This window comes from Gluconacetobacter johannae (genome assembly GCF_014174305.1).
In the GTDB taxonomy this organism is placed as follows: Bacteria; Pseudomonadota; Alphaproteobacteria; order Acetobacterales; family Acetobacteraceae; genus Gluconacetobacter; species Gluconacetobacter johannae.
In genome coordinates this window covers 170473-226592 of sequence record NZ_JABEQH010000002.1, presented here as the reverse complement: position 1 = coordinate 226592, position 56120 = coordinate 170473, and the positions used below count along the sequence as shown (strand labels likewise).

At 67.3% G+C, this 56120-nt stretch carries 53 protein-coding genes (2 of these 53 only partly in view); 25 read left to right on the top strand and 28 right to left on the bottom strand.

Going from position 1 to position 56120, the window contains the following annotated elements:
* Positions 1–1308, top strand: the 3' portion of a protein-coding gene (locus HLH21_RS02565; RefSeq protein ID WP_220789631.1) for a patatin-like phospholipase family protein. Its footprint begins 45 nt before the window's first position; only the last 1308 of its 1353 coding nucleotides appear in the window; its start codon lies off the left edge, out of view; it ends in the stop codon at positions 1306–1308.
* 60 nt (positions 1309–1368) lie between these two features.
* Here the strand turns inward: HLH21_RS02565 and HLH21_RS02560 are convergent, their stop codons facing one another.
* On the bottom strand, positions 1369–2178 hold the full coding sequence (locus HLH21_RS02560; RefSeq protein ID WP_182940737.1) for a bestrophin-like domain: 810 nt from the start codon (positions 2176–2178) through the stop codon (positions 1369–1371).
* A 270-nt stretch (positions 2179–2448) separates the two neighbouring features.
* Here HLH21_RS02560 and HLH21_RS02555 point away from each other — a divergent pair, with 270 nt between their 5' ends.
* Positions 2449–3144 (top strand): hypothetical protein, encoded by a 696-nt coding sequence (locus HLH21_RS02555; RefSeq protein ID WP_182940735.1) that lies wholly within the window; start codon positions 2449–2451, stop codon positions 3142–3144.
* Positions 3145–3278: 134 nt separating this feature from the next.
* Positions 3279–3755: a hypothetical protein gene (locus HLH21_RS02550; protein ID WP_220789630.1), complete on the top strand. Its 477-nt coding sequence runs from the start codon at positions 3279–3281 to the stop codon at positions 3753–3755.
* A gap of 128 nt (positions 3756–3883) precedes the next feature.
* Here the strand turns inward: HLH21_RS02550 and HLH21_RS02545 are convergent, their stop codons facing one another.
* Positions 3884–6622 (bottom strand): MGH1-like glycoside hydrolase domain-containing protein, encoded by a 2739-nt coding sequence (locus tag HLH21_RS02545; protein WP_182940731.1) that lies wholly within the window; start codon positions 6620–6622, stop codon positions 3884–3886.
* Between the two features lie 405 nt (positions 6623–7027).
* Between HLH21_RS02545 and HLH21_RS02540 the strand changes: the two genes are divergently transcribed.
* Positions 7028–9121, top strand: coding sequence for an AsmA family protein (locus HLH21_RS02540; protein ID WP_182940729.1), 2094 nt, complete (start codon positions 7028–7030; stop codon positions 9119–9121).
* Between the two features lie 94 nt (positions 9122–9215).
* Here HLH21_RS02540 and HLH21_RS02535 read toward each other — a convergent pair whose 3' ends face one another.
* Complete coding sequence (locus HLH21_RS02535) at positions 9216–9815, bottom strand: GNAT family N-acetyltransferase (RefSeq protein ID WP_264811518.1); 600 nt, start codon at positions 9813–9815, stop codon at positions 9216–9218.
* A gap of 103 nt (positions 9816–9918) precedes the next feature.
* Positions 9919–10845 carry an aminotransferase class IV gene (locus HLH21_RS02530; protein WP_182940727.1) on the bottom strand — a complete coding sequence of 309 codons (927 nt, stop codon included), beginning with the start codon at positions 10843–10845 and terminating at the stop codon, positions 9919–9921.
* 291 nt (positions 10846–11136) lie between these two features.
* On the opposite strand from HLH21_RS02530, the gene HLH21_RS02525 reads away from it, so the two are divergent.
* From HLH21_RS02525 to HLH21_RS02490, 8 genes are all read left to right on the top strand, one after another.
* On the top strand, positions 11137–11631 hold the full coding sequence (locus tag HLH21_RS02525; protein WP_182940725.1) for an Hsp20/alpha crystallin family protein: 495 nt from the start codon (positions 11137–11139) through the stop codon (positions 11629–11631).
* A 110-nt stretch (positions 11632–11741) separates the two neighbouring features.
* Positions 11742–12764: a dipeptidase gene (locus HLH21_RS02520; RefSeq protein WP_182940871.1), complete on the top strand. Its 1023-nt coding sequence runs from the start codon at positions 11742–11744 to the stop codon at positions 12762–12764.
* Positions 12765–12824: 60 nt separating this feature from the next.
* Positions 12825–14126: an adenosylhomocysteinase gene (ahcY, locus tag HLH21_RS02515; RefSeq protein ID WP_182940723.1), complete on the top strand. Its 1302-nt coding sequence runs from the start codon at positions 12825–12827 to the stop codon at positions 14124–14126.
* A gap of 57 nt (positions 14127–14183) precedes the next feature.
* The gene (locus tag HLH21_RS02510; protein ID WP_182940721.1) at positions 14184–14567 is read left to right on the top strand and encodes a DUF3597 domain-containing protein; all 384 of its coding nucleotides are present in this window, start codon (positions 14184–14186) and stop codon (positions 14565–14567) included.
* A gap of 10 nt (positions 14568–14577) precedes the next feature.
* On the top strand, positions 14578–15951 hold the full coding sequence (locus HLH21_RS02505; RefSeq protein WP_182940719.1) for a nucleobase:cation symporter-2 family protein: 1374 nt from the start codon (positions 14578–14580) through the stop codon (positions 15949–15951).
* Positions 15952–15964: 13 nt separating this feature from the next.
* Positions 15965–16471: a nucleoside deaminase gene (locus HLH21_RS02500; protein WP_182940717.1), complete on the top strand. Its 507-nt coding sequence runs from the start codon at positions 15965–15967 to the stop codon at positions 16469–16471.
* 84 nt (positions 16472–16555) lie between these two features.
* The gene (locus HLH21_RS02495; RefSeq protein ID WP_373319545.1) at positions 16556–17614 is read left to right on the top strand and encodes a CorA family divalent cation transporter; all 1059 of its coding nucleotides are present in this window, start codon (positions 16556–16558) and stop codon (positions 17612–17614) included.
* A gap of 119 nt (positions 17615–17733) precedes the next feature.
* Complete coding sequence (locus HLH21_RS02490) at positions 17734–19926, top strand: amylo-alpha-1,6-glucosidase (RefSeq protein WP_182940713.1); 2193 nt, start codon at positions 17734–17736, stop codon at positions 19924–19926.
* Between the two features lie 45 nt (positions 19927–19971).
* Here HLH21_RS02490 and HLH21_RS02485 read toward each other — a convergent pair whose 3' ends face one another.
* Positions 19972–20793, bottom strand: a complete 822-nt coding sequence (locus HLH21_RS02485; protein ID WP_182940711.1) for an ABC transporter ATP-binding protein — start codon at positions 20791–20793, stop codon at positions 19972–19974.
* A gap of 4 nt (positions 20794–20797) precedes the next feature.
* Positions 20798–21664 carry an ABC transporter permease gene (locus HLH21_RS02480; protein ID WP_182940709.1) on the bottom strand — a complete coding sequence of 289 codons (867 nt, stop codon included), beginning with the start codon at positions 21662–21664 and terminating at the stop codon, positions 20798–20800.
* Between the two features lie 306 nt (positions 21665–21970).
* Here HLH21_RS02480 and HLH21_RS02475 point away from each other — a divergent pair, with 306 nt between their 5' ends.
* The gene (locus HLH21_RS02475; RefSeq protein WP_182940707.1) at positions 21971–23314 is read left to right on the top strand and encodes a lytic transglycosylase domain-containing protein; all 1344 of its coding nucleotides are present in this window, start codon (positions 21971–21973) and stop codon (positions 23312–23314) included.
* 35 nt (positions 23315–23349) lie between these two features.
* Positions 23350–23937: a peroxiredoxin gene (locus HLH21_RS02470; RefSeq protein ID WP_182940705.1), complete on the top strand. Its 588-nt coding sequence runs from the start codon at positions 23350–23352 to the stop codon at positions 23935–23937.
* A gap of 139 nt (positions 23938–24076) precedes the next feature.
* Here the strand turns inward: HLH21_RS02470 and HLH21_RS02465 are convergent, their stop codons facing one another.
* The 6 genes from HLH21_RS02465 to zapE form a co-directional block, all read right to left on the bottom strand.
* A complete protein-coding gene (locus tag HLH21_RS02465) occupies positions 24077–24586 on the bottom strand; it encodes a hypothetical protein (protein ID WP_182940703.1) in 510 nt (169 codons plus the stop codon).
* Between the two features lie 82 nt (positions 24587–24668).
* Positions 24669–25574, bottom strand: coding sequence for a L,D-transpeptidase (locus HLH21_RS02460; protein ID WP_182940701.1), 906 nt, complete (start codon positions 25572–25574; stop codon positions 24669–24671).
* Between the two features lie 186 nt (positions 25575–25760).
* Positions 25761–27503: a dihydrolipoyl dehydrogenase gene (gene lpdA / locus HLH21_RS02455; RefSeq protein WP_182940868.1), complete on the bottom strand. Its 1743-nt coding sequence runs from the start codon at positions 27501–27503 to the stop codon at positions 25761–25763.
* A gap of 72 nt (positions 27504–27575) precedes the next feature.
* Positions 27576–28847: a 2-oxoglutarate dehydrogenase complex dihydrolipoyllysine-residue succinyltransferase gene (gene odhB / locus HLH21_RS02450; protein ID WP_182940699.1), complete on the bottom strand. Its 1272-nt coding sequence runs from the start codon at positions 28845–28847 to the stop codon at positions 27576–27578.
* Positions 28848–29018: 171 nt separating this feature from the next.
* A complete protein-coding gene (locus HLH21_RS02445) occupies positions 29019–31895 on the bottom strand; it encodes a 2-oxoglutarate dehydrogenase E1 component (RefSeq protein ID WP_182940697.1) in 2877 nt (958 codons plus the stop codon).
* A gap of 462 nt (positions 31896–32357) precedes the next feature.
* Positions 32358–33560, bottom strand: coding sequence for a cell division protein ZapE (zapE, locus tag HLH21_RS02440; protein ID WP_182940695.1), 1203 nt, complete (start codon positions 33558–33560; stop codon positions 32358–32360).
* Between the two features lie 217 nt (positions 33561–33777).
* Between zapE and HLH21_RS02435 the strand changes: the two genes are divergently transcribed.
* The 3 genes from HLH21_RS02435 (at position 33778) to HLH21_RS02425 (ending at position 35517) form a co-directional block, all read left to right on the top strand.
* Positions 33778–34425, top strand: a complete 648-nt coding sequence (locus HLH21_RS02435; RefSeq protein WP_182940693.1) for a 2OG-Fe(II) oxygenase family protein — start codon at positions 33778–33780, stop codon at positions 34423–34425.
* A gap of 90 nt (positions 34426–34515) precedes the next feature.
* On the top strand, positions 34516–34911 hold the full coding sequence (locus tag HLH21_RS02430; RefSeq protein ID WP_182940691.1) for a hypothetical protein: 396 nt from the start codon (positions 34516–34518) through the stop codon (positions 34909–34911).
* A gap of 57 nt (positions 34912–34968) precedes the next feature.
* Positions 34969–35517: a Spy/CpxP family protein refolding chaperone gene (locus HLH21_RS02425; protein WP_182940689.1), complete on the top strand. Its 549-nt coding sequence runs from the start codon at positions 34969–34971 to the stop codon at positions 35515–35517.
* 59 nt (positions 35518–35576) lie between these two features.
* On the opposite strand, the gene zwf is transcribed toward HLH21_RS02425, so the two are convergent.
* On the bottom strand, positions 35577–37121 hold the full coding sequence (gene zwf / locus HLH21_RS02420) for a glucose-6-phosphate dehydrogenase (protein ID WP_182940687.1): 1545 nt from the start codon (positions 37119–37121) through the stop codon (positions 35577–35579).
* 286 nt (positions 37122–37407) lie between these two features.
* Here zwf and HLH21_RS02415 point away from each other — a divergent pair, with 286 nt between their 5' ends.
* The 6 genes from HLH21_RS02415 (at position 37408) to HLH21_RS02390 (ending at position 42999) form a co-directional block, all read left to right on the top strand.
* On the top strand, positions 37408–38436 hold the full coding sequence (locus HLH21_RS02415) for an aspartate-semialdehyde dehydrogenase (protein ID WP_182940684.1): 1029 nt from the start codon (positions 37408–37410) through the stop codon (positions 38434–38436).
* A gap of 187 nt (positions 38437–38623) precedes the next feature.
* Entirely contained in the window at positions 38624–39082 is a 459-nt protein-coding gene (sdhC, locus tag HLH21_RS02410) for a succinate dehydrogenase, cytochrome b556 subunit (protein ID WP_182940682.1), read from the top strand.
* A gap of 1 nt (position 39083) precedes the next feature.
* The gene (sdhD, locus tag HLH21_RS02405) at positions 39084–39506 is read left to right on the top strand and encodes a succinate dehydrogenase, hydrophobic membrane anchor protein (protein ID WP_182940680.1); all 423 of its coding nucleotides are present in this window, start codon (positions 39084–39086) and stop codon (positions 39504–39506) included.
* A gap of 104 nt (positions 39507–39610) precedes the next feature.
* Positions 39611–41422, top strand: a complete 1812-nt coding sequence (gene sdhA / locus HLH21_RS02400) for a succinate dehydrogenase flavoprotein subunit (protein ID WP_182940678.1) — start codon at positions 39611–39613, stop codon at positions 41420–41422.
* Between the two features lie 28 nt (positions 41423–41450).
* Positions 41451–42233, top strand: a complete 783-nt coding sequence (locus HLH21_RS02395) for a succinate dehydrogenase iron-sulfur subunit (RefSeq protein WP_182940676.1) — start codon at positions 41451–41453, stop codon at positions 42231–42233.
* Between the two features lie 103 nt (positions 42234–42336).
* Positions 42337–42999 carry a protein-tyrosine phosphatase family protein gene (locus HLH21_RS02390; RefSeq protein WP_182940674.1) on the top strand — a complete coding sequence of 221 codons (663 nt, stop codon included), beginning with the start codon at positions 42337–42339 and terminating at the stop codon, positions 42997–42999.
* Between the two features lie 23 nt (positions 43000–43022).
* On the opposite strand, the gene HLH21_RS02385 is transcribed toward HLH21_RS02390, so the two are convergent.
* From HLH21_RS02385 to HLH21_RS02365, 5 genes are all read right to left on the bottom strand, one after another.
* A complete protein-coding gene (locus HLH21_RS02385) occupies positions 43023–43550 on the bottom strand; it encodes a helix-turn-helix domain-containing protein (RefSeq protein ID WP_182940672.1) in 528 nt (175 codons plus the stop codon).
* A gap of 301 nt (positions 43551–43851) precedes the next feature.
* Positions 43852–45333 carry an apolipoprotein N-acyltransferase gene (gene lnt, locus HLH21_RS02380; protein ID WP_182940865.1) on the bottom strand — a complete coding sequence of 494 codons (1482 nt, stop codon included), beginning with the start codon at positions 45331–45333 and terminating at the stop codon, positions 43852–43854.
* A 94-nt stretch (positions 45334–45427) separates the two neighbouring features.
* Positions 45428–46273, bottom strand: a complete 846-nt coding sequence (locus HLH21_RS02375; RefSeq protein ID WP_182940670.1) for a GNAT family N-acetyltransferase — start codon at positions 46271–46273, stop codon at positions 45428–45430.
* Positions 46270–46761, bottom strand: coding sequence for a Fur family transcriptional regulator (locus HLH21_RS02370; RefSeq protein WP_373319555.1), 492 nt, complete (start codon positions 46759–46761; stop codon positions 46270–46272). Before HLH21_RS02370 ends, HLH21_RS02375 begins: the two co-directional genes overlap by 4 nt.
* A gap of 91 nt (positions 46762–46852) precedes the next feature.
* Positions 46853–47257 carry a MucR family transcriptional regulator gene (locus tag HLH21_RS02365; protein WP_182940666.1) on the bottom strand — a complete coding sequence of 135 codons (405 nt, stop codon included), beginning with the start codon at positions 47255–47257 and terminating at the stop codon, positions 46853–46855.
* Between the two features lie 90 nt (positions 47258–47347).
* Between HLH21_RS02365 and HLH21_RS02360 the strand changes: the two genes are divergently transcribed.
* Entirely contained in the window at positions 47348–47626 is a 279-nt protein-coding gene (locus HLH21_RS02360; RefSeq protein ID WP_182940664.1) for a sulfurtransferase TusA family protein, read from the top strand.
* On the opposite strand, the gene rimI is transcribed toward HLH21_RS02360, so the two are convergent.
* From rimI to HLH21_RS02340, 4 genes are read right to left on the bottom strand one after another with little or no spacing between them, the layout of a single operon-like run.
* Positions 47623–48102 carry a ribosomal protein S18-alanine N-acetyltransferase gene (gene rimI, locus HLH21_RS02355; RefSeq protein ID WP_182940662.1) on the bottom strand — a complete coding sequence of 160 codons (480 nt, stop codon included), beginning with the start codon at positions 48100–48102 and terminating at the stop codon, positions 47623–47625. The two genes, HLH21_RS02360 and rimI, sit on opposite strands and share 4 nt — an antisense overlap.
* On the bottom strand, positions 48102–48785 hold the full coding sequence (gene tsaB, locus HLH21_RS02350; protein WP_182940660.1) for a tRNA (adenosine(37)-N6)-threonylcarbamoyltransferase complex dimerization subunit type 1 TsaB: 684 nt from the start codon (positions 48783–48785) through the stop codon (positions 48102–48104). Before tsaB ends, rimI begins: the two co-directional genes overlap by 1 nt.
* A 10-nt stretch (positions 48786–48795) precedes the next feature.
* On the bottom strand, positions 48796–49380 hold the full coding sequence (locus tag HLH21_RS02345) for a malonic semialdehyde reductase (protein ID WP_182940658.1): 585 nt from the start codon (positions 49378–49380) through the stop codon (positions 48796–48798).
* Positions 49381–49400: 20 nt separating this feature from the next.
* Positions 49401–49964 (bottom strand): NifU family protein, encoded by a 564-nt coding sequence (locus HLH21_RS02340; RefSeq protein WP_182940656.1) that lies wholly within the window; start codon positions 49962–49964, stop codon positions 49401–49403.
* Between the two features lie 334 nt (positions 49965–50298).
* Here HLH21_RS02340 and HLH21_RS02335 point away from each other — a divergent pair, with 334 nt between their 5' ends.
* The gene (locus HLH21_RS02335) at positions 50299–51330 is read left to right on the top strand and encodes a YncE family protein (RefSeq protein ID WP_182940654.1); all 1032 of its coding nucleotides are present in this window, start codon (positions 50299–50301) and stop codon (positions 51328–51330) included.
* Here HLH21_RS02335 and HLH21_RS02330 read toward each other — a convergent pair.
* The 6 genes from HLH21_RS02330 to HLH21_RS02305 all read right to left on the bottom strand — a co-directional run.
* Positions 51288–52622: an ATP-binding protein gene (locus tag HLH21_RS02330; RefSeq protein ID WP_182940652.1), complete on the bottom strand. Its 1335-nt coding sequence runs from the start codon at positions 52620–52622 to the stop codon at positions 51288–51290. The two genes, HLH21_RS02335 and HLH21_RS02330, sit on opposite strands and share 43 nt — an antisense overlap.
* A gap of 92 nt (positions 52623–52714) precedes the next feature.
* A complete protein-coding gene (locus tag HLH21_RS02325) occupies positions 52715–53488 on the bottom strand; it encodes a response regulator (protein WP_182940650.1) in 774 nt (257 codons plus the stop codon).
* A gap of 257 nt (positions 53489–53745) precedes the next feature.
* On the bottom strand, positions 53746–54945 hold the full coding sequence (locus tag HLH21_RS02320) for a tetratricopeptide repeat protein (protein WP_182940862.1): 1200 nt from the start codon (positions 54943–54945) through the stop codon (positions 53746–53748).
* Between the two features lie 46 nt (positions 54946–54991).
* Positions 54992–55426, bottom strand: coding sequence for an ExbD/TolR family protein (locus HLH21_RS02315; protein WP_182940648.1), 435 nt, complete (start codon positions 55424–55426; stop codon positions 54992–54994).
* Positions 55427–55570: 144 nt separating this feature from the next.
* Positions 55571–55996, bottom strand: a complete 426-nt coding sequence (locus HLH21_RS02310; protein WP_182940647.1) for an ExbD/TolR family protein — start codon at positions 55994–55996, stop codon at positions 55571–55573.
* Positions 55997–55998: 2 nt separating this feature from the next.
* Positions 55999–56120, bottom strand: partial view of a MotA/TolQ/ExbB proton channel family protein gene (locus HLH21_RS02305; RefSeq protein WP_182940645.1) — the end only. The gene runs 931 nt beyond the window's last position; only the last 122 of its 1053 coding nucleotides appear in the window; its start codon lies beyond the right edge, outside the window; the stop codon is at positions 55999–56001.

Genomic DNA, 56120 nt, shown 5'->3' with positions numbered 1-56120 from the left:
AGCGGATGGTGCGCCGCCATCCGCAGCTTTGCTGACGGAGATGACCAGAAACGCCACGCCGGCACGAGGTTGAGCATGGTCATAGGACAGCATCCCGGCGGCATGCATGCAGTACGGTCACGTCGAAGCCTTTTCGGCCTTGCCGGAGGAGGCGCGGCCGCTGCCCTGTTGCCAGGGTGCGCCTTTCCGATGCGCGGGACCGCCGTGCCGCTGGCCCGGACCCTCCAGGCCAGCGTACTCGGATTGCCGAACGAACGCTTCTTCCCTTTTTACGGAACGGCGCCACTGGAAACTGAGTTCATGGCCGCCCTGGAGCGCATGCGGCGGGCACAAAATCTGGCCTCGACCGCATCGCTGCCGGAACTGCAACTTCTGGCGGTGTCCGGTGGCGGAGAAAATGGCGCCTTTGGCGCAGGCCTGCTGTGCGGCTGGTCCGAGCGGGGTACACGACCGACGTTCGAACTTGTTACGGGCGTGAGCACCGGTGCGCTGACCGCGCCCTTCGCCTATCTGGGCCCCAGCTACGATGGGCCGTTGCGCACCGTCTACACTGAACTCACCCCGGCCCATGTGCGGTTGAAACGCTTTTTCACCGCGGCGCTGTTTGACGACGCGATGAGCGACAATGCCCCGCTGTTCAAGACCATCTCCACCTACCTGGACAAAAACATGCTGGACGCATTGGCAAGGGCCTATGCCGACGGCCGACTGCTCTTCGTCGGGACCACCAACCTCGACGCCCAACAGCCGGTGATCTGGAATATCGGCGCGATTGCCGGAAGCGGACATCCACGGGCCCTGGAGACCATCCGTCGCATCCTGCTGGCCTCGTCCGCCATTCCTGGCGCGTTTCCACCCACCATGTTCGACGTCGTTCTGAATGGAAAGCCATATCAGGAAATGCATGTGGACGGTGGCGCCTTCGCACAGGCATTCCTGTACCCGGCGGCACTGACGCGGCAGCGGCGTTTGCGCATGGCATCCGGCCAGCATGTCCTTTCCGCGAACGCCTATATTATCCGTAACGGCCGCCTCGACCCCGAATGGGCCACCACGGAACGACGCACACTGGGAATCGCCGGACGCGCGATCGCCACGATGATTACGGCAAGCGGCATCAATGACGTGATTCGCCTCTATAACACGACCCGGCACGACGATATCGGCTACAATCTCGCTTATATCGGTTCCGATTTCGACCTGAAGCCGCCCAAGCCGTTCGACCAGAAGTACATGCGAGCACTGTTCGATTACGGCTACCGGCGCGGTCGCGCCGGGTACCCATGGGCCAAAGCCCCACCGATTTAATGAATCATCTTCACAAGACCACCATAAGCTGAAACCATCTTCCCGCCGAGCGTTATCCGATCAACGCACCTGCGGCTTGGCGCCGAATCCCCGGATGGTCCATATGAGCGGCGCGGCATCTGCCCGGATGCTTCCCAGACGCGGCTGATTCAAGTCCGCGATCAGGAGCATGCCACTTGACCACATCATCAATAAAAGCGTGGTCAGTACGACCTGACGATTGCCGGCAAGACCCTGCTCGTAACCCAGGGCGCCCATCGTCACGATCGACCCGACATAGAGCATCAGAAGGATATCCGGCGGCACCCGGCTCTCATACGCAAACTGCTGAGAAACCGAAACGTCGAACATGCCATTCAGTGCCGCGATCAATGCCGGCGTAGCCGGGTTTGGCGCGTGGTCTGCAATCGCTCGCGCCGATTGCCATATATCCGCCTGCAGTGCATTCGTCTGCGCGATCAGACCCGGGATGTCAGCATCCGAATCGGCGGTCGTGAAGGCCAGCCTGACGTGGGCATACTCTTCGATTCTGTCAGCAAGCGTGCGTGCTGCCGCATCATCGAACAACTGCGTCCGCAGCCATGCCGTCCCGATGGCATTTGCCTCCGCCAGCACCAGGTCGCGACGCGCCTCGAAACGGTTCTGTGCAAAATTGATGGACAAGCCCAGGGTGAATGCAAGCAAACCGACCATTCCGGACGTCAGTGTAGAACTTATCGTGATATCCGCGCTATTCTCCGACTTCGACGCAGTGACGTAACGCCCGAGACGGTAGCCGATTTCCGCAGCAAGCGTGAACGACAGGAATAGAAAAATACCTGCCACAACGAACCCCTGTGCGAACAGGTGCCGAAAAAACAGCAGGATCATCCGATCTCTCCAGTTACAGGGGCCTTGTGGCAGCGCGGCCTAGTCAGAACAAGATCAGAACATCTTACCTTGTCGGGGCTGGATATTTCAAATGATTCATGGATGTTCTCACAAAAGATACCGATGGAAAAATCACCACCACTTACAAATTCAGATGAAGCACATATTTGTCATGACGGGTCCACACGCGACTTGACGACGCACCGCCCCTTTTCTTTTCATCTCACCTGAAGCAGATAGTATGACATCTCGTATCAAGGACGACATTCCATGACCATGTCCGCGGTATTTTCGTTCATATTCAGAGAGTTCAAGAAAATCCTGCCTCCCACGATATTTTTTGGAATAGGATTCAATTTAATATTATTCACAACCAATCTACTTCTGGGCGACTATCAGATCCATCTATCCAGCTATGTGATCGCGACGACAGCAGCCCTGGTCGTCGGGAAGGCGGTGTTGGTGGCGAACGCCTTGCCATTTTTCCATCATCTCAACTCTGCGCCTTTGATTCAGTCGGTGCTTTTTAAAAGCGGAATCTACTTCACGGTCGTCGCCATAGCGCGCTTCCTGGAGAAGTTGATCGAATTTCTGCTCCATGGTGGTCGGCCAGACGGACTTCTGGCGTATGTCGCGACCCATTTTACATGGAACCGCTTTTTCGCGATCCAGATCTGGATCGCGGTTCTGTTTCTGATCTACACGTATATTTCCGAACTTTCCGCGCTGTTCGGTGACGGAGAACTGTTCAGAATTCTGTTCGCCAGACGATCAACCGGATTGAAGGAGGCGCACCGAATGCGGTTCAAAACCCTGGCAAAGCTCGGACGATTGATCGACACACACACGGCCGATGAACTGCTCGATCCGAAGACGGCCGTACACAGCGAGATGAATACCCTGATCCGCGGTCTCTCGGCGGCGGCGGCTCACGGACAGTTCTCTCCCGACACCAGAAGACTATGATCGCGGTGCGGGTCATATGTGTGTGAACACTTCAACCATCGAAGACCTGAACGCGTTTACCCGCAGCGTTTTGACCGGGTAGCGTCAAGCGTGTCCAGTTCGACCAGGGACATGAACGCTGTAAGGATCGTGTTGTGTCAATGCGCGTCAGAAAATGGTTCGTAATCGTAGCACTCCTCACCACCACGGCAGTTTCGCTTGGGGGGTGCGCGGACGATCCGAAGGAAAAACATACCGGCCAATCCGGGCGCATCCCGGATGCTTACGTCAAGTTGCGGGAGTTTCAGGTCGCGTTCGTCGGCAGTGGTGGCGGTGGAAATGGCACCATTACCTTCCGGGGGAAAACCTATCCTCTCAAATTCGGTGGCCTTGGCATTGGCGGATTCGGGGTTTCGTCTGTCGACGCCACCGGAGAGGTTTTCAACCTTCACGATATTCGGAAATTTCCAGGAACTTACGGCCGTGCGCGTTACGGCTTCGCCGTTGGAACGGCAAGTTCCGGCGAAATGTGGTTACAGAACGAGGCTGGCGTCATCATGCACCTGCGTGCCAAGCGCGCGGGCCTCATGCTCAGCATGGGCGGCGACGCCCTGGTGATATCCATGAAGTAATATTTCTCCATAAGTTTCATCTATCGGACCATACCGCAAATGGCGGCATCCATGATCTGGCCCGGTACCGCGAGCGCCCTGACAAGGGCGCGTCGGGTCGCCGCCAGCCCACATTTTCAAACAGGCTGCTAACGCGTTTCCGTCCTGTCACCGCCGACCTGCTCATTGATGGCCCTGGCGAGCAGGTTGTCACGTCCGCTCTCCAACAGGGCTTTGGCGTCGACGCGACCAAACAGATCCATCAGCGGGGCGACGAGGCCGCTCCATCCCGTCTGGTGACTGGCCCCCAGGCCCGCGCCATTGTCGCCATGGAAATACTCGTAAAACAGGATCAGGTCGCGCCAATGTGGATCGTTCTGAAACTTGGCCATGCTGCCATATACCGCCCGTTGTCCAGTGGCGTCGCGCAGGAAGATGCTCGTAAGCCGGCGGACGATCTCCTGAGCGACCTCGAACAATGTCATGTACTGGCCTGAACCCGTCGGACATTGGACTTTCAACTCATCGCCGTAAAATCCATAGAGATTGACCAGCGCACGGACAATCAGCGTATTGATCGGCATCCACACCGGACCGCGCCAGTTGGAGTTGCCGCCGAACATAGCTGTGTTGGATTCGGCGGGCAGATACTGCACCTTGTATTCCTGCCCGCCGGTCTGAAAGACAAACGGATGCTCCTGATAATGGCGGGACAGCGAACGAATGCCGCACGGCCCCAGAAACTCGTTTTCGTCCAGCAGGTACCCCAGCACACGCTCCAGTTTTTTCCTGTTGAGGATCGATAGCAGCTTTCGTCCCTTGTAGCCGCTGAAGCCCGCATCGGTCGGGGCCACCTGGGCAACCAGCTCAGGATGGCGCTTTCTGAACAGCGCGATCAATTCCATCAGTGCCGGATATCGCGCCACAGAATCCGCTTCGAACACCGTGGACGCGCACAGGGGCAGAAGCCCCACCAGCGACCTGACCTTCAACCGTATGGCCTGGCCATCGGGAAGCCGCAGCAGATCGTAGAAAAAGCCATCCTCCTCATCCCACATTTCGTCATGATGCTCCCCTATGCGATCCATCGCATATGAAATCCACATGAAATTCTGAAGGAACTTGAAGGCGGTTTCCTCGTAGACCGGATCGGTCTCGCTCAGGATGAGGGCAATCTCCAGCATGTTCTGGCAGTAGAACGCCATCCATGCCGTCCCGTCCGCCTGATCCAGCGAACCGCCGGTCGGCAGCGGCGCGCTTCGGTCGAAGACACCGATATTGTCGAGCCCCAGAAACCCCCCTGCGAAAATGCTGCGTCCTGCCGGATCCTTGCGATTGACCCACCAGTTGAAGTTCAGCATCAACCCCTGGAACGAGCGCTCCAGGAATCGCAGATCGGCACGCCCCAACTGCTTCTCATATTTGTAGAGCCAGAGCGTGGCAAAGGCATGTACCGGCGGATTCACGTCGCTGAAATTCCACTCGTAGGCCGGAATCTGGCCGCCGGGGTGGAAATACAGGCCACGCAACATCAGCATCAGCTGGTCCTTGGCGAAATCGAAATCCACCATCGCCAGGGAAATCGTGTGGAATGCCAGATCCCAGGCCGCGTACCACGGGTACTCCCATTTGTCCGGCATGGAGATCACGTCGGCGTTCAGCATATGGAACCATTCGGCGTTCCTGACGCCGGGCCGAGGGGAGTCGGTCATCGGATGGCCCTTGTGTTCACGCAGCCAGCGGTCCACGTCGAAGTAATAATACTGTTTGCTCCACAGCATTCCCGCAAGCGCCTGGCGATGCACCCGGCGCTGATCCACGGTCAGCGCCTTGGGGGCAATGCGCTCGTAAAACGCGTCGGCGTCGGCGATGCGGCTGGTGAAGATTTTCTCGAAATCGCCGAAGGGATTCCTTGCCCTCGGGGCGGCCAGGCGCAGCCGTATCGTTTCCTGTCCACCGCCGGGCAGTTCAAGGACATAGTGGGCGGCGGCCTTGGTCCCCGTCCGCGCCGGGTTGATCGCATCAACCTGACCCGCAATGACGTAGGCGTGGAATGCATCCTTGACATGGGCCGTGCTGTTTTCCTGACCCCACAGACGCTGTGTATTGCTTTCATTTTCGGTAAACAGCAACTCCGGCGCGCCATCGCAGTCGAGCCAGTATTCGCCCAGTTCGGGATGGGTGGCGCGAATGGCGCCCGGCGTCATTCCCTGCAGGGATGGCTTGCAACGATCGTTATCCCACGCCCAGGTGTTGCGAAACCACAGGGTCGGCAACACCCGCAACCGGGCGACCTCCGGCCCGCGATTATGCACGGTGATCCGGATCAGCACGTCCTCCGGGCCTTCCTTGGCGTATTCCACGAACACGTCGAAGTACCGGTCATTGTCGAAAACTCCGGTATCGAGAAGCTCGTATTCCGGCTCCTCCCGGGAGCGTCTTCTGTTCGTCTCGACAATGTCGCGGTATGGATATTCGCCTTGCGGGTACTTATAAAGATAATTCATGTATGAATGCGTCGGCGTGCTGTCGAGGTAAAAGTAATATTCCTTAACATCCTCGCCATGATTCGCTTCACTGTTGGTAAGCCCGAACATGCGCTCCTTCAGGATCGGGTCATGCTCGTTCCACAGGGCCAACGCAAAACACAGATGCTGCCTGTCGTCGCAAATCCCGCCGATCCCGTCTTCGCCCCACTTGTAAGCACGGGATCGCGCCTGATCGTGCGTGAAGTACCCCCAGGCATCGCCGTTCTCGCTGTAGTCCTCGCGGACCGTGCCCCATTGCCTTTCACTCAGATAAGGGCCCCATTTTTTCCAGGGGATTTTGAACGCGCGCGCATCGTTCAGTCGCTGTTGTTCCAACAGACTCCCGGTAGCGGAAACCATGTCCTGCCTCCATCATGAGCGCGCGAAGCAAGAGGCTGTTTTATAAAGTGGGCCGGACGCTGGCTGGCGTGCGGTTCGCATGAACAATCCACGCCTCGGGCGGACATCGCGTTACGCGCTATCATGCCTCGCCGGCAAAGCTTAGCACCGATATCCCCTGCCCCGCATCGGGGATCGCGATCACAATGCGGCGTTTCCGCCCTCCGGCGCACCTGTGTCTTTGCTGTCATCGGATGGCCGGGCCCGCGCCGCGAGACGCAACCCGTTGCGATCCCAATGCGTTAGACATGGGACGCACATGCAACACCGGCCGCCCTACGGCCCGGCCCGCCATCCTTCCGTCCCGCGAGACAGGCGGCACGCGACGCATGACGGGCCCCGACGCAGATGGAAGGCGGTCCCGCCATGGCCGATGTCCACCCCTCCTCCCGATTTCGCACAGGCAGGATCCTTGGCATCGGCCTCGGCGCGCTGCTCCTGATCGGCGTCCTGGTCGTGCTGCTGTGGTCGTGGGACTGGTTCGTGCCGATGGTCAATTCCCGCGCCAGCGCCGCGCTGGGCCGCCCGACCACGATTTCCCATCTGCATGTCCGGCTGGGGCGCGTCGTCACGGCCACGGTCGACGACCTGACCATTGCCCAGCCCACGGGGTTCGAGGACGAGAAGCAGCCCTTCGCCACCGCGCGCCATGCCAGCGTTTCGTTCGACGTCTGGCGCTATATCCGCCATCGCGCGGTCACGCTGCCCCTGGTCGCGTTCGACGCCCCCAGGCTGGACGTCGTCCGCCGCGCCGACGGCAGCACCAACGTCGCATTCGGCGCATCGAAAGGCCCCGGCGGGGCGCCCGCCCTTCCCGATATCGGGGAATTACGCATCACCGACGGCCAGGCGCGGGTCGCCGATGCCCGGCTGCGCGCGGACATGATGCTGGCGGTGCACACCACGCCGCCGCACGATGGCGAACGGGGCCAGATCGTCGCCGACGCGCGCGGCCGCTATGCCGCGCAGCCGATCGACGGACATTTCGTCGGCGGCGCGCTGCTCACGCTGCTCGATACCGCGCATCCCTACCCCGTCGACCTCACCGTGCATAACGGACCGACCCTGGCCACGCTGAAGGGCAGCATCGTCAATCCGCTGAAATTCGAAGGCGCGCAGCTCTCCCTTCATTTTTCCGGCCCCGACATGTCCCTGCTCTACCCGCTGACCGGCATCCCCATCCCCCGGACGCCCGATTATTCGGTCACCGGCACCCTCGATTACGACCGCAAGACCATCCGCTTCGGCAACCTGCGCGGAAAAATGGGGTCGAGCGACCTGGACGGCGCCCTCACCGTCGATCCCCGGCCCGCCGTGCCCTTCGTGCAGGCCACCCTGCATTCCCGGCGCGTCGATCTGGTGGATCTGGGCGGGTTCATCGGGGCCAACCCCGACAGGACGCCCACGGCGGCGGAGAAGAAAGCCGCCGAGGCCGACCCGAACGTGCTGCCCGACACGCCGATCAACATCCCCAAGCTGCGCGCAATCAACGCGCATCTGCTCTATCGCGGCGACCATATCGAAAACCGCCGCACGCCGCTGGACAATATCGACGCCGACATCATCATCCAGGACGGCGCGATCGACGTCCGCCGGCTGAATTTCGCCGTCGGCGCCGGCACATTGGCCAGCGTCATCACCCTGACCCCGACCGACGCCGGCTTCGCCACCCGGATGCGCATGGATTTCGCGCATATCGACCTTTCACGCATCATGCAGGCCGCCACGGGGTCGGGCGCGAAGGGCATCATCGGCGGTCATGCGACCCTCGAGGCCACGGGCAATTCGGTGGCCAGCCTGCTGGCGCGCGGCAATGGCGGGCTGACGCTGGTGCTGGACCAGGGCGGCGACATCTCCGCCCTGGTGCCCGACGTGCTGGGCCTGCAGGTCGGCAACGCGGTCCTGTCCGCGCTGGGCTTCCCCAAGCGGACGGACGTGCAGTGCTTCATCGCCGACCTGCCGCTGCGCGACGGCGTGGTATCGACCAGGACGCTGCTGCTGGAAACCGGCGAGGGCCGCACGCTGGGTCGTGGCACCATCGACCTGCGCCGCAACACCATCGACTATGCGCTGACCACACGCTCGGTCCATTTCTCGGTCGCCTCCCTGCCGGGGCCGTTCCATATCACCGGCCCGCTGAAAAACCCGTCGGTCCTGCCGGGGGCCGAGATCGTCGGCCGCGCGGCGGCCGCCGCCGGGCTGGGCTTTATCCTGCCGCCGCTGGCGCTGCTGCCGACGATCCAGTTCGGGGTCGGCGACACGTCCATCTGCGCCCGCGCCGTCCGCGCGGCCAACGAAAATCCCGCCGCCGGCATCGCGCCCGGTGCGCTCAGCCACCCGCGCGGCGGACGCCGGCCGGCCGGCCCGCGTGCCGCCCCTACGGGGCAAGGCGGCGCCCGGAAGATCGACCCCGCCCACATCCGCGCCGTCTGGGAGGCCCGACAGCGGCAGGGCCGCTAGGGGATATGCGCCAGCCTCAGGGCGCTGCCCTGAAACCCGCCAAAGGGCATCGCCCTTTGGAAACCCAGTCGTTTTATGATCTGGGTCCGGGGCCTCAGGCCAGCAGCGACCGCAGGTGCGAACGCACCGCCGGCCAGTCCGGCGCGGTGATGCTGTACACGCAGGTATCGCGCACCGTGCCGTCCTGGGCCCGTGTATGACGGCGCAGAATGCCGTCCAGCCGGGCGCCGATGCGTTCGATGGCGCGGCGGCTGCGCTGGTTCAGGACATGGGTCCGCAGTTCGACGGCCAGGCAGTCCAGATGGTCGAACGCATGGCCCAGCAGCAGCAGCTTGGCCTCGGTATTCAGGGCCGTGCGCTGCACCGCGCGAGCGTACCAGGTGGAGCCGATTTCCACGCGCGGCCCCGCGATGTCGATATTCATGAAGGTGGTCATGCCGACGATGCGCCGGTCGGGCAGGCTGACGACGGTGAAGGGCAGCATCGTGCCCACGTCCGCCAGGCGCAGACGCCGGGCGATTTCCGCCGCCATGCCGTCGGGGTCGGGCACGCTCGTGAACCACAGCTCCCACAGCGACCCGTCCCGTGTGGCCTCGACCAGCCCGTCATGATGGGCGGGCGACAGCGGAACAAGCTGGACATGTGTCCCGGTCAGGGTGACGGGGGACAGGCGGCGCGGCAGGCAGTCGGACACGGAAGCGGCTCCGGAAAAGGGAATCCCGGCGATCCTAGGACATTGCGGCCTGACGGACAGAGCCGGTTGTCCGATTTCCGCCAGACCACCTGGGCCGGCCGCCTCAGGGCGCCGCGTCGCCGTAATCGACCGGGGTCGCGTGCCAGCCTTGCGCGCGCTTCGCCCAGAACAGGTCGCGCAGCCGCATCGAGACCGGCCCCGGCCGGTCGTCACTCAGCACGATGTCGTCGATACGCGATACCGGCATGATTCCGCCGGCGGTGGTGGAGAGGAAGATTTCCTCCGCGCCGCGCAGTTCCTGCGCCGTCACCGGCCGTTCGCAGTACTCCAGGCCCAGGTCGCCGCACAGTTCGGCGACCGACGCGCGCGTGATCCCTTCCAGCGCGCCCCGGTCGGGCGTCACCACCGCCCCGGCGATCACGGCGAAGACGTTGAACCCCGCGCCCTCGGTGACATGGCCGTCGGCATCCAGCAGCACGCAGGTATCGGCCCCCCGATCCCCGGCCTCGAACAATCCCTGCGTCAGGTCGCCCCAATGGAAATTCTTGACGGTCGGGTCCACCGACCGGTCGGGGATTCGCAGGGGGGACGCAATAATCAGATGCGCGCCGCGCGCCTGGACCTCGGGCGAAATGACCCAGACCCACGGAATGGCGAAGGCCGCGATGTAGTTGCGGCAGGACGCCGGATGAAAACGCTGGCCCGGCAGCGGCCGCCCGCGCAGGCAATCCATGGCGACATAGGCGTTCCGCAGTCCGCTGAGGCGGACACATGTGTTGAGGATGGCCCCGATCCGCGCGTCGTCCTCGACGGGGTCCAGGCGCAGGGCCTGCATGGAGCGGCGAAACCGCGCGATGTGATCGTCCAGCCTGAAGAAACTGCCGTTCCAGACGCCGACCACGTCATAGGTGACATCCGACCGCCGGTAGCCCCAGTCGGTGATCGGAATGCGCGCGTCGCGCACCGGCATGAACGCGCCGTCGATATAGGCCGCGCCGTCCGCGAAGGGCGTATCGCGTGTGTCTGTCATTGCTGATCCATCGCTCGGTTCCCCGGGGGCTTCCGTCGCCGCACGATGTCATATTACGCTTCCAGAATAAACGAAATCATGCCGGCGACAGTCGGGGGAAAGGAAAAACCCCGCCTCTTGACACGCTTCATTCCCACCCCAGCTTCCTGAAACCGGACCGCCACTGCGGCCCGGCGGACAGGGGGCGCGCTCTCTGATCGCTTCCTGCCCCGACAGGCCGACGGGCCTGGACGTCGGCGACCACCCTGGCGGCGGTCGCTGGTCCCGGCCCTAACCGAGGGGAACGATCCAATGGCTATGCGTAATCTCATGCCCTGGGGGCGGGACGAGTCCAGGGCCCCGGCCCCGATCCAGGACCGGCAGGGCGGCCCGTTTCTCAGCCTCCACCGGGAAATCGACCGGCTGTTCGACGATTTCATGCAGACCTGGGACCCGCGCGGCCCACGCGGCGGCACCTGGCCCAGCGTCGAGGTCGCCGAGACCGACAACGAAATCCGCGTGACCGCCGAACTGCCCGGCCTGACCGAGAAGGACATCACGCTGAGCGTCGATAACGGCGTGCTGTGCCTGTGCGGCGAACGCCGGCAGGAAAGCGAGGACAAGGCCAGCGGCTACAGCGAGCGGCGCTATGGCCGGTTCGAGCGGCGCTTCACCCTGCCCCACGACGTGAAGGAGGACGAGGCCAGCGCCCGCTTCAACAACGGCGTGCTGACGGTGACGCTGCCCCGCAGCGCCGAGGCCGTCCACGGGCGGCAGATCCCGATCAATGCCGAGACCCAGCACTGAACCGACCCCGCGACAGGTCCGGTGCGATGCGCCCACCCGGGCGCATCGCACCCGGCCGGCGGGCCATCGGCGGCATGGCAGGGCGCGCGGATTGGGACTACAGTGACGGCATGACGGATTCCGACGCCCTTCATCATTCCCTCCTGACGGTCGATACGCATATCGACATTCCCTGGCCCGACCAGGGCGACATCGGGCAGGACACGGACACGCGGCATGTCGATCTGCCGAAGCTGCGGCGCGGCGGCATCTCGGCGGCCTGCCTGGTCGCCTATGTCGGGCAGGGCCCGACGGACGACGTCCGCCACGCGGCGGTGGGGCGGCAGGCGCTGGAGATGCTGGACGCGATCGGGCGGGCCGCCGACACCGGCATGGCGCGGATCTGCCCCCTGGCCGACCAGATCGAGGCCGCGCGCCGCGACGGCGTGACGGCCATCGTCCCGGCGGTCGAGAACGGCTACGCGATGGGCGAGGACCTGTCGCTGCTGGCGCAGTTCCGCGCCAGGGGCGCACGCTACATGACGCTGACCCATAACGGGCACAACGCGCTGGCCGATTCCGCCCGGCCGTCGGCGGCGCTGGGCGACAGCGCCGCGCGGCATGACGGCCTGTCGGGCCTGGGGCGCGAGGCCATCGCCGAGATGAACCGGCTGGGCCTGATGGTCGACGTGTCGCATACCGCGCGCAGCACCATGATGCAGGCCCTGCGCCTGTCGCGCAGCCCGGTCCTGGCCACCCATTCCTGCGTCCGCGCGCTGTGCGACCACCCGCGCAACCTTGATGACGAACAGCTCGACGCACTGCGCGATTGCGACGGGGTGATCCACATCACCGCCGTCGACGCCTTCCTGCGCCCGCGCGACATCCGCCAGCAACGCCCCGTCACGGTGGCCGATTACGTGGACCATGTCGATTACGTGGCACGGCGCATCGGCGTGCGGCATGTCGGCATTTCATCGGATTTCGACGGCGGCGGCAGCATCGAGGGCTGGCGCAACGCGGCGCAATCGCCCGCCCTGACGGCGGAACTGGTGCGGCGCGGCTATGACCCCGCCCAGATCGCGGCGATCTGGGGCGGCAATTTCCTGCGCGTCCTGCGCCGTGCCGAGGCCGTCGCCGGCCAGCCGGCCTAGCCCCCGGGCCGCCAAGCGGCTATATCCCCGGGCCAGATTCATTTGCAGACAGGACAGCACATGACCGCCAGCAGCACCGACTACAAGGTCAAGGACATCTCCCTCGCGGAATGGGGCCGCAAGGAAATCTCGATCGCCGAGGGCGAGATGCCCGGCCTGATGGCGCTGCGCGAGGAATTCGGCGCCAGCAAGCCGCTGGCGGGCGCGCGGATCGCCGGCTGCCTGCACATGACCATCCAGACCGCCGTGCTGATCGAGACGCTGACCGCGCTGGGCGCCACCGTCCGCTGGTCGTCGTGCAACATCTTCTCGACCCAGGACCACGCCGCCGCCGCCATCGCCGCCACGGGCGTGCCCGTCTTCGCCTGGAAGGGCCTGACGGAGGAGGAGTTCTGGTGGTGCATCGAGGCGACCGTGAAGGGGCCGGACGGCTGGACGCCGAACATGATCCTCGATGACGGCGGCGACCTGACCGTGCTGATGCACGACAAGTACCCCGAAATGCTGGCCGACGTGCGCGGCCTGTCCGAGGAAACGACGACCGGCGTGCATCGCCTGTGGGAAATGGCGAAGAAGGGCACGCTGGCCGTCCCGGCGATCAACGTCAACGACAGCGTCACCAAGTCAAAATTCGACAATCTGTACGGCTGCCGCGAAAGCCTGGTGGACGCGATCCGTCGCGGCACCGACGTGATGATGGCCGGCAAGATCGCCGTCGTCGCGGGCTATGGCGACGTGGGCAAGGGCTCGGCGGCGTCGCTGCGTAACGCCGGCTGCCGCGTGCTGGTGACCGAGGCGGACCCCATCTGCGCCCTGCAGGCCGCGATGGAAGGCTACGAGGTCGTGACGATGGAAAATGCCGCCCCGCGCGGCGACATCTTCGTCACCTGCACGGGCAATGTGGACATCATCACCGTCGACCACATGCGCGAGATGAAGCATCGCGCCATCGTCTGCAACATCGGCCATTTCGATTCCGAGATCCAGATCGACGCCCTTCGCAACTTCCCGTGGGACAACATCAAGCCGCAGGTCGACGAGGTCGTCTTCCCCGACGGCAAGCGCCTGATCGTGTTGTCCGAAGGCCGCCTGGTGAACCTGGGCAACGCGACCGGCCACCCGTCCTTCGTGATGTCGGCGTCCTTCACCAACCAGACCCTGGCGCAGATCGAGCTGTGGACCGCGCCCGCCGGCAAGTACGAGCGCAAGGTCTACACCCTGCCCAAGCATCTGGACGAGAAGGTCGCCGCCCTGCACCTGGCCAAGGTCGGCGCCGAACTGACGAAGATGTCGCAGAAACAGGCCGAGTACATCGGCGTTCCGGTCAACGGGCCGTTCAAGAACGACCTGTACCGCTACTAACCGACACCCCGTCCGGCGGCCTCGCGCCGCCGGACGGCCCAGAAGGGAGAGCCGACCATGAGCATTTTCGGCGCCATCATGTCCAAGATCTTCGGCCATGCCGAAGCCGCGGCCACCCCGGCCCCCGCTCCTGCCGCCCCCAGCCCGGTCCCCACCGCGCCGGCGCCCGTCGCCGCCCCCGCCCAGCCCGTCGATGTCGCCGCCATCCTGACCGAACTGGCGGCCAAGGCCGGCCAGCCCCTGAACTGGCGGCAGTCCATCGTCGACCTGCTGAAGCTGCTGGGCCTGGACAGTTCGCTGGCCGCGCGCAAGGAACTGGCGGGCGAGCTGCATTATACCGGCGACATCAGCGATTCCGCCGCGATGAATGTCTGGCTGCACAGGCAGGTCATGCAGAAGCTGGCGGAAAACGGCGGCAAGGTCCCTGACGATCTGAAATGAGCCGACGGACATGACCCGGCGGCCGGCGCGGCACGACCCCGTGGAAGAACGCCTGCCGCCCTGGCGGATGCTGGTCTGCGGCCTGCAACATGTCCTGGTCATCTATGCCGGGGTCATCAGCGTGCCGCTGATCTTCGGCGCGGCGCTGGGGCTGGGTCCGGCACAACTGGTCCTGCTGGTCAACGCCAGCATCCTGACCTCGGGCGTCGCCACGCTGATCCAGACGCTGGGCGTGGGGCCGTTCGGGGCGCGCCTGCCGCTGATCCAGGCGTCGTCCTTCATCGCCCTGCCGCCGATGATGATGATCGCCCGCGATTACGACCTGCCGACCGCCTATGGCGCGGTGATCGGGGCGGGTCTGGCCACCTGCGTGCTGGCCCCGTTCGCCAGCCGCCTGGCCCGTTTCTTCCCGCCCGTCGTCATCGGCAGCGTCATCACCGTGGTCGGGCTGTCACTGATGCCGGCGGCGGCCAACTGGCTGGGCGGCGGCCGGCCGGGCGATCCGGGGTTCGGCGCGCCGGCGCACCTGCTGCTGGGCTTCGCCACCCTGGCGCTGACCCTGCTGATTACCGCGCGGGCCTCGGGTACCGGCCGCACGCTGGCGATCCTGCTGGGCCTGGCCGGGGGCGCCGCCATCGGCGTGCTGACCGGGCAGGCCGATTTCGGCGCGGTCCGCCAGGTGGCCTGGGTCGCCCTGCCGCCGATCCTGCCGTTCGGCCGCCCGGCCTTCCATATCGCGCCGATCCTCATCATGACCGTGGCGATGATGGTGATCCTGGTGGAAACGACCGGCAACTGCCTGGCCGTGTCCCGCCTGGCCGGCCGGGCCGCCGGCCGCGACGTCCTGACGCGCACCTATGCCGCCGACGGGCTGTCGACCCTGCTGGGCGGGCTGTTCGGCGGCACGCCCTATAACGCCTTCGCCCAGAATACCGGCCTGATCGCCCTGACGGGTATCCGCAGCCGCTTCGTCGTCGCGACGGCCGGCGGGCTGATGGTCGCGATGGGCCTGTTTCCCCGCCTGGGGGCGGCGATCGCCTGCCTGCCCCGGCCGGTGCTGGGCGGGTCGGCCATCCTGATGTTCGGCATGACCGCGATGGCGGGCATCCAGGACCTGGCGCGCGTGCGCCTGGGCGGCGGGTCTGGCGGCGGGTCTGGCGCGCTGGTGCCGGCGGTGGCGATCGGCGCGGGCATCCTGCCGATGGCCTGCCCCACCCTGTTCGCGCATCTGCCCGGCCCGCTGCGGATCATGACCGGCAGCGGCGTGTTCCTGGCGGCCTTCAGCGCCGTGAGCCTGAACCTGCTGCTGTCGTCCGGCACGGCGGCGGAGGTGGAGGCCGATGACGGAGACGACCCCGCCACCTTGTCCACCCCGCTGACCTGAGGCCCGCCCCGCCATGCCCAATGCCCCCTCCGCCGCCGACCTGGACCTGCTGCGGCAGGCCATCGCCCTGTCGGAAACCTCCCGCGCCCAGGGGCGGCACCCCTTCGCCGCCCTGGTCGCCGACGCGCGGGGGCGGGTGGTGACCACCGCCCTGAACAACTCCCTGCCGCCCGAGGGCGACCCGACGCAGCATGCCGAACTGCGCGCGGTGGCGCAGGCGGCGCGGATGCTGACGCCGGACGAACTGGCGGGCTGCACGCTGTACACCAGCGCCGAACCGTGCTGCATGTGCGCGGGCGCGGTCTATTGGGGCAATATCCGCCGCGTGGTCTATGCGCTGTCGGAACGCCGGCTGCTGGCGCTGACGGGCGCGCATCCGGAAAACCCGACTTTTTCTCTGCCCTGCTGCGAGATCTTCGCCCGGGGGCAGCACACGACCGAGGTGCTGGGTCCGCTGATCGAGGACGAGGCCGCGCGCCCGCATGCCGGCTTCTGGTGCGACGGGCCGGCCGGGGGCTGACGCCCCTCGCCTCCCCGCCCGGCGCGGGATTGCAACAGGCAGGCGGTCATGGCAAGTGTGCCGTTGCGTCCCGCGCGGTCCCGGATGTCCCCCATGCCCGACACGATTGCCCCGACCGATGTCCCCTATGCCGACGGCCCCCTGGCCGACCCCGCCGACGGCCTGGTCTGGGCGGTGTCGTGCACGCCTGGCCGCCGGCCGGTCCAGTTGTCGTCCCGGCAGGCGGCCCAGCGGCTGGACGGCGAGGCCGCCCCCGAGGCCGACGGGGCATGGACCTGGCTGCATTACGACGTGGTGCATACCGCCAGCCGCGCCCGTGTCGAATCCATCGCCCGCCTGTCCGAAGAAGCCCGCGCCACCCTGACCGGAACCGATCGCGGCACCCGGCTGGAAGCCGAGGACGACCTGGTCTATGGCGCGCTGCCCGCCTTCGACGACAGCATGTCCGACGATGACACGAACGTGTCGGCCTGGCGCTTCGCCGTCCTGCCGGACCTGCTGATTACCACCCGCCGGCACCCCGTCCCGGCGCTGGGCGCGGCCTATCGCTGGTTGCAGCGCGACGAGGCCCCCCGCACGCCGGCTGAAATCGTGGACCGGACGCTGCTGGAATTCGCCGACAGCGTGCGGCGGAACATCGCGATGCTGGACGATCAGCTTGACCGGGCGGAAGATCTTCTGCTCACACTGGACCAGCATACCGATTTCGGCCGCATCAGCGGCCTGATCGGCAAGGTGCGACGCCGTTCGACGGAACTGCGCCGCGTCATTTCCCCGGTCGACCGGATTTTCCACAGCGAGGATCTCGAATTGCCGGAATGGGCCGAGGACGATATCCGCGACCGGTCGCAACGCCAGATCCACGCGGCCCTGGACGACCTGCTGGCGTTGCAGGACCGCGCGCGCTCGCTACAGGACGAACTGGCCTCGGGCCAGGCGGAGGAAACCAACCGGCGCCTGTATACCGTGTCGGTCGTGACCACGCTGATGCTGCCGGCCACATTCGTGACCGGTTTCTTCGGCATGAATACCGGGGGGATGTTCCTCGCCAGCGGGGCGATGGGCACCGTCGAGGCCGGGGGCGTGTGCTTCCTGTTCATGGTCATCACCTGGCTGCTGCTGAAATTCGCCAAGCTGCTGTAACCGCCGCGCCCCGATCGCCCCAGCCGGGCATCCGGGGACCCGCCCCAATCCAGACCAACCCGAACGACAGTCGGAAACCCGGGGCGCCCTGTCCCGGCAACCGTGAAGGGAAGACCAACATGGACAGCCAGACCGACACCGCGCAGCATCTCTCGCCCGACGAACTGGACAGCTTTCCCGTCGCGGCGAAATCGCTGCTGTCCGAACGACGCCTGCATACCCTGAAGCAGGGGGACATGTTCGGCGTGTTCGACCAGACCGGCGACATCCTGTTCGGCGACGGCATCGCCGACGGGCTGTATTTCCACGACACGCGCTATCTGTCCTGCCTGTCGATGACCTTGCAGGGCGAGCGGCCGATCCTGCTGTCGTCCACGGTGCGCGAGAACAACGTGCTGCTGTCGGTGGATCTGACCAACACCGACATCGACGGCCCCGACGGACGGATGGACCACGACCTGCTGCATGTCCGGCGGTCGCGCTTCCTGTGGAACCATGTCTGCTACGAGCGGGTCGAGATCCGCAATTTCGACGTCGAGCCGCGCACGGCGGTGCTGGATATCCGCTTCCTGGCCGATTTCGCCGACCTGTTCGAGGCCCGGGGCTCCACCCGCCCCCGGCGCGGCGCCCAATGCCCGCCCGAGGTCGCGGACAACCAGGTCACGCTGTCCTATGACGGGCTGGACGACCGGCGGCGGACGACGGTGCTGCGGTTCTGGCCGCCGCCGGCGTCGCTGGACGCGCGCCACGCCGCCTACCGGTTCGACCTGCCGCCGGGCAAGCGGGTGCTGGTGCATTTCGAGGTCGCGTGCGACCCCGAGGGCACGCCGGCCCTGCAACCCAACCGGCGCTTCCTGACCGGCGCGGTCGAGGCACGGCGGGCGCTGCGCCTGTCGTCCTCGCGCGCGGCGGCGATCGCGACCTCGAACGAGATCTTCAACGAGGCCATCCGGCGCTGCATCTGCGACATCTACATGCTGCTGACGGACAAGAAGACCGGGCCTTACCCGTACGCCGGGGTGCCGTGGTACAGCACCGCCTTCGGCCGCGACGCGCTGATTACCGCCATGCTGACCCTGTGGCTGGACCCGGAGATCGCGCGGGGGGTCCTGAACTACCTGGCCCGGCACCAGGCCCGCACCGAAGACCCGGCCGCCGACGCCGAACCGGGCAAGATCCTGCACGAGGTCCGGCACGGCGAGATGGCGGAACTGGGCGAGGTGCCGTTCCGCCATTATTACGGCTCCATCGATTCCACGCCCCTGTTCGTCATGCTGGCGGGCCAGTACCTGGACCGTACCGGCGACGTCGCGCTGCTGACCTCGATCTGGCCGAACATCGAGCGCGCGATCGACTGGATCGAGCAGTACGGCGACCGCGACGACGACGGCTTCGTCGAATATGGCCGCCGCAACAAGGACGGGCTGATTAACCAGGGCTGGAAAGACAGCTACGACAGCATCTTCCACGCCGACGGCACCCTGGCCGAAGGGCCGATCGCGTTGTGCGAGGTGCAGGCCTATGTCTATGCCGCGCGCCGCGCCGCCGCCGCCATCGGCCGCCGCCTGGGCAAGACCGCCTATGCCGAACGGCAGGACCATCTGGCCGAAAGCCTGCGCGTCGCCTTCAACGCGCGCTTCTGGATCGAGGATCTGGGCACTTTCGCCCTGGCGCTGGACGGCCGCAAGCAGCCCTGCCGCGTCCGCTCGTCCAATGCCGGGCATATCCTGCTGACCGATATCGCGACGCCCGACCGCATCCCCCGGCTGGTGGCGGGGCTGATGAACCGGTCGTCCTTCACCGGCTGGGGCATCCGCACCATCCCCGAGGGCGAGGCGCGCTATAACCCGATGGCCTACCACAACGGCTCGGTCTGGCCGCACGACAACGCGCTGATCGGACTGGGCCTGGCCCGCCACGGCTATCGCGACGAGGCCGCGCGCCTGTTTCGCGGCATGTTCGACGCCGCCTTCTATACCGACCTGCGCCGCCTGCCCGAACTGTTCTGCGGCTTCACCCGCAACCGGGCGGAAGGCCCCGTCCGCTATCCGGTCGCCTGCTCGCCGCAGGCCTGGGCGGCGGCGACCCTGCCGGCGCTGGTCCAGTCCACCCTTGGGCTGTCCTTCGACCCCGCCACGGTGGCGGTGCATTTCGAACACCCGCGCCTGCCCGATTTCCTGGACGAGATGACCCTGTACAATCTGGAGGTCGGGGGCGACCGGGTGACCGTGCGCCTGGTGCGCGTAGGCGACGAGGTCGCGATCAACGTCGTGGAGCGGACCGAAACGATCCGGGTGCAGATCGCCACCTGACGGCCCATTTCGGGCGTGGCGCGCACCGCCACGCCCGGCATGCGTCTACGAGGGGATTTCAGCGGTGTAGGCGTCCAGGACGGCGCCCGCCGGGCCGTCCATGCGGATGCGTCCATGTTCCATCCACAGCACGCGCGTGCACCATTCCCGCAGGATGGGCAGAGCGTGCGAGGTCAGGACCAGGATGTCCGCCCCGCGGATCACGCCGGTCAGCCGCGCCCGCGCCTTGTCGCGGAACAGCGCGTCGCCGGCCAGGAACCATTCGTCCATCAGCAGCACCTGCGGCGCGATGGCGGTGGCCAGGCCGAAGCTGAGGCGTACCGACATGCCCGAGGAATAGAGGCGGATCGGCAGGTCAAGGAACGGACCGAGTTCGGCGAACCCCTCCACATCCTGTTCCAGCCGGCGCAGGGCGGCGTTGTCCAGCCCCATCTGGCGCGCGCGCAGGACGATGTTCTCGCGCCCCGTCAGTTCCGGGTTCATGCCGGCCGAAGGTTCCAGCAGCGCGCTGACCGATCCGGTGACCGACACCCAGCCGTCCCCGGCCTCGTAGATCCCGGCCAGGGCGCGCAGCAGGGTCGATTTCCCGGCACCGTTGTGCCCGACCAGGCCGATGCGCTCGCCGGGCCGGACGGCGAAGCTGACATCGCGCAGCGCGTGGACCAGAATGCGCGACGGGGTGTCGGCCTGGATCTCGCCCCCCGTACGCAGGCCAGGCGACCGCAGGGCGGCCAGCGGCCGCCGGGCGCGGGCGAACAGCGTCTTCTTCAGCGACCTGGCCCCGCCATGAAAGACCGGGAACGACAGCGACAGGTTCCGGGCCGTGATCGAGGCCTCGGGGCGCGGATGTGCGGGGCGTTGGGACACGGCGCTACACCCAGAACGCCAGTTGCGACCGGCTGCGGGAAAACACGTACAGGGCCACCAGGCACAGCAGCGCGCTGCTCACCCCGGCCTCGGCCCAGATGCGCGGCGCCGGCACCTGGCCCAGCAGCGGGCCGCGCACGACCTCCAGCAGCGGGTAGAAGGGGTTGAGCTCGAACCACCAGTCGCGGCCCTTCAACTGGGAGGCCGACCACATCACCGGGGTCACGTAGAACGCGACCTGCACCACGCTGCCGACGATGGGGGGAATGTCGCGGAAACGCGCGCAGATGCTGCCCAGCAGCAGGGCCGACGCCAGCCCGTCCACCAGCCACAGCGCCACCCCCGGCGCCGCCAGCAGCATCGCCGCGCCATGCCAGATCCCGAACAGCAGGAAGACGCCCAGCGGCACGACGATATTGTGGCCGAAGACGATGGCGTTGCGGACCATCAGGCGCATCGCCTGCAGGAAGAACGGCAGGCGCACCGAGCGGATCGTCCGTTCGGCATCCGTGAAGCAGGTGCAGGCTTCGGCCAGGACGGCGCCCACGCCGACCTGCCACAGGATCATCGACAGGGCCAGGTAGGGCAGGTAGCCGCGCAGGTCCATGTGGAACAGCCGGCCGTAGATCACCCCCATCGCCCCGATCATGACCGCCGAGGACAGGGTCAGCCAGAACGGCCCCAGGGCCGAGCCGCGATAGCGCAGGCGAATGTCCAGCCAGCCCAGCGACAGCGCCAGACGCCACATCGCCAGGCCCGCCCCGATATCCCGCAGGGCGGCGACGACCGGCCGGACCGGCCGGGGCGCCGAGGGGGCGGTGGGCGGACGACACATGCCATCCGGCGCGGGGATCTCTGGCAGGATGCTCATGCCCGTTGGCGTTAGCCGATCGCCCGCCCGCCCGCAACCGCCGCGGAACGGGCCGGATTGGCGGCCCCCGAACGCGCCGCGCGCCAGCCGATGCATGAACGTGACGTTGTTGCGCCAAACTTCGTCCTTATGTAAAGACTTAGGAAGTGTTCCTTTCCATCGGCCTGAACTTCCGGACGGAATCCGAGGCGCAACCGCGATGCAGACCGGCTCTCCGCGCCAGATCCCGACTTTCGCCATAATCGGTCCCGAACGTCTGCCCTCTTCACGGCGTGGCTCCCGCGCCCGTTCCAGATGAGCATCCTGATGACCCGATCCGCACCCGGTTCCGCCCCTCGTCCCCCCCGGCGCCCCAGGGAAACAGCGGTCGAAACAGCGGTCGGAACGGCGGCCCGGGCATGCGGGGCCATCGGGCTGGCCGGCCTGCTGGCGGCCTGCGCGACGGCGCCTGGGCCCGGCCTGCCGGTCACGCAGGAGGCCGCGAATTATCGCGCCCATGCGAAATCCTACTACGCCCCGCCGGGTCCGCCGGACGACCCGTGGGGCCCGTATATCGAGGAAGCGTCCAGACGCTTCGACGTGCCCGACACCTGGATCCGGTCGGTCATGCAACGTGAATCCGGCGGGCAGTTGTTCCGCAACGGGCAGTTCGTGACCTCGGCCCCCGGCGCCATGGGGCTGATGCAGTTGATGCCCCCGACCTATGACGAGTTGAAGGGCGAGTACGGCCTGGGCGACGATCCGTTCAACCCGCACGACAACATCCTGGCCGGCACCGCCTATATCCGGCAGATGTACGACATCTACGGGTCGCCCGGCTTCCTGGCGGCCTACAATACCGGGCCGGGGCGACTGGACGACTTCCTGGTCCACAACCGCACCCTGCCGCGCGAGACCCGCAACTACGTCGCGGCGATCGGCCCGCAGATCGCCGGCATCACGCCCAACGTCCGCTCACAGGCCGACCTGATGGTCGAGGCCCATGACGCGGCGCGCGGCCACGTCTACCTGGCGGCGCAGACCAGCAGCCAGACCCGCTCGGTCCGCATGGCCTGGGCGCGGCGCAACGACCATGGGGCGGGCGACGACAGCCAGCCCATCCAGGTCGCCGAAGCCCCCCCCGAAACCGACCGCGTGCCCGCCCCCGCCTACACCGGATGGAAGGGCATGACCCCCGCCCGCGACGGGTCGCCGGCCGACGACGTGCGCGCCGCCTGGGCCGCGCGGACGAAGCAGGACGGCGGAGCCGAAGCCCCCGCCGCCGCGCCGCCGACCGAAATCGCCGCCGCCCCGCCCCCCGCCCCCATGCCCGCCGACCGGGGGTTCCATCTGGTAAATCCGGCGATGGCCGAGCCCGCGCCGCTGCTGCGCCACGGCAGCATGGCCCCGGCGCCCAGCGACTGGGCGATCCAGGTCGGGGCCTTCGGCACCTCGGCCATGGCGTCGCAGGCCGCGGGCCATGCGCGCACGCGCGCAGCGTCGCTGCTGGGCGCGGCGCGCCCGCAGGTCGCCAGCGTGCAGGTGACGCACGGGCATCTGTACCGCGCGCGGCTGACCGGCCTGTCGCATGACGCGGCGGTCGCGGCCTGCCGCCGCCTGGCGCAGGGCGCGGACAATTGCGTTGTCATTTCCCCCGATTCACGGTCCTGATCGCCGTGTCGTCACCCCGCCCCGGAGGGCGCCTGATGCTTCGTTCCCCGTTTCTGAGACGCTGGACCCGACTGGGCATGGCACTGCCGGCCACAATGGCGATGGCCTTCGTGGCGGCGACGTCGTTCACCCCGGCACGGGCCGCCCTGCCCACCGGCAGCACCGCGCCGCTGTTCGACACCCAGGCCAGCCTGGGCGGCAAGGAATTCCATTTCACGCTGGCCGACGCCCTGCATCGCGGGCCGGTGGTGCTGTATTTCTACCCCGCCGCCTTCACCCGGGGCTGCACCATCGAAGCGCATGATTTCGCCGACGCCATGGACGCGTTCAAGGCGCTGGGCGCCACCGTCATCGGCGTGTCGATGGACAAGATCGAAACGCTGGACAAATTTTCGGTCAGCGAATGCCGCAGCCGTTTCGCGGTCGCCTCCGACGCCACAGGCAAGATCGCGACGGCCTATGATTCCAAGATGCCGCTGGTCCGTTACGCCAGCCGGACATCCTACGTCATCGCGCCCGACGGGCACATCCTGTTCGCCTACAGCGCCATGGCGCCGGCGGGGCACATCACCGGCACCCTGGCGGCGCTGCGGGAGTGGAAGAAGACAGCCGGGGCAAACTGAGCCCGGCACCTGGCAGGATCGGGCTCTGCCCGAACCCGGCAAGGGCCTCGGCCCTTGCATCCCATTCGTTTTGTAAAGTCCTGGGTTTCCAAAGGGCTATGCCCTTTGGTGGGTCAAGGGCAACGCCCTTGCCTTCGCTTCACCGGCCCAAGACCGACAGGCAGCGGTCGCGCAGGCTCCGAAGCCCGCTGTCGCGTACGCGGCGCAGGGCGGCGCGGGCGCGGCGGGCATATCCCTTGATGTCGGGCACTTCGTCATGCCCGAACGGACGGGCGCAGACCGATTGCGGGTCCAGCGCCGGATAGCGGGCATCCAGCGTCCGCAGCACCAGCCGCGCGTCCTGCGGTAACGCCAGCGCCAGCGCCGTCGTCACCTGGGGGCCGCTGTCGGAATCCAGGCCCGGCGCCATCTGAGGCACCAGCGCCATCCAGGCCGGATCGGCCGCCGCGATCCCGGCGGTGACCGTATCGAAGTCGTTGGAATCGTTCAGATTTCCTATAGCCTGCGCCGCACCCTGGGCCTGGATCGCCGCCGCCACCCCGACCGGGGTCGGGTCGCCGGAATCCGGGGGAGCCGCCCACCCCGGCACGGCAGGGGCGGCCAGCAGGGCCGACAGGGTCAGGCAGAGGATCGGTCCAAACTTTCGCATCACATTATCATGAGCGATGCGGACGGGCTTGGGAAGCGAAGGCTGGATTGTTCCGGGAAACGAAAGATCGGGCGGTGCCCGATCACCCGCTGCCGGCCTGGGGTGCGGAATCGACCACCACCAGCTTGTCGCCGGTAATCGGGGTCGGCGTGCGGCCACGGGGCAGCAGCGCGCGGAAGCGGCCGTCATAGCTGGCCGCCTGCTCGTACAGCGCGTCCAGCAGGCCGTGACGATCCATGAAGACGTTCAGCGCCGCGGGAATCCGCACGCAGCCCTCGGATGCCGGGTGGCCGAGGCGGGATTCCAGGAAATCCGGGTCGGTGGCATGGATTTCCAGCCGGATCTGCCCCCTTTCCCGACTGGGCAGCCAGCCTTTCTCGGCCCACTGCCAGCCCATGTCCCACACCCGCATGCCTTTGGCGCCGATGCCGCGAATACCGTTTTCGTTGCGGGTACCCAGCGCGCGATAGCCGAGGCGATCAGGCGAATTCACGAACACGCCGGTGGGGGTGAGGTAATAATATTTGCGTCCTGTCCGCCCGGTCGAGACGCGGGTGCCGCCCAGCACCTGCCACGCCCCCTCCCCCGGCAGGGCCAGGATGAAGCAGACCGTCTGCACACGGGGGTTGCGGTCGACGACCATCAGTACCTGTGCCCGATCGACGATCGCATCCCCCCGCGTAAGCTGGTCCCGGGCCAGGCGGACCCACTCCGCCGCGCGGTCGGGTGGGGGGATCATGAAATGGGGAATGTCGCGCTGCATCGCCGCCGTCAGACGGACGGCCTCGGCCCGTGCCGCGTCGTCATCCAGCGATGGCAGCGGTGGGATGTCGATGGCGGGATTCTGTTCGGCGGGCAAGGCGATGGCGACGGGACCAGGTGCTGGCCCGCCCCCTGGCATGGCCGGCGATCCGGCGTGAACGGGTGGCGCGCAGCCCCCCAGACCGGCGGCCATGATGGCCCCCGCCACCGGATAGACAATCCGCATGCGCCCCTCGCCCCGATTGGCCCTCTGTCATGACGCAGAACGCGCGGCCGCGTTCCCGCCGACAGGCCGGGCGTTGCCCGAACCCACCAGGGCCTGAGGCCCTGGACCCCCATCATGGATACGAATGGGTTTCCAAAGGACTAAGCCTTTTGGCGGGTTCAGGGCAGCGCCCTGAGGCAGGCCGTATCAGATGTGGATCGCGCGCTTTTCCACGTCCAGGGCGGCTTCCTTCACCGCTTCGCTCAGGGTCGGGTGAGCGTGGCAGGTCCGGGCGACATCTTCCGACGACGCGCCGAATTCCATCGCCAGGGTAGCCTCGGCGATCAGTTCGCCCGCACCCGGCCCGATGATGTGCACGCCCAGAACGCGATCGGTCGTGGCGTCGGCCAGAACCTTCACGAACCCGTCGGTCATGCCCATGGCGCGCGCGCGGCCGTTGGCCATGAAGGGGAACTTGCCGACCTTGTAGGCCACGCCGGCGTCTTTCAGATTTTCCTCGGTTTGTCCGACGGTCGCGACCTCGGGCCATGTGTAGATCACGCCGGGGATGGCGTCATAATTCACATGCCCGGCCTGGCCGGCCAGGATTTCCGCCACCGCGACGCCTTCGTCCTCGGCCTTGTGCGCCAGCATCGGGCCGGCGATCACGTCGCCGATGGCATAGATGCCGGGCACGCTGGTCGCGAAATGGGCGTCGGTGACGATCCGGCCGCGCTTGTCCAGCGCGACGCCGGCCTCGGCCAGGCCCATGCCGCCACTGGCCGCCGTGCGGCCGATGGCCAGCAGGACGATGTCGGCCTCCAGCGTCTCGGCCTTGCCGCCGGCGGCGGGTTCGACCGTCAGGATGACGCCCTTGCCGGTCTTCTCGGCCTTGGTGACCTTCTGGCCCAGCTTCATCTGCAGGCCCTGCCTGGTCAGGATGCGCTGGAACTGCTTGGCGATCTCGTCATCCGTTCCCGGCACCAGGCGATCGCAATATTCGATCACCGTGACCTCGGCGCCCAGGCGATGCCAGACGCTGCCCAGTTCCAGCCCGATCACGCCGCCGCCGATCACCACCAGCTTCTTCGGCACGGACGACAGTTCCAGCGCGCCGGTCGAGGTCACGATCGTCTTCTCGTCGACCTCGACCCCCGGCAGGCCGGCGCTGTCGCTGCCGCTGGCGATGACGATGTGCTTGGCCGTCACCGGCTTGCCATCGACGGTGATCCGGCCGGTGCCTTCGATCTTGCCGGTGCCCTTCAGCCAGGTGACCTTGTTCTTCTTGAACAGGAACTCGACGCCCTTGACGTTGGCCTCGACCACCTCGCCCTTGCGGGCCATCATGCGGGCCAGGTCCAGCTTGACGCCGTCGATCAGGATGCCATGCCCGGCATAATCATGCGTCGCGGCATGATAGTTCTCGGACGATTGCAGCAGCGCCTTGGACGGGATGCAGCCGACATTCAGGCAGGTGCCGCCCAGGGTCGCGCGCTTTTCCACGCAGGCCACCTTGAAGCCGAGCTGCGCCGCGCGGATAGCGCAGACATAGCCGCCGGGACCGGCGCCGATGACGATGACGTCGTAATCGGTTTCGGCAGGCGGGGCCACGGCGGGCGCCGCCGCCGCAGCGGCGGGGGCCGGAGCAGCAGCCGTGGGGGCAGCCGGGGCCGCCGCCTTCGGCGCGGGCTTGGCCGGGGCGGCGCCGGCGGCGCCTTCGGTCAGCGTGGTCAGCACGGCGCCGACCTCGACCTCGGCCCCTTCGGCCACCGCGTGGGCGCCCAGCGTGCCGGCCGCGGGGGCCGCGACCTCGACGCTCACCTTGTCGGTTTCCAGTTCAACGACCGGTTCATCGGCAGCAACGCTGTCGCCCGGCTGCTTCAGCCACTTGCCGATCGTCGCGGTGGCCACGCTTTCGCCAAGCGTCGGCACCTTGATTTCAATAGTCATATTCATGTCCTGCATTCGATGCGTCAGATGGATCGGCGGGCCAGGCAAGGGCGCCCGGCCCGGCGCGGCGCATCAGACCTCGAGCAGCAGACGACGCGGATCTTCCACGTTCTGCTTGACGCGCACCAGGAAGCTGACGGCTTCCTTGCCGTCAACGATGCGGTGATCGTAGGTCAGGGCGATATACATCATGGGCCGGATCACCACCTGGCCGCCGACGGCGACCGGACGATCCTGGATGGCATGCATGCCCAGGATGCCCGACTGCGGGGCGTTGACGATCGGCGTCGACATCAGCGACCCGTAGATGCCGCCATTGGTGATCGAGAACGTGCCGCCCGACAGCTCGTCCAGCTTCAGCGACCCGTCGCGCGCGCGCTTGCCGAAACCGGCGATCGCGCTCTCGATGCCCGCGAAGCTGAGCGTGTCGGCGTCGCGGATGACCGGGACGACCAGGCCGTTGGGGCCGCCGACCGCGATGCCCAGATTGACGAATTCGCGATAGATGATGTCGTCACCGTGGATTTCCGCATTGATCGCCGGAAATTCCTTCAACGCCGCGATCGCCGCCTTGGCGAAGATCGACATGAAGCCGAGCTTCACGCCGTTATGCTTCTTCTCGAACGCTTCGCGGTATTCCGCACGCAGGGCCTTGGCCGCGCTCATGTCCACCTCGTTGAAGGTGGTCAGCAGGGCGGCGGTGTTCTGCGCCTCCTTCAGGCGGCGGGCGATGGTGCGGCGCAGGCGCGTCATCTTCACCCGTTCCTCGCGCGGGTCGTCGGTGCGCGGGGCGACCGGGGCCGCGGCCGGGGTGGCTGCGGGCGGCTGCGCCAGGAAGGACAGGACATCGCCCTTGGTGATACGGCCGTCCTTGCCGGTGCCGGTGCCGACCTGGGCCGGGGACAGGCCCTTTTCGACCAGCATCTTCTGCGCCGACGGCATCGGCGCGTGGGCCGCGCCCTGCGCCACGACGTCGGACGGCGGCGTCGCCGGGCGGGCGACCGGGCCGCTGGTCGTCGGCTGGGCCTGGACGCCGGCGGGGGCCTTCGGGGCCTCGGCCGCCTTCCTGGGCGCGGGGGCCGCGGCGGCGGGCTTGGCCACGCCGCTGCCGGCCTCGACCGACGCCAGCACGGTGCCGACCTCGACCTCGTCGCCTTCGGCGACCAGCTGCTGGCCCATCACGCCGGCCTCGGGCGCTGCGACCTCGACGCTGACCTTGTCGGTTTCCAGTTCCACGACCGGTTCATCGGCCGTTACCGCCTCGCCGGGCTTCTTCAGCCATTTCGCAATGGTGGCGGTCGTCACGCTCTCGCCCAAAGTCGGCACCTTGATCTCGGCAGACATCTTCTCTTCCCAATCCCCCTGCCGGACAGATCCGCGTGCGGGGCATGGACCGCGTGTCCCTCGCCCGTCGTCTGCCGGCTTGTGCATTCTCATACCAGACTGATGCCGGAACGGCACGCTGGCCGTCCCGGCGGACTTGCCGTGCCCCGGACCTCCGGCCGGGGCGCCCGTTCACCCGACGCCCAGCGCCTGATTGACCAGCGCCGCCTGTTCGGCGGCATGGATGCGGGCCAGGCCGGTGGCCGGGCTGGCCGCGGCGATGCGCCCGATATAGTCCGGGCGGCCGCCCTTGCGGCCCGCCTGGGCCATCACGCCTTCGATCCGGCGATCGACGAAGCACCAGCCGCCCATGTTCTCGGGCTCTTCCTGGCACCAGACGACCTGGGCCTTGGGGTAGAGCGCCAGTTGCTCGGCCAGCAGCTTTTCGGGGAACGGATAGAATTGTTCCAGCCGCAGGATGGCAACCTTGTCCAGCTTGCGCTCGCGCCGTTCGGCCAGCAGGTCGTAATAGACCTTGCCCGAGCAGATCACGACCCGTTCGACCGCGTCGCCATTGGCGATGGGGTCGATCTCGCCAATGACCGGGCGGAAGCTGGTGCCCGAGGCGAAATCCTCGAGGTTCGAGACCGCCAGCTTGTGCCGCAGCAGCGATTTCGGCGTCATGATGACCAGCGGCTTGCGGTAATCCAGCTTCTGCTGGCGGCGCAGCGCGTGGAAATAGTTCGCCGGCGTGGTGATGTTGCACACCCGCATGTTGTTCTCGGCGCAGAGCTGCAGGAAGCGTTCCAGGCGGGCCGAGGAATGTTCCGGACCCTGCCCTTCGTAGCCGTGCGGCAGCAGCAGCACCAGGCCGGACATACGCAGCCATTTCGTTTCGCCCGACGCGATGAACTGGTCGATGATGACCTGCGCGCCGTTGGCGAAATCGCCGAACTGCCCTTCCCACAGCACCAGGGCGTTCGGATCGGCCAGCGAATAGCCATATTCGAAGCCCAGTACGCCGAATTCCGACAGCAGCGAGTTATAGACCTCGAAGATGCCCTGGCCGGCGTCGATGTTGTTCAGCGGCGCATAGGTGTTCTGGTTGATCTGGTCGATCAGGACGGCATGGCGCTGGCTGAACGTGCCGCGCTGGCAATCCTCGCCGGACAGGCGCACCCGGAATTTTTCCAGCAGCAGCGAACCGAAACCCAGCGCCTCGCCGGTCGCCCAGTCGATGCCTTCGCCCGACTTGAACATCGCGGCCTTTGCCTTGAGCTGTCGGGCGATTTTCGGATTGATGTTGAAATCGGACGGCGCGGTGCTCAGCGCGTCGCCGATCTTACGCAGGGTCTCGACCGCGACGCCCGTGGCGGGCTCGGCGTCGATCTGGCCCACCGGCGGCGGCTTCAGCCCCTCCCACGACCCTTCCAGCCAGTCGGCCTTGTTCGGCTTGTAGGTCTGGGCGGCCTGGTAGGATTCCTCCAGCTTGTTGTGGAAGGCGTCCCACATTTCCGACGCCTGGGCCTCGGTCACCACGCCTTCGCGGACCAGGCGGTCGGCATACAGGGTGCGAACCGTCGGGCGGGCGGCGATGGCCTTGTACATCGTCGGCTGGGTGAAGGCGGGCTCGTCCGATTCATTATGGCCGTGCCGGCGATAGCCGACGACGTCCAGCACGATGTCAGTGGCGAATTTCTGCCGGAAATCGGCGATCAGCCGCGCGCAGTACACCACGGCCTCGGGCTCGTCGCCATTGACGTGCAGGATCGGCGCCTGCACGGCCTTGGCGATGTCCGTGCAGTACAGGCCGGAAAAGGCATGGGCGGAGACGGTGGTGAAGCCGATCTGGTTGTTCACCACGATATGGATGGTGCCGCCGGTGCGATAGCCGATCAGCTGCGACATCGCCATCGTCTCGTACACCAGGCCCTGGCCGGCGAACGCCGCGTCGCCGTGCAGCAGCAGCGCCATGTGGCGGCCGCGGGCATGCGGGTCGTCGCCGTCCTGGGCGGCGCGCACCTTGCCGACCACCACCGGATCGACCGCTTCCAGATGCGACGGGTTGGGCTGGAGCGAGATATGGACGGGGTTGCCATCGATATCGACGTCGGTCGAGGTGCCCAGATGGTATTTCACGTCGCCCGAGCCCTGGACGTCGTCGGGCTTGAAGGACGCGCCGGCGAATTCGCTGAAGATCGCGGTGTAGGGCTTGCGGACCACGTTCACCAGCGTGTTCAGGCGGCCGCGATGCGGCATGCCGATCGCCACCGACTTCACGCCGTCCTTGGCCACCTGGTCGATCACCGCATGCAGCGCGGGGATGGTGACGTCCTCGCCTTCCAGGCCGAAGCGCTTGGTGCCGACATAGCGCTTCTGGCAGAAGGCCTCGAAGCCCTCGGCCTCGGTCAGGTGGTCGAGGATGACCTTCTTCTGCTCGACCGAGGCGCCGGCGCGCCAGTTATCGCCTTCCAGGCGCGCCTGCAGCCAGTTGCGCTGCGCGGGGTCCTGGACATGCATGAATTCGGCGCCGATCGGACCGCAATAGACCAGGCGCAGCGCGTCGAGCACCTGCGCGATGGTCGCGGTCCGCGTCCCGATCAGGTTGGCGACGATATGTCCCAGATAGATGGGCCGGTCGAGATCCTGCGGCCCGAACCCGTAGGTCGCCGGGTCCAGGTCGGCATGGGGCTTGGGGATCTGCAGGCCCAGCGGGTCCAGCCGGGCTTCCAGGTGGCCGCGCACGCGATAGGCGCGGATCAGCTGCGTCGCGCGCAGGCTGTCGTCGGCGGCCGCATGCAGGCTTTCGACCGAAACCGGGGCGCCCGCCGCCGCCTTCGCCGCGACCGGGGCCACCTCGCCGCCGTCGATCATCGACAGGCGCGGCGACCACGAGGCCCCTTCGGCGTCGTGCAGGACCGCGGCGCCTTCTTCGTCCATCGCCGCGAACAGGGAGGCGAAGGAAGGATCGACGCTGCCGGGATCGGACACCCAGCGGGCGTACAGTTCGGCCAGGTAGGCCGTGTTGGCTCCGCTGAACGCGGTCGACAGGATATCTACGCCCGCCATCTTGAAGACATCTCCTCACTGACGGCCTTGCTGGCCGCGTCATTGTCCGATCGCGCCCCGTAGCCGCCGATCATGACGGAATTCGGGACACAAACCGGTTGTGCTCTCAACCCTAGCGTCACCTTTTGCGGTCCGCCGCCGTCTTTCGCCACGGTCAGGATTGCTCCACGCGCATACTCACCTTTATGTTTTCACCATGGCGCGTCCCGCGGACCGCAAAACGGGACCGCCCATACCCAAGCAAAGAGCGCACCACTTGCCTACCGCCCCGCCAGTCACAGCCACGCCATAAGCGTCACGATGCCGTGACCATTGGGAACGTTCGGCCGCGACCCGAACCGCGCCCGGGCGCGGCCGAAGGCAAATGGTGAATATGCAGGCATATTCTGCATGTTTTTTTTGCCTTGGCATTCCGCCGGCATGATTTTCGCCCCGACCGGGCCGCCGATGCGCCGCCTCCGCTCAGGACAGGTGCGGGAGGTCGAGATAGGCGACGCTCTGCATTTCCTCGAGGCGCGAGGCCGTGCGCTCGAACGCCTGCGCGCCTTCGCCGCGCTGGTAGATCGCATCGGGCTGGTCCTCGGCCGAGGCGAACAGTTTCACCTTCTGTTCGTACAAGGTGTCCACCAGCACGATGAAGCGGCGGGCGACGTCGAAATTATCGGGGCCCAGGCGGGGAATGTCGTCCAGGATCAGCGCCGGAAAGCGCGTGGCCAGCGCCAGGTAATCGCCGGCCCCCAGCGCCCGGCCGCACAGCGCGGGAAAGCTGAAGCGCGCGACGGGACCGGCGGCGACCGGAACCGCCAGCGACCGGCCCATGATGTCCAGCGTCACGGGGCGTACCGGCGCGCCGTCCGCCAGGCGCATGAAGATCGAATCCAGTTCCTGCGACGCATCGGGGCCGGGGGGGACGATCCACGTCGTCATGCCCCGCATGCCGCCGCGCCGGTAGTCGCGCGGGGAATCGAGCACCACCGTGTCCACCTCGCGCTGGATCACCGCGATGAAGGGGCGGAAGGCGTCGGCGCCCGGCCGGTTCTGGAACAGATCCTGCGGCTGGGTGTTCGACGTCGCGACCACGACCACGCCCTCGGCGAACAGATATTCGAACAGCCGGCCCAGGATCATCGCATCGGCGATGTCGTTCACCTGGAATTCGTCGAAGCACAGCAGCCAGGCCTCGTCCGCGATGGCGTGGGCCAGCGGCGGAATCGGGTCGGTCAGTTCGGGATGCGCGCGCTTCATGTCGTGCAGGCGCTGGTGCACGTCCTGCATGAAACGATGGAAATGCACGCGTTTCTTGTGCTCGACCGGCGCCAGCTCGAAGAACAGGTCCATCAGCATCGTCTTGCCGCGGCCGACCTGCCCGACCATGTAGACGCCGCGCGGCCGGGGCGCCGGGCTGGGCTGGCCCTGCAGGCCCAGCCGCGCCTTCAGCCCGCCCAGCAGGCCGCCCAGCCTGCCGTGGGGCGGGGCGGCCTGCCGCACCACGGGATGATAGCCCGGAAGTTCGCGCCACAGCCGGTCCAGCCGCGCGGCGGCCTTGGCCTGTTCGGGGTCCGGGGCCAGCAGGCCCGCATCCACCCGTGCCCGATACGCGGCGAGCGGTCCCGTTCCGGGCGGCAGATGCAGGTCGGAGGCGAAGGACGAAAGAACGGTTTCCATAACAACGCCGATAGCGCCAGCAACGGATGCCAGCAAGGGCATGCGCTCGCCAAACCGTGTCGTGACGGGCCTGCTCTCCATCTGGTGAACGCGAGACCCGTCCGATCGACCGAAAATGGAAGTATTTCGCAATGATCCCCGTTTGCCGGCGCCCCTTGGCGCGCCGGCAAACGGGGACTAGCATTCGGGCCCTGGCCCAACTGCCCGCGCAGGTTCCATGACCGTCCCCACCTCGATCCACCCCAACTATGCCGCGCTGGAGGCCGCCGCCGTCAGCACCGACCCGTTCGCGCATGTCGTGGTCCCGCATTTCGTCGGGCCGGACGATCTGGCGGCGCTGGTGGCGTCGATGCCGGACCTGTCGTCCGGCGGGTCGTTCCCCCCCGGATCGCTGACCCTGGCGCCACTGGTGCGCGGTCTGGTGGCGGAAATGGAGGGGCCGCGCCTGCGCGACGCCATCGCGCGCAAATTCGGCCTGGACCTGGACGACGCGCCGACCATGCTGACCCTGCGCGGCCGCACGCGCGAAAAGGACGGCCGCATCCATTGCGATTCCGTGGCCAAGCGGGTGACGGTGCTGCTGTACCTGAACCCGGCCCGCGAATCCTGGGCACGGCAGGAAGGGTGCCTGCGCCTGCTGCGCGGGCCGGACGATGTCGAGGATTACGTCGCCGAAATCCCGCCTGTCGACGGCACGCTGCTGATCTTTCCCAACGGCCCGACGACCTGGCACGGCCACCGGCAATATGTCGGCCGGCGCTATACCATCCAGTTGAACTACATGGAAAACGACGCCAAGGCCCGCAGCGAGATGCGGCGCCACCGCCTGTCGGCGCTTGCCAAGCGACTGTCTCGCGCGGCCTGATCTGTGCACCTGCCCCGAAGCGGCCGTGATTCGGACATGATCGCGGCCGATAGGGCAATGCCAAGATTTTTCTGGATAAAGGAGCCCCTCATGCGGGTTCGACCCCTTTCTTTCTTCCTGGCGACGCTGTGCCTGACCGGCACGATCGCGGCGACGAACGTGCCCGCGCCCGCCATGGCCCGACCCGACGGCCATGACTGGCGTGGCGGCGGTCGCGGCAACTGGGACCACGGCCACCGGGGATATGACAACCGGCGCGGCCCCGGATGGGGCGGTGGCGGCGGTGGCTATTACCATCACGGTTCCGGTGTCGGCATGGCCGTCGGCGCCGGCGTGGCCGGCCTGGCGGTCGGCGCGCTGCTGGGCGGGGCGCTGGCCGCGCAGGCCGCGCCGCCGCCCGGCGCCTACTATCCGCCGCAGCCGGAACCCCCGCCGCCGCCGCCGGCTTATTATCCGCAGGCGTCCTACGGGCCGCCGCCGTACTGATCTGGCCCCGCCGCCCACGTCCCCTTTTTGACCCGAATCACGGGAGTTGCCCTGTTCATGACCGTTCGCCGGTTCCCGATCCTCGCCGCCCTCGCCCTGCTCTCGTCGCCCGCCCTCGCGGCGGCGGCCGACGCGCCTGCCCCGGCTTCCGCCACCCCGCCGGCCCCTGCGCCGGCCGCCGCCGCGCCTGCTCCCGCCACGCCGGCCCCGGTCCCAGCGCCATCGGCGCCCGCGTCATCGGTCCCCGCGCATACACCCCACGACCAGACCCCCGATCAGGTGGAGACGCATATCGCGACCCTGCACCAGCAACTGGGCATCACGCCGGCGCAGGAGCAGCCCTGGGGGGCCTTCGCGCAACTGATGCGCGACAATGCCGAACGTTTCCGCGACTCCATCGCCCAGCGCCGGGACCGGCTCTCCAGCATGAGCGCCGCGGACAACATGCAATCCTATGCCGACCTGGTGACCCAGCGCGCGCAGGATCTGCAGGCGCTGAACATGGCGTTCCGCACGCTGTACAACGGCTTCACGGACATCCAGAAGAAACAGGCCGACACGCTGTTCCGCCAGTCCGACCAGCACGCCGCGACCCCGGCCAAATAAAGGCAAGGGCCTAGGCCCTTGCCGGGCTCGGGCAGGACCCGACCTTCCCAGGGCCAGCGTCAGGTCTGGTCCAGCGGGTACCAGGCCCGCCCGTCCCGCGCCAGCAGCGCGTCGGCCCCGGCGGGTCCGGTCGCGCCGGCGGGGTAGAATTCCAGGTCCTGCGCCGACTGCGCCCAGGCTTGCAGGACCGGATCGACCGCCGTCCAGGCGGCGTTGATGTTGTCCGCGCGCTGGAACAGCGTCGCGTCTCCGGTCAGGCAGTCATACAGCAGGGTTTCGTATCCCACATTGGGTTGCAGGTCGAACGCGTCCTCGTACCGGAAGCGCACCTGCACGTCGGCCAGATCCATCGCCGGGCCAGGGCGCTTGGCCCCCATCTCGATCGTCAGGCCCTGGGCGGGCTGGATGTTCACGATCATCCGGTTCGGCGGCAGGGCGGCGGTTTCGGTGCCCCGGAAAATCGCCACCGGCGGTTTCTTGAACTGCACCACCACCTCGGTGCGGCGGCCGCCCAGCGACTTGCCGGTCCGCAGGTAGAAGGGCACGCCCGACCAGCGCCAGTTATCGACATGCAGTTTCAGCGCGACATAGGTTTCCGTCACGCTGTCCTTCGCCACGCCGGCACTGTCGCGATAGGCCGCGACGGGCCGGTCCGCGACGACGCCCGTGCCATACTGGCCGCGCACCGCGTCGCGCGGATCTATGGGGCGAACGGATTCGAACAGCTGTTCCTTGGCGGTACGGACGGTCTCGGCGGAAAACGAGGCCGGCGGTTCCATCGCCACCATGGCGAACAGCTGGAACAGATGGTTCGGCACCATGTCGCGCAACGCGCCGGTGGGTTCGTAGAACGCGCCGCGCTGTTCCACCCCGATGGTCTCGGCGGCGGTGATCTGGACATGATCGACGTACTCGTTGCGCCACAGCGGCTCGAAGATCAGGTTGCCGAAGCGCATGGCCAGGATGTTCTGGACCGTTTCCTTGCCCAGGAAATGGTCGATCCGGTAGATCTGGCGCTCGTCCAGCACCGACAGCACCTGCTGGTTCAGCGCCCGGGCGGTCGCGAGGTCGGAGCCGAAGGGCTTTTCGATCACCACGCGGCGGAACATGTCGCCCTGTTCGCTCGTCAGGCCGGCCTGGCCCAGCATGGCCACCAGCGAACCGAAGAAGCGCGAGGGCACCGCCAGATAGAACACCGCGCTGCCCGGCAGCCGCGCGCCCAGGGCGCGGACCTGCTCCAGATCGCTGAAATCGGCCTGGACGTACTCCAGGCGTTCGGCGATCCACGACCAGGCGCCGGGGTCGATCTGCGGCGTGTAGAATTCGGCGTTCCGGTCGCGCGTGAACTCCTGCATCGTCGCGGCCAGCCCGTCGCGCCAGCCGGCGGTGTCGCCCGGCGTGCGATCGACCCCCAGGATGCGGAACTGCGCGTCCAGCAGGCCGCTGCCGGCCAGGTTGTACAGGGCCGGGATCAGCAACCGCTTGGTCAGGTCGCCGCGCGCACCGAAGATCACCAGCGTGCAGGGCGGGGCCGGATGGCTGCCCGAGGGCGGAATGGCATGCCGGCTGCGCGCCGGCGACGATATGTCGCGAGAAAAGGACATGGCGGAAACTCTCCTGAACACCCTGCCCGACCTTAGGACACCGGGCGCGCAGGGACATTGCGCCAGATCACGTCCGGCCATGTGACACCCCCCACCCCGGCGCGGCAAGGCATAATCCCGGCATCCCGCCCAGGTGAAAAAGGCAGGCGCCACGGCCGCCGAGCCGCGCCCGCCCGCCGGTTCGGCTTGCATAGCATCCGGGCAGGCACTACCTCTCTGCGTCTCTCTTTATCAGAGGCATTGGGTCGCCCGGACGGGCCGGGCGCACAGATCGGGGAATGGATCGATGGGGTACCGCGTTGCGGTCGTGGGCGCCACGGGGGCAGTCGGGCGCGAAATGCTGAAGACGCTGGCCGAGCGCGATTTTCCGGTGGACGAGATCGCGGCCCTGGCTTCGGCCCGCTCGGCGGGGCAGGAGGTCTCGTTCGGCGACAAAAGGGTTCTGAAGGTCCAGAACCTGGAACATTTCGACTTCACCGGCTGGGACATCGCCCTGTTCTCGCCCGGGGCGTCGGTGTCGGCAGTTCATGCGCCGCGCGCGGCCAAGGCCGGCTGCATCGTCATCGACAACACGTCGCATTTCCGCATGGAGCCCGACGTGCCGCTGGTGGTGCCCGAGGTCAATCCCGACGCGCTGAAGAAGGCGCGGCGCGGCATCATCGCCAACCCCAACTGCTCCACCATCCAGATGGTGGTGGCGCTGAAGCCGCTGCACGACCTGTTTTCCATCCGCCGCGTCGTCGTGGCGACGTACCAGGCCGTCGCCGGCGCGGGCAAGGAAGGCATGGATGAGCTGTTCGCCCAGTCGCGCGCCAGCTTCGTGGGCGACCCGCTGAAGGCCGAGCAGTTCACCAAGCAGATCGCCTTCAACTGCATTCCCCACATCGACCGTTTCATGGATGACGGCGCGACCAAGGAGGAATGGAAGATGGCGGTCGAGACCCGCAAAATCCTCGACCCTGACATCTCGGTTTTCGCTACCTGCGTGCGTGTTCCCGTCTTCATCGGCCATGCCGAGGCGGTGACGGTGGAGTTCGAGGAGCCGGTGGATCTGGAGCGCGCGCGCGACGTGCTGCGCGAGGCCCCCGGCGTCATCCTGCACGACCAGCGCGAGGATGGCGGATACGTCACGCCGATAGATTGTGTTGGCGAGGACGCCACTTACGTCTCGCGCCTCAGGGTCGACCCGACGGTTCCGAACGGCCTGGCCTTCTGGTGCGTGGCCGACAACCTCCGCAAGGGCGCGGCCCTGAATGCCGTGCAGATCGCCGAGGCGATGATTGCGCTCGACCTGATCGGCCGCAAGGCGGCCTGATCGACGGACCAGGAAACCGGAACGGTGCAAAACCGTTCCGGTTGCGGCCACCCACGCCGCTTTTGCACGTCTCGCGACCTCGTGTTCCCCCCTGCGTTGACCGCGCCCTTTCCCCGGCGTAGGACCGAACAGACACAAGGCAACGGAACAAACCGGAGCCATAATCAGGGAAATCGACGAGACGACCATGCAGGATGTCCGTGATGCGCTCTATATAGGGCACCGAAGCGACGGAACACTGACCCGGCGACCCATGTCCCCGCATCTCCAGGTCTATCGCTTCCGACTCTCCATGTTTCTTTCGATCGCGAACCGGGCGGCCGGCGTCGCCGCGGCGGCGGGTGCGGCGCTGGGCGTCTGCTGGCTGAACGCGGCGGCGAAAGGCCCCGAGTCCTTCAAGAAGGTTCAGAAGGTCACCCGACATCCGCTGGGCAAGCTGGCCCTGGTGGGCTGGACGCTGGCGCTGGTCTACCATTTCGTCGCGGGCCTGCGCCATCTTGCCTGGGATGCCGGCTACCGGTTCGAGAAGAAGAACATCAACGAGGACGGCCCCGTCGCCGTGGGCGTGACCGTAGGCGCCACGCTCGTGCTGGTCGCGACGATCTTCGGCCTGGCGGCCTGCCGTTCCAGAAAGAAGGCATCCTGACATGAACGCGACCCATATGCCGCGCATGGATGTCATGCGCTCCCAACTGTCCCGCGCGCGGGGGCTGGGCTCGGCCAAGACCGGGGTAAACCATTGGTGGATGGAGCGGATGTCCGCCGTCGCCCTGGTGCCGCTGTCCGGCTGGTTCGTGCTGCAGGTCATGCGCCTGGCCGGATCCAGCCAGGAAGACGTCGTGGAATGGGGCGGCAAGCCCACCAATTCCTCGATGCTGCTGGCCCTGATGGTACTGACCTTCTACCACATGCAGCTGGGCCTGCAGGTCATCATCGATGACTACGTGCATGGCAAGCCGCACCTGCCGGCCAGCCTGCTGATGAAGGGCGTGACGTTCCTGATCGGGCTGTTCGCCGTGATCGCCGTCCTGAAGCTGGCGCTTGCCCCTTCGCGAAAGGCCAGCGCCTGATCCGGCCCACCCGGCCGTCAGGCGCGTGACAGAGACAGTTCCGGCCCGGCGGCAGTCGTACAGCCGCCCATCGGACCGGACGAGAATCGGGACACGTCCAAGACATGAACGCGATCACCCTCCCTTCTTCAAATGCCTACAAGATCGTCGACCACGCCTATGACGTGGTCGTCGTCGGCGCCGGCGGATCGGGTCTGCGCGCCACGCTGGGCATGGGCGCCGCCGGCCTGAAGACCGCGTGCGTCACCAAGGTCTTCCCCACGCGCAGCCACACCGTCGCCGCCCAGGGCGGCATCGGCGCGTCGCTGGGCAACATGGCCGAGGACAACTGGCGCTGGCACATGTACGACACCGTCAAGGGGTCGGACTGGCTGGGCGACCAGGACGCCATCGAATATATGTGCCGCGAGGCGGTGCCCGCCGTGCAGGAGCTGGAACATCTCGGCGTTCCGTTCTCGCGCACCGAGGACGGCCGCATCTACCAGCGCCCGTTCGGCGGCCACATGCGTAATTTCGGCGAGGCCCCGGTGCCCCGCGCCTGCGCCGCCGCCGACCGCACCGGCCATGCCATCCTGCATACGCTGTACCAGCAATGCCTGAAGCATAACGTCGAATTCTTCGTCGAATATTTCGCCATCGACCTCATCATGGACGACGAAGGCGCATGCCGCGGCGTGATGGCATGGTGCCTGGAAGACGGCACCATGCACCGCTTCCGCGCCCAGACGGTGGTGCTGGCGACCGGCGGATATGGCCGCGCCTACCAGTCCTGCACCTCGGCCCATACCTGCACGGGCGACGGCGGCGGCATGGCGATGCGCGCGGGCGTGCCCACCCAGGACATGGAATTCGTGCAGTTCCACCCCACGGGCATCTATCCGGCCGGCTGCCTGCTGACCGAGGGCTGCCGTGGCGAGGGCGGATACCTGACCAATTCCGAGGGCGAGCGCTTCATGGAACGCTACGCGCCGACCGCCAAGGACCTGGCATCGCGCGACGTGGTGTCACGTTCCATGACCATCGAGATCAACGAAGGCCGGGGCTGTGGTCCGCACAAGGACTACATCATGATGCATCTGGAGCATCTGGGCGCCGAGCTGCTGCATGAACGCCTGCCCGGCATTTCCGAGACCGCGCGCATCTTCGCCGGCGTGGACGTGACCAAGGAACCGGTGCCCGTGCTGCCGACCGTGCATTACAACATGGGCGGCATTCCCACGAACTATCATGGCGAGGTCATCCGGCCGACGAAGGATGACGTCGACGCGGTGGTGCCCGGCCTGATGGCGGTCGGCGAGGCCGCGTGCGTGTCGGTCCATGGCGCCAACCGCCTGGGCACCAACTCGCTGCTCGACCTGGTGGTGTTCGGACGCGCCGCCGCCAAGCGCGCCGCCGAGATCATCAAGCCCGCCGAAACCATCGCCCCGCTGCCGCCCAAGGCCGGCGAGGCCGCGCTGGACCGGCTGGACAAGCTGCGCCACGCCAAGGGCGGCACCCATGTCGCGGCAATGCGCGAGACCCTGCAGCGCACGATGCAGAAGCATGCGGCCGTCTTCCGCAACACCAAGAGCCTTGCCGAAGGTGTCGAGAAGATCAAGGACATCTGGACCGGCGTGCCCGACCTGTCCATCGCGGACCGGTCGCTGATCTGGAACAGCGACCTGATGGAGGCGCTGGAGTTCGAGAACCTGCTGGCCAACGCCACCGTCACCATGGCGGGCGCCGACGCCCGGCACGAAAGCCGTGGCGCGCAGGCCCACGACGATTATCCCGATCGCGACGACAAGGAATGGATGAAGCACACGGTCGCCCATCTGGACGACAAGGGCGGCGTGGAACTGACCTATCGCCCCGTGCACATGAAGACCCTGACCGACGAAGTCCAGGTCTTCCCCCCCAAGAAGCGCGTCTACTGAAACGAAACGGCGGAAAAGGGACGAGACGATGGTCGAATTCAGCCTGCCAAAGAACAGCACGGTCGGGAAGGGTCGGATCTTTCCGGCCGCCCCGGGCGCCAAGAACGTCAAGTCGTTCGGGATCTATCGCTGGAACCCGGACGACGGCTCCAACCCGGTCGTCGACACCTACGAGATCGATCTGGACAAGATCGGCCCGATGGTGCTGGACGCGCTGATCCATATCAAGAACGACGTCGATCCGACGCTGACCTTCCGGCGGTCCTGCCGCGAAGGCATCTGCGGGTCGTGCGCGATGAACATCGACGGCGAGAACACGCTGGCCTGCCTGAAGCCCATCAAGGACGTGAAGGCGGCGGTGGCGATCTACCCGCTGCCGCACATGCCGGTGGTGAAGGATCTGGTACCCGACCTGAACGGCGCCTATGCCCAGTTGCGCTCGATCGAGCCGTGGATGAAATCCGACACGGCCCCGCCGCCGGATTCCGAACGCCGCCAGAGCATCGAGGAACGCGCGAAGCTGGACGGCATGTGGGAATGCATCCTGTGCTTCTGCTGCACGACCTCCTGCCCGTCCTACTGGTGGAACGGCGACCGCTATCTGGGTCCGGCCACCCTGCTGGCCGCCTATCGCTGGATCGCCGACAGCCGGGACGAGCACGCGGGCGAGCGCCTGGACGCGCTGGAGGATCCGCTGAAACTGTACGCCTGCCGCACGATCATGAACTGCACCCAGACCTGCCCCAAGGGCCTGAACCCGGCGAAGGCCATCGCCCGGATCAAGGAACTGCAACTGGAACGCAAGATCTGACCGGTCCATCCTGCGGGACAGATTGACGGGCGGGGCGTCGGATGGGACACATCCGGCGCCCCTTTTTCGTTTTTCACCCCGTGTCCCGAGGAGCCAGAATCCGGTGTTCGACGGAACCGCAGCCTCCGCCGCCGATCGGCGGCGCGCCTGGATCGACAGCCTGTTCGTCGATCACGCGATCTTCCGCCTGCCGTGGACCAATTTCGCCACCGTCGTCCCGGGCCGGGTCTATCGCTGCAACCACCCCACGCCGGCCCGGCTGGCGGCGGCCACGCGGCGCTACGGGCTGCGGACGCTGGTCAATCTGCGCGGGCACCGGAAATGCGGGTCGGACGCGCTGTCGCGCGACGCGGCGGCGCGGATCGGCCTGACCCATCTGGACATGGCGTTCGAAAGCCGGGGGGCGCCCCATCGCGACCGCATCCTGCGGTTCGAGGCAATGTACCGCACGCTGGATTTTCCGATGCTGATGCATTGCAAGTCCGGCGCCGACCGCGCGGGCCTGGCCTCGGGCCTGGTCATCCTGTTCGAAGGCGGGACGGCGGACCAGGCGCTGCGGCAGCTGTCCTGGCGGTTCGGCCATTTCAACCGGTCGCGCACCGGCATCCTGGACGCCTTCTTCCTGCGCTATCGCGCCGAGGCCGAGGGACGCCTGCCCTTCATGGAGTGGGTGCGGACCGAATATGACGAAACCCGCCTGCGCGGAGATTTCGTGGCCGGACGCCTGGCGTCGTTCCTGACCGACCAGGTGCTGCGGCGGGAATAGAAAGGGCGGGCTCCGCCCTGATATCAGGCCTGCGGCGCCATGGTGCGGATCAGGTCGAGCACCCGGCGGCGCACGGCCTGATCCTCGATCCGGTAATAGATCCGCACCAGTTCGATCGTCTCGCGCCGGGAAAACAGCGCCGCTTCGCTGGCCGGCAGGCCCGAGGTGGTGGCGCCGCCGAACGCTTCCTGCGCCTGGGCGAAGCCGGGCGTCTGCATGCCGCCCGTCGCCCGTCCGCCGACGGGGCGCTCCAGCCCGTCGAAGAAGAAGCTGACCGGCACATCCAGCACGCCCGACAATTCGAACAGGCGGGACGCGCTGACCCGGTTGACGCCGCGCTCGTATTTCTGGACCTGCTGGAACGTCAGCCCCACGGCATCGGCCAGCCGCTCCTGCGACAGGCCCATCAAAGTCCGGCGGAGGCGAATACGACTACCGACATGGACGTCCACGGGACTCGGACCCGCACTACTCTTTTCGGTCAAAAGCTCCGCCTGCCCTTCATACGCATCGTGGCCGCTATAATGCTGAATTAACGATTGATTTACCATTGAATGACCGTCTCCGTAATTAACATTTTGGAAAATTTTTCTTCGGCAGGCACCGACCGGGCAGATAAAAATGTTTTGAAACAATAACTTGAAGCACCGTTCAACGCACTCCGTGAGTGCGAATTGCTCTTATCTTCAATAACATAGCATAAAAATATGGCGAAATTCCGGGGATCTGCGGGATCGGTCCGCCATGCAGCCGCAGGCCCCGCTTCACTGGACGTCGATCGGCGCTGCCCGACGCGTCCTCACCATCCTCGACGGAAGGTGCTGAATCAGATGAAGATGCGCGCCATAACGCTCATGCGTATCGGCCTGCGCCACCCACGCGCCACAGCGCCGCAAGCAGGATCGCGCCCATCGCCAGCCCGAACGGAACCCAACGGCCGAACAGACCGAAGATCGTCACGGGCAGCGTGCCCGTCAATTGAACGACCAGGACCCCCTGCCGGTTCCATCCCAAGCGCACGATTTCGTGACCATGGGCGTCGAAAGCAGCGGAAATGCCGGTATTGGCGGCGCGCGCGATCGGCATGCCTTCCTCGACCGCGCGGATGCGGACGGCAGCCAGATGCTGGCGGGGGCCGGCGGTATTGCCGTACCAGGCGTCATTGGTGACGTTCACCAGCCAGTCCGGCCGATCCCGCCGATCGACGACCTGGCCGGAAAAAATGACCTCGTAACAGATCAGCGGCCCGACAGGGGCCACGCCGGGCAGATGCCAGGTCCGCAGCCCAGGTCCGGGGGCCATGCCGTCGCCGGGCACCACGTGAAAGGGCAGGAAGGGGGGCTGGTATTCGCCGAACGGCACCAGATGCGCCTTGTCGTAGAGGTCGGCCAGCCGGCCGTCGGGTTCGGCCACCGCCATCACGCTGTTGCGCCAGCGGTCGTTTTCGTCGCGGCGCATGCTGCCGATCACCCCCGCGCGCGCACCGGCGCCGGCACGCGCGACCATCTGCCGCGCCACATCGTCTTCCTGCAACAGGCCGGGAAAGGCGCTTTCGGGCCAGGCGAACACGACCGACCGCCCCGATGCCGCCGGCCCGGCCAGCGCCTGGGCCACGCCCTGCCGCGTCAGGGCCAGATAGCGCCGGAAGATCGCGATATCGTCCTCGCCCGAGATCTTCTGGGTTTCCGGCACGTTGCCCTGCACCAGGACCACCACCGGATTATGGCCCACCGGAAGGGGCCGCAGCGCCAGCAGCGCCCCGCCCAGAATCGCCCAGGCCAGGACCCCGCCAAGGGACACCGCCACGCCCCGCCGCCCCGCCAGCGGCAGCAGCGCCAGCAGGACCGTGCCCAGGGTCAGGCCGTCCACCCCCACCCAGGCGGCGGGCTGGATCATCACGTCGCCCGGCAGGCCCGGCAGTTCCCACCCGCTGCCCAGCGGATTCCACGGAAAGCCGCTGAAGATGAAGACCCGCGCCATGTCGAACAGGGTCCACAGCCCGGCGAAGGCCAGGCCGCGCCGCCAGCCGGCGGGCGCCAGGCGGCACAGGGCGGCCGGGGCGGCGGCCATCGGCGCCAGGATCAGCGCGCAGCCCGGCGCCGCCAGCGGCACCAGCCACCAGAAGGTGTCCACCCGCACCAGGATCGCGTCGGTCAGCCAGTACAGCCCCGCCGTGTGCAGCCCCAGCCCGAACATGAAGCCGCGCCGCGCAGCACCCCGCCACGACCCGGCGCGGTCGATCGCCCGCATCAGCAGCGGGAAGCACAGGGCCAGGACGGGCAGCAGATCGACCGGCGGAAAGGCCAGCGCCGCCAGCGCGCCCACCAGCAGCATCAGCAGGTCGGCCCGCCAGCCGTGACGGTCGGCCACGCGCGCCGCCACCCCGCGCCAGGACAGGGGCGGACAGACCAACCCGCCGGCGGCGGTCCTAGTCGAGAGCGTCACGCAGCCGGCGTTCGTAATGGCGGTAATATTTGTCGGCCAGCAGTTCGCTTTTGACGATCACCGCGACATCGGTGGTGTTGAACTGATCGTCCACCACCGCACCGTCCCCGACAAAGCCGCCCAGCCGCAGATAGCCCTTGATAAGGGGCGGCAGGCGCGCCAGGCAGCGCCGGTGATCGAGCCCGTGCGGATCGGTCCGCAGCATTTCCACCCGCCGGTCGGGCAGCGCGCGCAGCCGCAGCGCGGGCGGCGCCAGGTGATTGTGGTACAGATAGGTCAGTTCGTCGCCCAGCGGTCCGGGGTCGGTCCCCGGCAGGCTGGCGCAGCCGAACAGCACGTCGATCCGGTGCAGGAAGATGTACGAGGCGATGCCCCGCCACAGCAGTTGCATCGCCGCGCGCCCGCGATAACGTGGATCGACGCAGGACCGCCCGACCTCCAGCAGCCGTCCGGGGAAGTCGGTCAGGGGCGAGATATCGTACTCGCCCGACGTATAGAACCGGCCGACCTTCTGGGCCATGTCGCCCTGCAGCAGGCGATAGGTGCCCACCACGCCCTTGGCCCCGGACGAAATCGCGTGGTCGATCACCAGCAGATGGTCGGCGACCTCGTCGAACGCATCGATGTCGCGGCGCAGCCGCAAGGTGCGTTCGTCGGGGCGGGCACCCATTTCCTCGTAGAACACGCGGTAGCGCAGGGCCTGGGCCGCATCGCGCTCGGCCTCGTTGGCGGCGATCCGCACGCCCAGATTGCCCCCGCGCAGTTCGGGAAAGCCGTTTCGTTCGAGTTCCAGCGTCGACAGGGACTGGATCGATTTCTCGATGCTCACCGCCGTGGTCCATTCTTGCTGTCGGCCGCCGCCTGCGGCGCGGCCATGTCGGCGACCGGCACCCGTTTCCTGCGCGCGAACAGTTCCAGCCGATGGGACACCAGGTCAAAGCCCAGGCGCTCGGCGATGCGGTGCATCAGCGCGGTGTGCTCGGCATCCTCGAACTCGACGACCTTGCCGGTGTCCACGTCGATCAGATGGTAATGGTCGCCTTCCTCGGTCGCTTCGTAGCGCGCGCGGCCGCCGCCGAAATCCCGGCGTTCCAGGATTCCCTTTTCCTCCAGCAGGCGCACGGTGCGATAGACGGTCGCAACCGAGATCCGGGAATCCAGGATGGCCGCGCGGCGGTACAGCTCCTCCACGTCGGGATGGTCCGCGGCCTCGGACAGGACGCGGGCGATCACACGCCGCTGGCCCGTCATCTTGAGGCCCCGCTCGATGCACATGCGCCCGATGCGCGATTCCATTGCGTCGCCGGCCGCTACCATGTCAGCGGGCCCGGCCGAACATCAGTCGTCTTGTGCAACGAAGCTATCGCCTCCCCTCGATCGGGCCTTGCCGTCATCGGGCCACTCTCGTTCATTCCTCGCGCTTCGTGCCCAGTCCGATTTTCCGCGCCAGGGATGACCGATGGCTGGCGTAGTTCGGCGCAACCATCGGATAGTCATGCGGCAGGCCCCACCGCTCCCGATACTCGTCCGGGGTCAGGTTATAGGCTGTTTTCAAATGGCGCTTCAACATTTTCAGCTTCTTGCCATCTTCCAGGCAGACGATGTAATCGGGAAACACCGATTTCTTCGCCGGCACCGCCGGCACGGGCCGTTCCGGCTCGGGGGCGGCGCGCCCCACGCTGTCCAGCGTCGCATAGGTTTTCTGGATCAGGTCCGGCACCGCCGATGCCTCCATTGCATTTCCCGAGACATAGGCCGCGACAATCTGCGCCGTCAGTTCCCGCAGACCGCCAGTACCCGTTTCGTTGGCCATCACCACAATCCCGCCAGTAAAACAAACCCCGCCCCTATATAATTGAACCCGGTGCGCCCGCAACCGCATCCACGCAGGAGACACCACAACATGATCGATACTGAACCAGGGGCCATGGATATCGTGACGATAGACATCACCGGCGACATCTGCCCCATGACCTTCGTGCGGACCCGCCTGGCCCTGGACCGGCTGCCGCCCGGGGGGCGGCTGCGCGTGCGGCTGCGCGGAGCGGTTCCGCTGGACAATGTCACCCGCAGCGCCCGCCAGCTGGGCCACGGCGTGACCCGGCTGCCGGATGCGGGCGGCGACGTGCATGAGATCCTGATCGTCAAGGCCGCAAGGGAGGCTGCCCCGCGCCCAGGCTAAGGTTCCGGGTCGTCCAGCGCCGCCGCCAGGACGAAGGCATCCGACCCGTCGGGATAATAGGCCCGGCGACGCCCGGCCTCGGCGAAGCCGGCGGCGCGGTACAGGGCGCGAGCGGCCACATTCCCGGCCGAGACCTCCAGGAACAGGCGGCGGGCGCCGTGCGACGCGGCCTCGGTCCGCAGCCAGGCCAGCAGGGCGCGGCCCAGCCCCTGGCGGCGCGCCTCGCCCCGCACCGCCAGGGTCAGGATTTCGGCCTCGTCCGCCGCGACCCGGCCCATGACGAAGCCGCCGGGCGCCTCCGCCCCGCACCGCGCCACGCCGGCGAAGGTGCCGGGCATGGCCAGCAGCACGTCCATCGCCGCGGCGTCCCAGCGTTCGCCGGGCGGGAAGGCCTCGGCATGCAGCGCCGCCAGCAGGGCGGCGGCCTGCGGGCCGGCGCGGACGACCGGGGGCAGGCCCACCAGGGGCGGGCGCATCAGCGCGGGGCCGGGCGCAGGCCGGCGGCGGGCAATTTGGCCTCGGGCGGATCGACATACAGCGGCAGCGCCTCACGCATCGGCCCGCCACCCGCGCGCGCGGCCAGGGCGGCGCGTGCGATCATCGCGGCATCCGGCGCCGTCCAGTGCGACAGCGCGATATCGTCCCGCCCGGCGCCCCGCGCCGCGCGGATGTCGGATGCGGCGTCCCCCGCCAGCAGCAGCGGGCCTTCCGGCAGCAGCAGGGTATCCACCGCCGCCGCCCGGACCTGGCCGTCCTGCTCGACGAAGACACGCCCGCGACGGGCCGCCGACAGGCACAGCACCGCGCGGCCGTCTCCGGCCTCGGCCCGCAGGGCGGGGGCAAGGGCGTCGCCCGTGGTCACGCCGACGACCGGGCACCCCGTCCCCAGCGCCAGCCCGTGCGCCAGCGCCAGCGTCGCCCGCAGGCCGGTGAAGGACCCCGGCCCGACCACCGCCGCGATCAGGTCCAGCGCGTCGGGCCGCCAGGCGCACGCCGCCAGCAGGGCGGCGCAACGGGCCGGCATCGCCTCGGCCCCGCCCCGGCCGGGCAGGTCCAGCACCCGTACCGGCCGCGCCTCGCCGTCGGCCACGGTGACGCAGGCCAGCAGGGCCGAGCCGGCGGCCCCCGCCGGGGCGCCATTGAGAACGAGGATCCGCATGCCGAGGGGCCTAGAGCAGCAGGCAGGCTTCGTCGAAGGTCAGGCGCGGCGCGCGCGGCAACGCCGGCGGCCCGTCCGCATAGCCGAGACTGACAAGGAAATTGGCCCGCCAACCCTGGCCGGCCAGGAACGAATCCTCGACCGCATAGGCGTCGAAGCCCGAGATCGGCAGCACGTCCAGGCCCAGCGCCCGTGCCGCCAGGATCAGGTAGCCGCCTTGCAGCGTGCCGTTGCGAAAGGCGGTTTCCTCGGCCAGCCCCACATCGGCGGCGAACCACGCGCGCAGGCCGGGCTCGGGATTCAGCACGCCCAGCCGGTCGAAGAACAGCGGGTCATGGGCCACGATCACCGTCACCGGCGCGGACAGCACCTTGTCCACATTGCCGTCGGACAAGGCGGAGCGCAGCCGTTCGCGATTATCCTGCGTCCGCAGGAACACGAACCGGGCGGGCGAGCAATTGCCCGAGGTCGGGCCCAGCCGCACCAGATCGTACAATTGCCGCAGCGTGTCGTCCGACACCGGGGCATCGCGCCAGCCCTGGGGCGTGCGCGCCGTACGGAACAGCAGGTCCAGCCCCGCCTCGTCCAGACTCATCTTGTCTTCCTTTTCTGCCGTCAGGCGTCCACCTGCTCGACCGAGACCACTTCGGGCACATAATGGCGCAACATGTTTTCCACGCCATGCTTCAATGTCGCGCGCGACGACGGGCAGCCCGAGCACGCGCCCTGCATCGTCAGGCGCACGATCCCGTCGCGATAGCCCCGAAACACGATGTCGCCGCCATCGCCCGCCACCGCCGGCCTCACCCGCGTGTCAAGCAACTCCTTGATCTGACGAACGATTTCCTCGTCCTCCGGCGCGATTGCTTCCTCGTCCACCGCCGCATCGGCCTCGACCACCGGCAGGCCCGAGACGAAGAAATCGACCAGGATGGACAGGATCTGCGGCTTCAGCACCGCCCAGTCGGCCGTATCGTCCTTGGTCACCGCCACGAAATCGCCGCCCAGGAAGATGCGGGCGACGCCCGGCTGGCTGAAGACCGCGTCGGCCAGCTTCGACCGGCCGGCCACCGAGTCGGGGCTGATGAAGTCCGCCGTGGTGCGGCCGGGCATGATCTCGCGCCCCGGCAGGAACTTCAGGGTCGCGGGATTGGGGGTGTCTTCGGTTTCGATGAACATCGGGGGGCCTCGTCCAGCCTGGTCACGGGAAAGCGGACTGCACCAGTCCGGTTATTGTCCAGATGTGCCAAGAAGCCGGCCGAAACAAGCCCCTTCGTTGCATGGGAGGGACAAGCCGGCCGGCCGCCCGAACCCGGAAGACGCGCCTGGGCCGCGCGAACATCCGTGCAGGTGTTTGAGAAATGTCATGGCGAAATGTCGCGGACCCAGGTGAAATGCGTTGACATATCCTGCCCCGCTCTGGCCTTGCATGAACGGTCGCCCGACCGGCGCAGGCGTGCCGGACCGGGGCGTCCGCCCATCGTTTCCCGTGTTTCCGAGGCACCGTCCGCCGATGCGTTTCTCCCCATACCAAAGCCCGTCCCGCCCCACCCGCCGGACCGGCTGGCTGATGGCGGCCTGTGCCGGCGTGGCCATCCTGGCCGCAGGCCCCGCCCGCGCCGAGCGCCTGGCCTTCGTGCTGAATTCCGCCGACGCCACCATCGACGAGTACGACATCGACAGCCACCAGCAGGTGCGCCGGGTGCCGGTGCTGCGCGAACCGCATCACACGGCGCCGACGCCGGACGGCAAATATCTGCTGGTCGGCGACACCTCGGGCAACATGCTGTTCTTCCTCGACGCCGTGACGGGCGAGCGGGTGCGGCAGATCCCGATGGCCGACCCGTACCAGCTGCAATTCAGCCCCAACGGCAAATATTTCACCATCGCCGGCCTGGCCCGCAATCAGATCGATATCTACGACGCGTCGGACTACCACCTGCTGCATCGCGTGCATGCCGACGCGATGCCCAGCCACATGAATTATGCGCCCGATTCCTCGGTCGTCTATGTCAGCCTGCAGGACACCGGGAAGCTGACGGCGATCGAGACCGCGACCGGCAAGGTGCTCTGGACCTCCGACGTGGGGTCCACCCCCGCCGGCGTGCTGTGGCACAACGACCGCATCCTGGTGGGCGTGATGGGCACCAATTACGTCGCCGTCGTCGATCCGGCGGACGGGCATGTCGAACGCAGGATCGAGATGGCGCCGGGGCCGCACAACCTGTTCGTGTCACCGGACAACAAGCGCCTGTTCGTGACCTGCCGCGCCTCGGGCATCATCGAACGGCTGGATTGGGACAGCATGAACGTCGTGCAGTCCTATCACGTGGCGGGCGGGCCGGACGACATCGTCTTCGCCCCGGACGGCAAGATGTGGGCCACCCTGCGCTGGCGGCAGCATGTCGCGATCATCGACCCGACCAGCGGCGAGGTGGTGGACACCATCCGCACCGGCCGGTCGCCGCATGGCATCTGGCTGAACACCAACGAGCCGGCCCTTCATTTGTCGATGGCCGACCGCCCGGCCTTGCCGACCCCCTGATGGCCGCCCCCCTGGGCCGGCAGGCGCGGCAGGGCGACCTCGGCCCGCAGCCCGCCCTCGGGGCGGTTCTGCAGGGTGAATTGCCCGCCCTCGCGCGCGACCTCGCGGCTGACGATGGCCAGCCCCAGCCCCAACCCGCCCGTCGCGCGCGAGCGTGAGCCCTCGACCCGATAGAACGGGGTGGTCACCCGCGACAACTCGGCCTCGGGCAGGCCGGGGCCGTCATCCTCGACCCGGACGCGCAGCCAGTCCGCATCCATCGCAAGCCCGATCCGGGCCGCACCGCCATAATTGACGGCATTGTCGATCAGGTTGCCGAACACCCGCTTCATCGCCAGCGGCCGGACCCGGACCGAGGCATGGCCCGGCCCGTCATAGCGCACGTCGCGCCCCTGATCGGCCGCGTCGTCGGCCAGGGTCGCCAGGATCGACGCCAGATCAACCGGACGCGGCGGTTCGGGGTCGTTTTCGCCGGACAGGTAGGCCAGGACACCACCCACCATGGCCTCCATCTCGGCCACGTCGCCCTCGATCGCGGCCTGCAGTTCCGAATCCTCCAGGAAGCCCGCGCGCAGCCGCAGCCGCGCCAAGGGTGTCCGCAGATCGTGCGAGACCGCCGCCAAAGCCTCGGTCCGGTCGGCGATCAGCCGGCGGATGCGGTCCTGCATGGCGTTGATCGCCCGCGCCAGGTAACGCACCTCACGCGGGCCTTTTTCCTCGACCGGGATCCAGTGGCCCGAGCCCACGCCGTCCGCCACGTCCGCCAGGGCCCGCAGCGGCATGCTGAGGGTGCGGACCAGCATGCCCGCCGCCAGCAGCACCGCCCCCGCCAGTACCGCCGCCGAGGCGATACCCCGGGTCATATGGTGGGGTTGCAGGATGTCCGGCGCGACGAAGCCGATCCGGCTGCCATCGGGCAGGCGCAGGATGCCGCGAATATCGGCCGTGCCGATGCTGGTCGGCGACAGGTCCAGCACGTCGCCCTGCAGGATTTCGTGCGTGCCCGCCAGACGCAGATGCAGGTCGCGCAGGCTGGACGGTTCGGGGCGGGCGGGCCGGCCGGCCGTGGCCTCGGGCGCGCGCCAGTCGATCGACAGATCGGCGGTCGAAAGCATGACGGTCAGGATCGACCGCTGCGACACCGGCGTCGCCGCCACCACCCGCGCATCGACGGCCAGGCGTTCGCCGATCTGTTCGAGCTGCGTGTCGTCGACCGTGTAGGTCTCGGCTTCCTCGTAAAAGACCGAACTGCCGACGAAGACCAGGGCGACGGCGGCCAGCAGCACGAACATCACCCGCCCGACCAGCCCGCGCGGCCACAGCGTGATCCGCCGTGGGGGATGGGGATGCGCGCCGCCCCCCCGTCGCAGCGCGGCCAGACCGGTCAGAGGCGTTCCACCGGCGCCGTGAAGATATAGCCCAGGCCCCGGACAGTGCGGATCAGCGTGTCCGATTCCTCCCCCAGCTTGCGCCGCAGACGGCTGACCAGCACGTCCACGCTGCGATCGGACACCTCGCCCAGCCGGGTCCGCGACAGTTCCAGCAGCCGGTCGCGCCCGATCACCCGTTGCGGATTATCGAGGAAGCTGGCCAGCAGGTCATGCTCGGCCCCCGAGATTTCGACCACCGACCCCGAGGGATCGGTCAGTTCCCGCCGCCGCAGATCCAGGGTCCAGCCGGCGAATTTCAGGGTCTCGCGCCGGAGCGCGCCGGGGCTGCCGGTCGTCGTGCCCCCGGCGCCGCGCCGCAGGACGGCACGCACCCGCGCCAGCAGTTCCTTATGGCCGAACGGCTTGGCGACATAATCGTCGGCCCCCAGTTCCAGCCCCAGGACACGATCCAGTTCCTCACCCCGGGCCGAGACCATGATGACCGGCGTCTGGGTGTCCGGCGTCGGCACGCCGTTCGCGCCCACTCCACCGCGCCGCAGCATGCGGCACAGGTCCAGGCCGTTCGTGCCGGGCAACATGACGTCGAGAACGATCAGGTCGGCCGGCGAGGCCTCCAGCGCCGACCACATCTCGCGCCCATCCTGGACCCCGCGCACGCGGTAGCCGTCGCCCTGCAGCACACGGACCAGCAGCGTACGCATGCCCGGATCGTCCTCGACGACCAGAATGCGGGCGGGAAGATCGGCGTCGGAGGGCAGTTGGGTCATTGTCACTGGGGCGTCGACACTCTGCAAAACTGAAGGAACGGCGATGATAGCGCAAAAACGCGGCGCGCGAAATGGATCACCCGTACGCGACAAGGGCCGGGTGGACTGCCCCACCCGGCCCTTGCGCCGTGCCTGCCTGGGCCGATTGACCCACCAACCCAGGACTTCACAAAACGAACGGGATGCAAGGGCCGAGGCCCTTGCCGGGGTCGGGCAGCGCCCGACCTTCCCTTTCCCTATAACCGGGTGCCCGCCTATCAGTGCTTGGCGGCAGCCGTCAGCTTCAGGATCCAGAGCTGCGCGATATCCCGCGCGCCGTTGTCCCCCGCCACCGTCTTCAGCGTCGCGATCGCGTCGGCATTGCGGCCGGCCGCCACCTGGGCCAGGCCCAGATGCAGTTTCGCGATATTCACGTCCAGCGGGCCCTTGGCGATGCCCTGCTGCATCAGCGCCAGCCCCTTGTCGGCCTGGCCGAAGGTCACGTAATTGTAGCCGACGGTCAGCAGGTCGTTGCCGCTGGGCGCCTTGGCGGCCGCGGCCTCGTCGGCGGCGATGGACGCCTTCTTGTCGGCCACCGTCTTCACCACCAACGCCTTGAGCCGGGCCTGGCGCGCCGCGCCGGCATCCTTGCCCAGCACGCCGCCGGCATATCCGGCATTCATCAGGTCCAGGGCCAGTTGCGGCAGGCCGGCCTGCATCGCCAGTTCCGTCATATCCATGAAGTCGGCCGGCGCCGTCAGGACGCCCGCCATCAGGCGGATGCGATAGACGTCAAGCTGCAGGCCGGGCGGGATCCGCGGATTGACGATCAGCCCGTGGATAATCAGCGCCCAATATTCCGGCTTGGGGTAGGCGCTGACCAGCTGCACGTATGTGTGGTTCAGGCCGGACTGGTCCTTCAGCTGCGTCTGGCACGCGGCCAGAAGCTGGAGCTGCGATTCCGCCGGCACCTTGCCGGCCTTGAGTTCGGCGTCGATCTGGGCCTGCTGAACCCGTGCGGCGTTCTTGAAATCCTGCTGCAGGTAATAGGACTGGATCAGCAGCGTTTCCATGGCCGGGTTGCTGCCGGCGACCTTGAGGTAACGCTCGATCCCCGTCACGGCCCGGGGGTAGTCCTTCGCCGTGTAGGCCATGGTGGCCTCGGCCATCATCATCTGCAGCTTGGCGTCGCGCGGCGTGCGGCTGGATGCGATCAGCTTGTCGTAGGCCGCCGTCGCGGCCGCCACATCCCCGGACTGCGCCGCGACGGCCGCGCGCATCTGGTTGATGGTATAGTCTTCGTACTCAGTCTTGCCGGCGACGGCGGCGGCGGCGTTCACCGCGCTCATGGCCTTGGCGTAATCATGTGCCGCGAGGGCGGACTGGGCCTGCTGCAACGGCTTGCCGACCTTGACGGACAGCGTATCCGCGGCAAGCGCGGGCCGAATGGCGGAGACCGAGAGAGGGAGTGCAACCATCGCGCCGGCAAACAGACCGGCGCGGAACAGACGGGACGACATCAGCTCACTGTCCTTCCATGAACTGATCCTGACCTACGATACCCAGCTTGGTGATGCCAAGCCTCTGGGCGTCCGCAAGGACATGCGCCACGGTCTTGTAGTCGGCCAGGCGGTTCGGATGGATATGCATTTCGGGCTGGTCGGGTTCGGCGGCCGCGGCGGTGAAATGCGCCTGCAGCGAGGCTTCGTCGCCCACCGGCTCGCCATTCCAGCTGATGCTGTTGTCGAAATCAATGGCGACCGTCACCACCTTCGGCACCTCGGTCGACGGCGGCGGATTGCCCTGCGGCAGATCCAGCGCGACCGAATGGGTCTGCAGCGGAATCGTAATAATCAGCATGATAAGCAACACCAGCATGACGTCGATCAACGGCGTCGTGTTGATGTCGACCATGCCTTCGTCTTCAGTGGTGCCTTCGGAGCCGACGTTCATGCCCATGGCGGTGTACTCTCTAAAAAACGCGGGTCAGCAAACCGGCGGCGCCGTCCGACGGGGTGGTCGGAACGCCGCGCCGGTGCTGGCGCCCTGATGTGATCCCCGGGGATCCCCGGTTCCGGAAACCGGAACCGGACACCCTGTCGTTCAGTCGGAGTGGGGCTGCTCTGTAATGAAATCGACGTGGTAGATCCCGGCCTCCTGGCAGGTCGCGACCACCCGACCCACCGATTCGTAACGCGACTTGGCGTCACCACGGACCTGGATCTGGGGCTGCGGCTTGAGGACGGCGACCTTCTCCAGCCGATCCAGAAGATCGGCGTGGCCCTTGATCGGCACTTCGTTCCAGTAGACCTGTCCGTTCTCCGTTACTGCCAGGACCACGTTTCCGGGCTTGGTCTGGGTTGGCTGGTTTGCGTCCCGCGGCAGGTTCACCTTCACGGTATGCGTCGCGACTGGGATGGTGATCAGGAAGATGATCAGCAGCACCAGCATGACGTCGACAAGCGGAGTGGTGTTGATGGCGGACACCACCTCGTCTTCATCGCCGCCGCCTCCGACTTGCATCGCCATGTTCAGGCAACCCGGTTGGAGGTCGTCGTGGTGGTCGGCGAGTTATCGGGGCGCACCACGATGTCCGGCGTCACGCCATGACGGAAGCCACCCAGCAGGATCGACTGCAGGTCGGCGGCGAAGT

What these genes read in the sequence shown, in the direction of transcription:
- HLH21_RS02560 (WP_182940737.1), bottom strand. Translation starts at nt 2,178, where the DNA reads ATGATCCTGCTGTTTTTTCGGCACCTGTTCGCACAGGGGTTCGTTGTG.
- HLH21_RS02555 (WP_182940735.1), top strand. Translation starts at nt 2,449, where the DNA reads ATGACCATGTCCGCGGTATTTTCGTTCATATTCAGAGAGTTCAAGAAA.
- HLH21_RS02545 (WP_182940731.1), bottom strand. Translation starts at nt 6,622, where the DNA reads ATGGTTTCCGCTACCGGGAGTCTGTTGGAACAACAGCGACTGAACGAT.
- HLH21_RS02540 (WP_182940729.1), top strand. Translation starts at nt 7,028, where the DNA reads ATGGCCGATGTCCACCCCTCCTCCCGATTTCGCACAGGCAGGATCCTT.
- HLH21_RS02530 (WP_182940727.1), bottom strand. Translation starts at nt 10,845, where the DNA reads ATGACAGACACACGCGATACGCCCTTCGCGGACGGCGCGGCCTATATC.
- HLH21_RS02525 (WP_182940725.1), top strand. Translation starts at nt 11,137, where the DNA reads ATGGCTATGCGTAATCTCATGCCCTGGGGGCGGGACGAGTCCAGGGCC.
- HLH21_RS02520 (WP_182940871.1), top strand. Translation starts at nt 11,742, where the DNA reads ATGACGGATTCCGACGCCCTTCATCATTCCCTCCTGACGGTCGATACG.
- ahcY (WP_182940723.1), top strand. Translation starts at nt 12,825, where the DNA reads ATGACCGCCAGCAGCACCGACTACAAGGTCAAGGACATCTCCCTCGCG.
- HLH21_RS02510 (WP_182940721.1), top strand. Translation starts at nt 14,184, where the DNA reads ATGAGCATTTTCGGCGCCATCATGTCCAAGATCTTCGGCCATGCCGAA.
- HLH21_RS02505 (WP_182940719.1), top strand. Translation starts at nt 14,578, where the DNA reads ATGACCCGGCGGCCGGCGCGGCACGACCCCGTGGAAGAACGCCTGCCG.
- HLH21_RS02500 (WP_182940717.1), top strand. Translation starts at nt 15,965, where the DNA reads ATGCCCAATGCCCCCTCCGCCGCCGACCTGGACCTGCTGCGGCAGGCC.
- HLH21_RS02495 (WP_373319545.1), top strand. Translation starts at nt 16,556, where the DNA reads ATGTCCCCCATGCCCGACACGATTGCCCCGACCGATGTCCCCTATGCC.
- HLH21_RS02490 (WP_182940713.1), top strand. Translation starts at nt 17,734, where the DNA reads ATGGACAGCCAGACCGACACCGCGCAGCATCTCTCGCCCGACGAACTG.
- HLH21_RS02480 (WP_182940709.1), bottom strand. Translation starts at nt 21,664, where the DNA reads ATGAGCATCCTGCCAGAGATCCCCGCGCCGGATGGCATGTGTCGTCCG.
- HLH21_RS02475 (WP_182940707.1), top strand. Translation starts at nt 21,971, where the DNA reads ATGACCCGATCCGCACCCGGTTCCGCCCCTCGTCCCCCCCGGCGCCCC.
- HLH21_RS02470 (WP_182940705.1), top strand. Translation starts at nt 23,350, where the DNA reads ATGCTTCGTTCCCCGTTTCTGAGACGCTGGACCCGACTGGGCATGGCA.
- HLH21_RS02465 (WP_182940703.1), bottom strand. Translation starts at nt 24,586, where the DNA reads ATGCGAAAGTTTGGACCGATCCTCTGCCTGACCCTGTCGGCCCTGCTG.
- HLH21_RS02460 (WP_182940701.1), bottom strand. Translation starts at nt 25,574, where the DNA reads ATGCGGATTGTCTATCCGGTGGCGGGGGCCATCATGGCCGCCGGTCTG.
- lpdA (WP_182940868.1), bottom strand. Translation starts at nt 27,503, where the DNA reads ATGACTATTGAAATCAAGGTGCCGACGCTTGGCGAAAGCGTGGCCACC.
- odhB (WP_182940699.1), bottom strand. Translation starts at nt 28,847, where the DNA reads ATGTCTGCCGAGATCAAGGTGCCGACTTTGGGCGAGAGCGTGACGACC.
- HLH21_RS02445 (WP_182940697.1), bottom strand. Translation starts at nt 31,895, where the DNA reads ATGGCGGGCGTAGATATCCTGTCGACCGCGTTCAGCGGAGCCAACACG.
- zapE (WP_182940695.1), bottom strand. Translation starts at nt 33,560, where the DNA reads ATGGAAACCGTTCTTTCGTCCTTCGCCTCCGACCTGCATCTGCCGCCC.
- HLH21_RS02435 (WP_182940693.1), top strand. Translation starts at nt 33,778, where the DNA reads ATGACCGTCCCCACCTCGATCCACCCCAACTATGCCGCGCTGGAGGCC.
- HLH21_RS02430 (WP_182940691.1), top strand. Translation starts at nt 34,516, where the DNA reads ATGCGGGTTCGACCCCTTTCTTTCTTCCTGGCGACGCTGTGCCTGACC.
- HLH21_RS02425 (WP_182940689.1), top strand. Translation starts at nt 34,969, where the DNA reads ATGACCGTTCGCCGGTTCCCGATCCTCGCCGCCCTCGCCCTGCTCTCG.
- zwf (WP_182940687.1), bottom strand. Translation starts at nt 37,121, where the DNA reads ATGTCCTTTTCTCGCGACATATCGTCGCCGGCGCGCAGCCGGCATGCC.
- HLH21_RS02415 (WP_182940684.1), top strand. Translation starts at nt 37,408, where the DNA reads ATGGGGTACCGCGTTGCGGTCGTGGGCGCCACGGGGGCAGTCGGGCGC.
- sdhC (WP_182940682.1), top strand. Translation starts at nt 38,624, where the DNA reads ATGCAGGATGTCCGTGATGCGCTCTATATAGGGCACCGAAGCGACGGA.
- sdhD (WP_182940680.1), top strand. Translation starts at nt 39,084, where the DNA reads ATGAACGCGACCCATATGCCGCGCATGGATGTCATGCGCTCCCAACTG.
- sdhA (WP_182940678.1), top strand. Translation starts at nt 39,611, where the DNA reads ATGAACGCGATCACCCTCCCTTCTTCAAATGCCTACAAGATCGTCGAC.
- HLH21_RS02395 (WP_182940676.1), top strand. Translation starts at nt 41,451, where the DNA reads ATGGTCGAATTCAGCCTGCCAAAGAACAGCACGGTCGGGAAGGGTCGG.
- HLH21_RS02385 (WP_182940672.1), bottom strand. Translation starts at nt 43,550, where the DNA reads ATGGTAAATCAATCGTTAATTCAGCATTATAGCGGCCACGATGCGTAT.
- lnt (WP_182940865.1), bottom strand. Translation starts at nt 45,333, where the DNA reads ATGCTGCTGGTGGGCGCGCTGGCGGCGCTGGCCTTTCCGCCGGTCGAT.
- HLH21_RS02370 (WP_373319555.1), bottom strand. Translation starts at nt 46,761, where the DNA reads ATGGTAGCGGCCGGCGACGCAATGGAATCGCGCATCGGGCGCATGTGC.
- HLH21_RS02365 (WP_182940666.1), bottom strand. Translation starts at nt 47,257, where the DNA reads ATGGCCAACGAAACGGGTACTGGCGGTCTGCGGGAACTGACGGCGCAG.
- HLH21_RS02360 (WP_182940664.1), top strand. Translation starts at nt 47,348, where the DNA reads ATGATCGATACTGAACCAGGGGCCATGGATATCGTGACGATAGACATC.
- rimI (WP_182940662.1), bottom strand. Translation starts at nt 48,102, where the DNA reads ATGCGCCCGCCCCTGGTGGGCCTGCCCCCGGTCGTCCGCGCCGGCCCG.
- tsaB (WP_182940660.1), bottom strand. Translation starts at nt 48,785, where the DNA reads ATGCGGATCCTCGTTCTCAATGGCGCCCCGGCGGGGGCCGCCGGCTCG.
- HLH21_RS02345 (WP_182940658.1), bottom strand. Translation starts at nt 49,380, where the DNA reads ATGAGTCTGGACGAGGCGGGGCTGGACCTGCTGTTCCGTACGGCGCGC.
- HLH21_RS02340 (WP_182940656.1), bottom strand. Translation starts at nt 49,964, where the DNA reads ATGTTCATCGAAACCGAAGACACCCCCAATCCCGCGACCCTGAAGTTC.
- HLH21_RS02335 (WP_182940654.1), top strand. Translation starts at nt 50,299, where the DNA reads ATGCGTTTCTCCCCATACCAAAGCCCGTCCCGCCCCACCCGCCGGACC.
- HLH21_RS02330 (WP_182940652.1), bottom strand. Translation starts at nt 52,622, where the DNA reads ATGTTCGTGCTGCTGGCCGCCGTCGCCCTGGTCTTCGTCGGCAGTTCG.
- HLH21_RS02325 (WP_182940650.1), bottom strand. Translation starts at nt 53,488, where the DNA reads ATGACCCAACTGCCCTCCGACGCCGATCTTCCCGCCCGCATTCTGGTC.
- HLH21_RS02320 (WP_182940862.1), bottom strand. Translation starts at nt 54,945, where the DNA reads ATGGTTGCACTCCCTCTCTCGGTCTCCGCCATTCGGCCCGCGCTTGCC.
- HLH21_RS02315 (WP_182940648.1), bottom strand. Translation starts at nt 55,426, where the DNA reads ATGGGCATGAACGTCGGCTCCGAAGGCACCACTGAAGACGAAGGCATG.
- HLH21_RS02310 (WP_182940647.1), bottom strand. Translation starts at nt 55,996, where the DNA reads ATGGCGATGCAAGTCGGAGGCGGCGGCGATGAAGACGAGGTGGTGTCC.